We start from the raw sequence: 57671 nt of genomic DNA, 5'->3' as shown, positions 1-57671 counted from the left end.
CCACAGAATCACCTAGTATGACGATATTTTCTATATCAAGTGGGGTTTTAATTTTTTTCGAAGCGAGAAAAGGTGCTCTTCCAAAAAGGGCACCGGATCGAATCTTAACCAATCTGCTGCACGTCCCTTCTTGCTGATTTTCTCTCTTATTTTAACATATTTCGGCACTCGACCTATTGAATAAGCCTCAGGCAACGTCGTTTTTTTTACATTTTGAACTGTAGGCATTATCATAAAAAACAAGGCTGTTTTTTCAATATTTCATTTAGTATATACATAAGGAGGAACTCCAATGGATATGGTTTACTTAATCGCAGGAATCGTGCTGATTGTCCTGTGCATCATCGATTTCACGTGGACCACGTTATGGATCGATGGTGGAGCGGGACCGGTTACAGACCGCTTGTCATCATTGGTCTGGAGAACGGTCAAAGCAATCGCGGGAGACCACTCGAAAGCATTGAGTTTAGCAGGTCCTTTTGTTTTGAGTGCCACGCTGGCCATGTGGATTTTCATGTTATGGAGCGGCTGGACACTCATTTTCGCCGGATTGGCGGATTCAATCTCGCCTTCCAGCGGAACCGACCCGATCTCCTGGTTCGACCGCGTCTATTTTGCCGGCTATTTGATCTTTACGCTGGGCAACGGTGATTTCAGTCCGAAAGAAGGAGTTTGGCAAATCGCTTCTGTTCTTGCTACCGGCACGGGCATGCTGTTCATCACCTTGGGCGTCACTTACTTAATCTCTATCTTGAGTGCAGTTACGATGAAGCGATCTTTCGCTTCCAGTATCCATGGTGTGGGTGAAACCGCTGAGGAACTGGTCGAAAGCGCATGGAATGGAGACGACTTCCACGATTTCGATTTATTGCTGGATACTTATTCGGAGCAATTGGGCTCTTTGACTACTCAGCATATTGCTTATCCTGTGTTGCATTATTATCATGCAGTGAGCAAAAAATCTGCCATGCCGACAGCCGTTGCGATTCTGGACGAAACGCTGAGCCTCATTAAATTCAGTATACCTGCCGAACACCACCCCAACAGGCTGCTTTTGAAAAATGCGCGCTCCAGCGTCCAGCAATATTTGGAAACGCTCAATAAATCCTTTTATCGTCCATCGGAACACAATCCATCTCTTCCTGATTTTGAGTTTCTTCGCCAGTCAGGAATTCCATTGATGCCGGAAAAAGATTATCTACAAGCTTATGAAGAGCTGCAGCAACGCCGCAGCAAATTATTGGGTGTTATTGAAGCAGATGAACGGGCATGGCCAACCCGGTAAAATGGGTATTCAAAAAAGGAGTGGTTTTGTTGATTAAAGACTGGCTGACCAATTCAAGACATACAGTGGTTTTTACCGGTGCCGGCATGTCGACGGAGAGCGGGCTTCCTGACTTCCGCTCGGCAAATCAGGGCTTATGGCAGCAAAAAGACCCCAGCCAGGTTGCCAGTGTCGAAGCGCTGAATAGGAATGTTGACGAATTTATCGATTTCTACCGGAAGCGTGTGCTTGGTGTAAAGGAATACCGTCCGCACAACGGCCACCGCATTCTAGCGGAATGGGAAAGGCAGGGCCGGATCCAGTCGGTGATCACCCAGAACGTCGACGGCTTCCATCAACAGGCCGGCAGCAAAAATGTGGCAGAACTGCACGGCACGCTGCAGAAGGTCCATTGCCAATCGTGTGGAACCTCCTACAACAGCGAAGCGTTTCTCGACGGTTCATACCGCTGCAATTGCGGCGGCATTTTGCGCCCCTCCGTCGTGCTGTTCGGGGAAATGCTGCCGGAACAGCCATTCGAGTCGGCGTTTGACGAAGCAAGCCGTGCAGAATTATTCATCGTTCTCGGGTCTTCCTTGTCCGTGACACCAGCCAATCAGTTCCCGCTCATCGCCAAGGAACACGGTGCGAAACTGGTCATCGTCAATCAGGAAGCCACGCCGCTTGATGATTATGCCGACCTGGTGATCAATCATCGTCAAATCGGTGAGGTATTAATGGAATGGCATCAGGATTAACCATATCCAACTTAAGCAATAGAGATTGACTAGATGACAAAGCGGTTGGAACCTTAGGGTTTCAGCCGCTTATTTATTTTCAGGAAAATTTGTGTGCCTGTTCTCCGTCGCCTCATTCTTCAGGTCAGCAAGGCCATTTTTTGTTTTATTGCCAGCTTCATTGCTATAATTACCGTAATGACAGAAGGTTTGTTTAATAGAAAGGGGCAGTTCTGTGATTCATTCCATTCCACTCGATTCAAAGCACCTTCATTCTTCCTTTAACCGGGACTATAACCCGATTCTAACCGTCGATTCAGGCGATACCATCCAGTTGAAGACCATCGATATCCAATGGGGCTATTCGGCAGCCGAAACTGAAGCACGGACGATTTTCACGTCGCGTGAAAACGAAGAAAAGCTAGCACATCCAATCATTGGCCCGATTGCCGTTGCAGGTGCGAAACCCGGCATGGTGCTTGAAGTGCGCACCAATAAACTCATCCCAGGCTGGTACGGCCGCAATTGGGCAGGCGGTCTCCCGGCTTGGCAAAATGACAAGTTGGGCATCTCAGACAGCGGACGGCTGCAGGTGGATTGGAGGCTCGATGCCGCACGGATGACGGGCAGCTGTAAACTCGCCGGGCAGGAATTCAAAGTCGGTTTGTCCCCTTTCTTAGGGTTGATGGGCGTAGCGCCAAAGGAAGCGGGAACTTTTCCGACAAAACCACCTGCGTATTTCGGAGGCAATATCGACTGCAAGGAATTGGTGCCGGGAAGCAGCTTATTTCTGCCTATATCTGTGGAGGGTGCGTTGTTTTCACTGGGAGATGGCCACGCCCTTCAAGGTGATGGGGAAAGTTCCGGAACTGCAATTGAATGCCCGATGGATCTCGCGGATATCACGCTGATTCTCCATAAAGACAGGACATTATCGATGCCGCGTGCAAACACACCCGCCGGATGGATTACATTCGGATTCAATGAAGACCTGAACGAAGCTGCAGCTGTCGCTTTAGCTGAAATGATTTCGTTTATGCAACAGCTCTATAGCATTTCACGGACAGAAGCGACTGCCTTATCGAGTGTCGCAGTCGATCTGCATGTCACCCAAGTCGTCAATGGGGTCAAAGGCGTTCATGCAATTTTACCTCATGGCGTTCTTCGCTGATTGTTCTTTCTGAAACTTTTTATGGAGATTCTCGTAAATAGAGAAAGAGGTGATGGAAATGCACAGAAAAAAACCGTTTATCTGTTTTTTGACGCTGCTGGTTCTCATGCTGTTTCCCTTGCAGGCATTGGCCGTCGAGTTCTCGATTTCTGAAGTTGTTATCGATGCACAGGTGAACACAGACGGCACCGTGGATGTGGTGGAACATCACACATATGAATTTGAAGATGACTTCAACGGCATCACACGGGAAATCGCTCCGAAAGAAGGAAGCTCGATCCAAAAGTTCAGCGGTTATGAAAACGGCCAGGAATTGGAAGTCGAACGGGAAGGCGATCTGTACAAGGTCTTCCGTGCGGGCGAAGATGAAACCGTAACCATCGAATTGCACTACGAAATCCAGGATGCTGTGGACAAATTCGAAGACGGCGCCGAATTCTACTGGCCGTTCTTCGATGACCGCAACGAAAGTGATTACGGACAAATGACCATTACGGTCACCCCTCCCGCTCCTTCCGAAGAAACGGATTTTGTCGGCTATGATGAAGCCTATCAAACAGGCAGCCTGCAGGACGATGGAGCGGTCCGCTTCGATATGGGTCGCGTGCCGGAAGGATCTAACGGAGATGTCCGTGTCATCTTTGACGCTCAGCTCTTCCCCGCCCTTCCCGAGCAGGATGGATCTATCCGCGGGGAATTGGCAGATGAAAAAGAACGTTTGGAAGATGAGGCCATCGCTTTTGCGGCAAGACGGGACACCGGCTCTCTCATCGGCAATGGACTGATTCCGGGGGCCGGGGCTTTGCTGCTTGCACTTGCCGCCTGGGGGTGGAACCGTGCGCGCAGAACCAAACAGCAAGCAAAACCAAGTACAAGCGCCTTCTTCGTGCCCAAACAGAAAATGAGTATTCCGGCGACCTTGTATTTCACCAAATCCTCCATCTTGACGCCTGCCGTAACAGCAGCCGCCTTAATGGAACTGGTGCGCAAAAAGAATGTAGAGCAATTGTCGGAAGAACACTTCCGGCTGATCGATCGCCATGCGGAACATGCGCATGAGGCGACATTGATCGACTTATTATTCGATAAAGTCGGGGATGGCGAAACTTTTGCAACCAAGGATCTTGAAACCTATACCAATAACGAACTGAACCACTCTTCCTATAACGAATCGATCACGGCCTGGCAGCAGGGCGTCGTCGAAGAAGTGAAGCAACATGACCTATACGGCAAGCACCCGTTGCTGCGCTGGACCGTGGGACTGATCGGGCTTGCCTTATTTGCAGCAAGCATCTTTTTCGGGGTAATGGATCTATTGCCGTTGATGTTCTTTTCTCTCTTCATTGGAATCGGTTTTGTCGCTTTTTGCTTCTACTCCCCGATTACCCGTGATGGCCACGAGATACGGGAAGAATGGAAACAACTGCGTACTGCCATGGAAAATCTGGATGCTTCAGACTGGGAAAACTTGACGCAGGATGAAAAAATGCGTGCCTATGCCTACGTTTTGGGAACGGACGAAAAATCGGCCAATCCGAAAACGCAGAGCTTCACCAATGCCTACAGTGAATCTGTTTTTGCAGAGTTTGGCGTGTTCTACAATCCAGTCCTCTTGACGGGTATTTTCATCGCTGCGAATTCCAGCACCAGTGCTTCAGCCAGCGGGACAGGCTCTATGCCTGCAGGCGGTGGAGTCGGAGGCGGCGGTGGCGGTTCCGGAGCTTTTTAATTCAATTGATGAAACGGCTGTGATTTTTCTCAGCCGTTTTTGTTTTGTCCTGTGTTTCTTAGGGAAGTAGAAGGAAGACGCTATTTTATGCATATGGAGGAATATTTGATGATTACAACCCACTCAGCTTTATTGACGAAAGAAGATTTTTCAGTACGGACAGACTTGCCTGAATGGTTGCTGGCCGAATACAAAACCTTTCACGAAACCGTAACGGATAAGACTTTTCCATGTTATTTCGGGATGAGCGGCGAACTGAAGGGAGAATTGCGCTACGCTTATATCACCCAAGACGACTGGAGCAACTTGCCTGCCGCCGTTGAATCATTTTTGACGCTATTCAATGATCCGAAACACAAGCGGCATGGATTGTTTGTTTTTGTTGAACCATTCAAGGAAGAAGGTTCACTGGAAACCTACCGCCAGCAATTCTGGGATATTCTCCAATACCTGCATGATGAAGATGAAATGGAATGGCCGGAAGAAGCACCACGCGACCCGGACCATTATCTATGGGATTTCACTTTCCAGGGAGAGCCGATCTTCATCTTCGGCAATACACCGGCTTATAAACAACGGAAAACCCGGGACCTCGGCAACGCAATGGTTTTAGGATTCCAGCCCCGCCGCATCTTTGAAGGATTAAAAGGAACCGAAAAAGGCGGCGTCATGTCACGCGATAAAGTGCGGCAGCGTGTAGAGGCATGGGATCATTTGCCGACACACCCGGATATCAGCCATTTCGGAGACCCTGAACATAACGAATGGAAGCAATTTTTCATCGGCGACGACAGTGAACCGATACAGGGGAAGTGTCCCTTTACGCATAAAGAAATGAAATAATAAGCAACTCCATCCATTTATGCAGAACAGAATGAAAGAAATGAACCCGTATCTCGGACTTTGCCGTGGGTTTTTACTCACTGAAAAAAGCTGTACCGGCATCTTTGCCAGTACAGCTTTTTAATTATGGGTTAATCTCCGTTCCTTTCAGGGTAAGACTATAATGGATGCAGAAAATGAATCCTGCATTCCGTACAGTTTCATCACCTATCCGTGAACAGTAGTCTTGCGCTCATAAAGAAGAACTTCCCGGTTTACATGAAAGGCTTCATCTTGATCGAGCGTCAAGATATCAAAAAGTCTTTTCACGGCTTCCTGACCGAGATTAGCCAGGCTATCGGCTGAACCGACAGAAGTCAGTCCGAATGCTGAATGCTGACCGATTTCTGAATTTCCGATACCGATGATGCTGATGTCTTCCGGAATCCGATATCCGTCTTCCTGATAGAAATCCAACAGCTGGATGGCAATTTCATCGGTAGCCGCCACAATAGCCGTCGGTTTTTTCTTCAAACTCTGCAGATCCTGATAAACTGCATAGAGAGAAGATTTATCGGTATCGGTAATCACCAATCGTTTTTTGCGTATTTTGCTTTTCGCTTCCTGAAGCGCATGAATGAAGCCTAAAAACCGGTCTTTATAGGTGGAGCTATTTAAAGGTCCCCCCACCCAAGCCACTTCCTGATGATCGGCGGTAAGCAGGTGGCTGGCCGCAAGATATCCGGCTTCGATATTGTCCAGGCCAATTGAGTGTTGGCTATCAGGATGGTTCGAATTCAACAGGATGAATGGGATATTTGATTCAACCAGTCTCTTATGGCTTACATCATCAAGGAGTACGGAAGCCAAAATAATGCCATCGGTTTTGCTGGACAAAACGGCGTCATAAGTCTCCAACTCATTCTCTTTTGTAACAAAATGAACGTTTACTTGATAGCCCCGTTCTTTTGCATAGTTGATAATAGCTGGAGCAGCACCGATGAAAATCGGGTCATCCAATGGTCCGGCAATCAGGCTGATTGATTTGGTTTTTTCGATGATTGGAACTGCCTCTTCATTCCCATCCAGCGAATAATTCAAGTCAGTTACAGCAGCCATCACTTTATCATAAGTTTCCTTTTTCACTTGATCGGGTTTATTCAACACACGTGAAACCGTGGTCTGCGAAACACCTGCATGCTTAGCAACATCCGTAGTGGATACCAAATCCATCACCCTGCTTCCTATTTTTTTGAACAGCATTCATACAGTCATTCAGTTTGTGATATTCATTTTAAATTCACATACTTATTCACTATACCACGCAGGAGCAAACTCTACACTCTTTTATTATAATGAATGAATGTTTATTTCACAGAATAAAATATATACCCATTCGACTAACCGAAAGGAATGAATAATAAATATGAATACCACCGACTACCTTAAGCGATTCAAAGCTTCACCCGTACAGGAGCATTACCTGCAGAACTTGGCTGAGCTGCAGTCTTTGCATATGCAGAATATCCCTTTTGAAAATTTGGATGTTATCCGCCGGACGCCGATCTATTTAAATATCAATAGCATTTACGACAAAATCGTCAATCAACACCGCGGCGGCTATTGCTACGAAATAAATGGTTTGTTCCATTGGCTGCTGAATGAATTGGGATTTGATGCAAAACTGATTTCCGCTACTGTACAAAAACCCGACGGTACATGGTCGAAAGCCGATACCCATGCAGCGATTCTCGTTGAGCTCGATACCCTCTATCTGGTCGATGCTGGATTCGGGGATTCCACCATCAGCCCAATTCCGCTCGGCGGTGAACGGCATACAGACCATAGCGGCACTTACCGTGTTGAACACGTTGATGAAGTCTACTACGACTTGATTCGTGAAACCGAAGATACGGAGAAAACACTATACCGATTTTCCATAGAAGCAAAACAGCTGGCTGATTTTCACGAAGGCTGTGTCTTCAACCAGGTTTCACAGGAGTCTCCTTTTACCCATGATGACCTAGTTACACGGGCTACTGAAAATGGCCGGGTGACGTTATCAGGCAGTCAGCTGACGCGTTCTGAAAATGGGAAAAAGGAAAAGACAGAATTGTCGGCTGCAGAAAAACAAAGTGTATTGAAGGAAGAATTCGGCATTGATTTGGATGTGCTTGAAAAACAGCACCAATAACAGCCTCTACTATGAATGGATCAGAAAACCCCGCTCATATTTGAGCGGGGTTTTCACTATTATTCGAAAGCTTCGGGATATACTGTTTTCGCTACCAGCTCGACAGCATCTCCGATTCTTGGTCCCGGACGGGAAGTGATATCGGAGTCCAGGAAAAACACCTGATCGTTTTGGATTGCTTCGATATCTTTCCAACCTTCGCGGCTTTTAATTTCGCCGATTGGGTCATCAATATAAGAGACTGTGGTCGCAATGATTTTCGGATTTCGTTTGATGACTTCTTCTTCAGAAATCTGCGGCCATCCTACCAAATCGCCAAACAGGTTGTCGACATTGGCGTGATTCAGTATTTCCTGCTGAAAAGTCTTCTGGCCTGTTGTATAGATTTCCGGTGAAGGGCTGATTTCGAAATACAGCTGTTTTTTCTCTTCCACGCTTGCTACTTTTCCCTGTACGCCTTCAATTTGCTGCTGAATGGCCTCGATCACTTCTTCGCCTTTGTCTTCCAAGCCCATTACAGTTGAAATTTGCTCGATGTCTCCGTAAACGTCGTCGAAGGATTCCGCTGATTCGATGACAAATACCTGTATGCCGGCTGCTTCCAATTCGTCGTAGCCGGTCGGTCCACCTGTCGAATAACCGATGACCACATCCGGTTCCAGTTCAATGATGCGTTCGGCATTGAAAGCCACCGAATCGGAAACACGTTCCACTTCGGCTGCCTCAGCCGGGTAGTTGTCGTAATCTGTCGCACCGACCACTTTGTCTCCAGCTCCGATTTCATAGAGGATTTCAGTATTGCTGGGAATCAATGACACGACAGTAGCAGGAACTTCTTCAAAAGTCAGCTCCTTGTCCAGGTCATCCGTCACGGTATAACTTGCCTGTTCTTCAACTTCAGCTGCTGCATCCGAATCAGCTGTTTGGGATGTGTCTGACTGGCAGGCGCCGAGCGTTAATGCCACTGCTCCGATGGATAGGTACTTGAATAGGGAAATTTTCATTGTTAGTTGGCCACTTCTTTCTTTTTGGTTTTTTTGGTTGGATAGGACTTGCTGACAAACGGAATTTCTTCCACGCCGTGGTGTTGATTGACATAAACAGCCATGGTAAAGAATACGTTCGCCAAAAGATTGGCGTAATTGAAAAGGATTTCCGGAACTTCACGTTCCAAGCTTACTTTATGCAAGGCGCGGACAGATTTTTTCGCCTCACTACGGCATCCATGCAGGACACAAGCACCTATAGTCCCTTGAGGCAAAACGAAGTGGTCGATTTTGTCCCTTGTACAGTTGACATAATAATCATACATGTTACTTAACTCGATCAAATCTTCATCCCGGATAGCCAGTTTCCCTCGGACTGAGCCATTCAAATGATAGGCCATCGGCTGGAGAATCTGCAGGTCGCGCTGAACTGCAGCTACATCTTTTGTCAGCGCCAGGGCTTCCCCGATATGTGTGGTCAATGAATCTGTTCTGATTTCAAAGTCCACTGTAGAGGCGGATTCCCGCATGAATGGATAACATAGGTAACGCATGTCTTTCTTCATCATTTCACCTCACTTTTGTCTGGTGAAAATCACTGCATTGAACGCTCTCATTAAACAGCAAAAAGCCGCCCTCAAAAAGAGGGCGGCGCCATAGCTATTCAGAGACATACTCCAGCAGTCAAAAATAGAAACGTTGCCGTATGATTCCCTTATCTTCCGAAGAGTAAAAATACGTTCAAAAAAAGGTAGGTCTCCTGGCTTGTGCATCGATTTACTCTAAGAACCTTCCCGTCCCGATGACTAGTCATCGGAACAGTGGCATTTTCTTATTTCATACGCACTTACAGTTGCGGAAACAGCCCCGGAATCTAACCGGGTTCCCTGTTATGCTGACGAATCAGCACCTTTTTTCTGCATGATTATTCACTTGTTTTCAGTGTAGCATATTCCATTCGCCTATAGACAGCTAAAAAAATCTATTGTTCCTGGTTTGTCAGCAATTTCACTTTTCTCGGTTCTGCAAAAACAATCCGTTTATGCCACCTTAAATAAGGCGCATGCTCCGGGGAGACCGGAACTTTCATGCTCTTACGCAATCTAAATACCGGATAGTCTTCTTCGGGAATCCGGCTCGAAATATGGAGCCTTCCCCCACCGGTGAAGGCAATATAACCTGCTGAGTACAAGGCGGCGTGATTAGCGCAAAGCAGAATGCCATTGAACGGATCCAATCGCTCTGAATCCGAACTGTCCTTCCACGGCTTCGCATGGGTCGCTTTTAAAACCTCTTCGACCCCGATGCCGCAAAGCGGACATTCGCCGTTCCATTGCGGCAGCAAACTTTCCCGAAATTGTTCTTTGCCTCTGCGCATTTTAGTTTTGATTTCAAGTTCCGCTTCGGCAATCAGCCCCAGCAATGGATTGTGCTCCGTTTTTTTGATCACTTCCATCGATAATTCCAACTGTTCCACTTCAATTGTAAAAATGTTCAACGAGCTGATCAGCTCCAGAAACTTCATCGCCAGTTCTTCATTGCAGGGATACAGATAGCCTGAATTGCCGCTGGCATCTTCCTGGAACGCGGAATACTTCACCGGCAATAAAGGCTCGATCTCCGCAAAGAATTCCTTCACTGACAAGGGCTTATCCAGTTCGCGATAGACAGTGTGTGCCACGAACGCGTCTTCATGTCCATTCTGCTGCTCATCCGGATTTTTCGGCTTCGTGCCTTTATGGCAATCTTCCCGTACTCGGCTGATGGCCATAAAGGAGCCTTTTACATAATGAAACACAATATCGCCTTTTTTCAATTCCTGCATCCGGTTCCACGAATGCGGCACCATGCCGGATTTGTCGATCTGCGGCGTCCAAAGAACCCCCGCATTGCGTTCTGCCTGATAAGTCTCTCCTTGCATAACAATAAAACTATTCATGAATTGCCTCCTAATGATGGTGATGCTTAAATTCATTCGTTCTTATGTAGTAGAGCAGATTATTCGAATCCAAACGCTTATCTCTAGTTTAACCCAAAACAAGAGACTTTGCCTGAGAAAAAGAAAAGCGGAAACGGCCGTTCAGCTCCGAAAGGCATAAGACGCGCTGACGAAGCGGCGTTTTTTGCCGCATAGTCAGTGTGGCTTATGACCCGAGGAGTTGGCCGTTGGAGCTGGACAAAAAGAAAAGCGGAAACGGCCGTTCACCCCCGAAAGGCATAAGACGCGCTGACGAAACAGCTTCCCCGTACGCTTCATATCTTCTCAGCCATTTCACTTTTCCTCGGAGCAGTGGCTTTATACCACTGCCAGCAAAAGATGACGATGATGACCAAATCGATGAAGTCCCCACCATAATACATGATCATGCCTCCTGCTTCGGCTTGCTCTCTTGGCACACCGTCAGGCGGATAGGCGTAGATGAGTTTTGAAAGGATTTTATGAGCCGCCAACGACACGATCAAAACAACGGAACGGAACAAATAACCCAGGCGATGGCTTGTGACATCGATATAGAGGATAGAAGCAGTGAACAGGTAGCCTGCTAGAAATACATGCAGATGGATAAGGCCGTAAGCAATCAGCGACCGGTGCATAAGCTCATATAAATCCGTCATGTACAGCATATACAACCCGCCGGTATTGAGGATCCATGCGGTAATCGGGTTGCTCAACAAATGAAACAGCTGGCTCTTTAAAATTGAAGTAACCTTTCTTGCTGCAGAAATCGGCAGGGACCGCAACAGCAGAGTCATAGGCATGGCCAGCAATAATAGTAGAGGTGCCAGCATGCCAAGCAGCAGATGTGTCCACATATGTCCAGTGAAATCATCATGCGCTATATCCGCCAATGGCCCTGTAAAGACGGCTGCGATGCAAAAAACACCGAGGCTCCATAAAAAATAGCGATGGAGCGGCCACGCTTTTAAGCGCAAGCTCGTCAAAGCTGCTGCAAGTGGGTACAGCAAAAATGCCAAGAACAGCAAGATGACGACTAGTGTCTCCATAGACGCTAATCCCGTCTGCAGATTGTGCTCCATCTGGATTCCTCCCGTCTTTTATGTTAATTGGAAAGCCCATTGTCCATTGAGCCAGGTTTCCTCCTTATCCCCCTCTACCCAATTTTCCATGCTTCTATGTTTAAGGTCTCGCTTTCACTAAAAAAAGACAGCCGCTTTTGAGAAAAGACGGCTGTCCGGTTCTATAAGTTTTTCACTCTACACATTCACGGATTCCTTTTCCTCGGTTTCTGAAAAAGCGGTAACCTGATTTCTTCCATGGTGCTTGGATTGGTAAAGTGCCTGGTCGGCTTCGCCAATCAGCTGATCCAGCGTTTTGTGGTAGGAATTCAAGGATATTCCCATAGATACAGTCAGCTTGCCTTCAGGTTGCAGCTCTTCACCTTCAAAATGATACTGTTCGATCCGTTCCCGAACCCTTTCAGCGATTTCCAGTGCTTCCGCATCATCTAGAGGATCGGTGATACAAAAGATGAATTCTTCACCGCCATAACGGGCGATATAATCTTTTTTTCGTGTATGGTCCCGCAGCAGCTGGCCAATCGACCGGAGCACAGCATCCCCTTTTTGGTGGCCATGCGTGTCGTTATAGGTTTTGAAGTAATCGACATCGATCATTACAATAGCCACTGGGACATATTGCGCCACCAGCATTTGAACTTTATTTCGGAAATAGCGGATATTGGGCAATTGTGTCATCGGATCCTGATTCGAATAAAATTCAAGTTCCTTGCGGACGAGGATGTGATGATTTTCCCCATTTGCGATCAATCCCATGGCCAATACAGCAACCATCGAAAAGAACATCATCGATAGTGTTATAAAAATCGTTGCCGGTGTAGTTACCAGCATCGTTATCGATTTAAGGACTTCGAATACAAGCAATCCCAGAACCATTCTCTTGATATCCAGCAAGGCAAAAAACTTATTGACGGTCTTCTTATCGCGGAACAAGCTGCCGATGATGACCGGCAACACCACTGTCTGCAATACACCTTCTATTGCGGTTGGACCACCTAGCGAATAGCGGTAGAACGACGGGAACACAGCAGACAGAATCCCTACTTTCCACCCTCCCACATAGGAGATGAAATAAAGCGGTACTTCCCGCAGGTCAAGCCTCATCCCTTCGTGGATATAAGGGTTGTACATGACTGAAAACGTTAAAAATCCGATGAACACTACACTCAACACCAATAAAAATGTTGATTCGGTTAAATCGGGGAATAATAATTCCTTAGCTTTTAAAGCCAGGTATAGCAGCGCGATGATCAACGCCATATTTTCAAGAAAGAAAAAAAGCAACGAATCCATTTATCCAACTCCCCGTAAAAACATTCTTTATTAGTTTACAATCATTGCGTCTAAAAATACAGATAAACTACAATATTTTACATACCTCTAGTATATAAACATAAGATATCGTCTTATTTCCACATTTCTCGCTTCATTTCCTAAAAAGCGGCAAAGGGTTCTATAGCCACCGACTTTACTGGTGGTAATAGAACCCTTTGCCGCTCTATGACCTAGAGCAGTTTCGACATATACAATTCGTTGGCATAGCTGTCGTTAATCCATATAGAATCCCGCTTGATCCCTTCTACTTGAAACCCCATTTTTTCATATAGTGCAATGGCAGCTTTATTATGCTCGAGAACGGTAAGTTCAATGCGGTGAAGCGCCTTTTCTTTGGCCCATTGCTCCAACGCCAGAAACAGCTCGGTGCCTCTGCCTTTTCCCCGCTCGTTTTGCCTAATGCCCAGCGCCACATAAACGGAATGCCGTTTCCGTTTGACTCCTTCGCCCATCGCAAACAAATAGCCTGTCAACTCCGACTCTTCTTCTGCCACCAGCACGATTGACTCATCCCCTGCAGCACCAAGGCGTTTCTTCAGCTGTTCGGCAGTGGTTTTTCGTTCTCCCGGCTCAAACAGCATCAAATTCGATTCTTCCACATGCTTCATGAGTGTGGTTAACTGAGCCGCATCTGCTGGAACTGCTTTTCTAATCATCATGCTCATCCTCCTGGCATTTCATTTGTCTACTAAAGTAGTGGAGATCAAACGATTTCCGGTTCGGCCACTTGCTCTTTCTTCGATTTTCTGACAAACAGGCCCGTGTAAACAAGGAGCGTTCCGATCATCAACAGGACGCCGATATAGACAGACATCATTGTCGGAATCAGGAATGCACCAATGATGATGGTGGAGCGGGCCAATAGATCCGCGCCGCTGAATGAAACATTGGAGAAAGCGGAATACGAACCCCGCTTGTCTTCGGGTATCATATTCGCCATCTCTGCATTGCGCACCGGCGAATATACGAGTTCGCCGATTGTCCCGATAAAGTTGAACAGGAGCAGCAGGTACCAGCTGTTCGCTGATGTAATCGTGACATAGCCAATGCTGTAAAGCAACAATCCGGTCAAGAGGACATGCTGTTTGGAAAATCGGTCCGTGAATTTATTGACCATAAATGTCATACAGACGACCAGTAGCATGTTTTGGATATTCAAGAGGCTCAGCATCCGGACTCCGGCAACCTCGAAATCCCCGATGGTGAAAGAATCGAAGCTCTCGGCAAGCCGGACGCCGATATAGCTGTTCAAGGAAAATTCCGCTGAAAAAATGAACATGGAACCGATCACCACTTTCACAAACGGCCGGTCCTGGAAAGCAACTTTGTAGTTTTGCAGCAGATCGATCACCACATTCTGATGCTGTTTTTTCAAGCTTTGGACGCGTTCGTCCTTCAGCCAAATCTGATAAGCAATCGGCAAGCTGGCAGCTGTTACTGTCAATAGAATAAACAATTCAATCTGATGATTCAGATACAATAAGCCACCGAGTGCTGCACCGATGGCCATCGACAGGTTGATCATCCAATAATCGATGGCATAGATCGCTTTACGGTTTTCCGGAGTTGTCGAATCGATGATGATGGCATGCATCGCCGGTCTGCCCAAACTGCTGGTGACGATAAACATGACGTAGGCGAGCGCAAACAGGCGAATCCATTTTTCATCCGGCAACAAACTGATCGCCATCAACAGGAACATGACAGCGCTCAGAGAAGAGGTCATCACCAACACTCTTTTTCGCGGGAAGCGATCAGAAATATAGCCGCCGATCATGTTGACAAAGAAACCGATGAAAACGGTGATGATCAAAAAAGAACCTGCCCAGACCTTGCTCATCTCCTGGGCAAAAAACAATGCCATAAATGGCATGACGGCTGAAGCGACAGCCCGGTTAAAGAATGAAGTAATCAAACGCACTTTAATATTTTGTGGATAGTCCTTCCATTTCATCTTGTCAACCTCCTTTGTCTTATGTATATTAAACTAGACGAAAGATACTAAAAATAGACAATTTTATAAATCATGTCCACTTTTACAAGGAGGCATTATGGAAAAATCCCTTTTGGCGTTATGGCAAGCGATCCCATCCGGCAACATCAAGCAAAATGAGCTGGCAGATTCACTTCAATTGAGCAATAAACAAACGGCACGGCTGTTGCGTAAATGGGCTGATGAGGGCTGGTTCACCTTTACCTCGGGCCGTGGCCGTGGAAATACTTCCCATATAGAGTGGCATCGGGATGTAGAAGAAGTATATGAACAACAGCTGCTTCACCTGATTGAAGAGCAGTCCATCGAAGCGGCCGGGAAATACCTATTGTTTGACTGGTCACCGGAAGTCAGGCTGCGTCTGCTCCATCACTTCCGGTCCAACTTCGGTTATGTCCAAAACGCTGTTAGCCAGAAAGATAAACTGATCATCCCGCGGAAATATCCGTTGCTGACGCTCCATCCATTGGAAGCGGCAGATGTCCAAAGTGCAAATATGGTTTCCAATGTCTATAGCCGTTTGGTGTCAGTCCATGCAAACGGAGACGTTTCTCCGGAGCTGGCCCATAGTTGGGACCTTACCCCCACTACTCTTCGGCTGTATCTCAGGAAAGAAGTCAGTTTTCACGATGGCTCTTTTTTGACTTCAGAAGATGTAGTCGAATGCCTAAACCGGCTGCGTACGGATGCTTCTTACGCGGATCTTTGGAAGCCGATTACAGCCATAAAAGCAATCTCCCCACATGTTCTTGAAATCTCATTTCCAAATGGCTGCAGCTACTGCCTCTATATGCTCGGCATGATCAATTCCAGCATCTATAAAGAAGGACCATTGAACCCTATCGGCACCGGCAGCTTTTATGTCACGAAAAATGACATGCTGAAAACCACCTTGATGGCATTCGGTGGATACTTCCGTGAACGGCCGCTGCTCGACATCGTCGAATTCCTCCAGGTACCCGAGGATTTCGACTTTGCCTATCGTTCTTCAGCGAATGAACAGACCAATGAGACGTTTCAAGTAGAAAGCGATTCAGGGTTTGGGGTGGTCATATTAAATGCATTCAGGAATTCACCCATCAATCGGAAAGAAGTACGTGAGTATGTCCACTATGCCATCGCCAAACACCGCCATAAAATCGGCGAGTTTCATCCGCGTGCCTTGCCCAATCACCACAGCTGTTTAATCGGACAAAAACAAGCCTATACACAGCCAAAGCCTGTATGTCCGCGCATTGAACAGCCATTGATCATTAAAGCGGCAAACTATACCAACGGAGCTACCCGCTGGCTGAAAGAAGCTCTGGAAAGCGAAGGCATTCCTGTCGAAATCCAATGGCTGTCTTTCCGGGACAAACTGATGGATACCAAAGACGACCAAACAGCCGACCTTTTTGTTCACGGAGAGGTCTTTGAAATGAACCAAAATTTCTCGTTTTTCTATTTTCTTTCAAACGGCTATTCTCCGCTGGCGGCTATCATGAAATCCCAACCACGATTTACTGATTACATGCAGCTGTATGCTGAAACGCCATTTGAAAATTGGACGGCCTTAAATCTGGAAATTGAACGTGATCTGATCGAGTCCTCCATCATGCTGACTTTGTATTATGAAAAGCGTCAAATTCCTTTTTCTGTTGACTTAATGAATATTTCCATCAGTCATTTCGGCTATGTCGATTTTTCCAAACTATGGGTAAGGCCGATTATTGCACATTAAATCGAAAAGATGGAACGCTGCGCAAATATGCACTGCATTCCATCTTTTTGTTTAGAAGTTCATGTAATTTCGTACGATATTTCAGTAGCATGCAACCGGGTTTACATAGAGTGCAGACTTGTAGAAAAAATGAGGTACAGACTTAGCGTCAGCACATTGAATAAGACAAGATTGAACCTCAAATCTCCTTTTGCGCCGATCATCGCTGCCACAATCCCCAAACCGCTCAACACGCAAGGCAGATGCAGGTGAAGGCTCAGCAAAATTTCAAGTGGTTTATAGAACCAGTGAATCGCTGCCATTGACAAGGGCAGCATGGTCAATAAAAAGAGGACTGCCGAGATGCATGATAAACATTTCCCATTCATAAGAACACCCTCTTTTCTGTTGTGGGTATCAAAGTTTGACGATCCGGACAAAAAGATCAATTAATGACAGCTTTTAATGCGGCTGCAAAACGTTCGGCAAAAAGTTCAGGAAGTTCTTGGGACTCCATGTATAAGCAAAAGACATCCGTTTCCATAACCAACCGTTGTGTGTAATTGGTGGGTAATGAGACACTTTGGCTGATCAACGCTGAGGAAAACACGGGCAGTTCTTCAGGCAATAAAAGCAGTTCGGCTTTATTCAGCATCTTGCCTTGCTGGTGGATATTTTGAAACGTAATTTCGTAATCGATTTTAAAGCACAAAGTGGAATTTCCTGTTTTGATGGCTAACTCCCTCTGCTTATTCACTACGTGAAGATCTCCAAACACCTCGACCGGTGCTTCCAATATATTCTCCAGGATTTCAGTCAAAGTTTTTACCGGTTGTGCACTAATCATGTACTCCATCCTCTCGTCTTCCCGTTAGAATGAACAAGCAAAATATTATTAAAAATAATTTGCTGTTTTGAAAATAGTCAGTCGTATTAACAGTCTTTAAACCCATTTAATTTACTATTAAATTGAAATTCAGTGTTTTTCATAATACTCATAGACTACAATGGATTATGCAAATTGTAAACAATTTAACGTTAATTTAGTATTTTTATTGCAACCTTATTTTTCCAAAAACTATTTTTCTCTATTTCTTCACTGTATTCTTCTATACTTGGATATCTTTAATTCGATAGTTATTTTCTTTTGTATTGCTCGCTGTCTAGAAAGTGTATTCAGCCCAGAAGATAAAGTATTATTCAAATAAACTATTTAATCAGCAGGCAATATTTTGTTTTTATCGAGCTCTTCCCTTTGCTGAAAAGAAAAAAGAACCCGATTAAAGGTCCTTTAAAGTCATCGCATATTTTTCTAGCAATTCTTTCAGTGCTGGTCTTTCATTGCCATCACGTCCAACAACCGCTTCTGCAGTGATCAATGAATTGAGCACTGCTTCTTCCACAGCTTCCCCAACAGCGCGGAAGGCTTCATCCAGATCGTCTTCATGAATGGTTTCGATCGAAAGGGTTTTTTCCGGTTTGGCATGAGGGATTTTATTGGCAGTTGAAAAACCCAGTACGATTTCTCCGCTGCCGTTGGTGATGATGGATCCCGTCCGCGAAAGCCCCGTTACCGCCCGTTTAAGGATCCGGTTCAATTGCCGTTCAGATAACGGAAGATCGGTGGCCACGATGACCATGACAGAGCCCTTGTCTTCTTCTTTATGCGTTTGCTGGATATTTTTCTTTAATGCTTCGCCGATGGGATTGCCGTCGATCGTCAAATCACTCAGCATCCCGAAGTTCGACAGCACCAGTACACCTATCGTATAGGTTCCATGCTCCTGCTCCATAATGCGCGAAGCGGTGCCGATGCCGCCTTTCAGCGAATAGCACAGCATGCCTCTGCCTGCTCCGACTGCGCCTTCTTCAAATTCAACAGCGGTATTGTCAAGTGCCTGCCGAACGTGCTCTTCTTTGACAAAACGGCCCCGGACATCATTCAAAAACATATCGTTGCATTCGCCAATCACTGGATTTACCGTGCCGGTCGTGTTGCCGATATCCGGATTCTTCTCCAGCATATAGTCGATGACGGCATTGGCTGCCGTCCCGACATTCAATGTATTAGTCAAAACAATCGGTGTCTCCAACGTACCCAATTCCGCCAGTTGTATCGTCCCCATCGTTTTTCCGAAGCCATTGATGACATGGCTCGAGGCAATCAATTTTTCATGAAACAGATCTCCCTGATGCGGCAGGATTGCTGTCACACCGGTCTGCATATCGCCTTCACTTAAAGTTACATGCCCTATGGAAACACCTTCTACATCTGTTATGGCGTTCAGCACACCGGGCTTCATCTTGCCGATTTCTACTCCATAATCACGAATTCGCTTTTGGTTTCTCAAATGCCCACCCCTATTAAATAATTGATTTGTTGCGATCCTTATCAATACGTTCAGCTATGTATGGCGTTGATGGAAAAATCAAGAGTCAAGCTGCAGTAATTTCTGCTTTTATTTTTTATGATCCAACTTTCTTTCTGCCCGCCTTTTTTCGAATACATTATAAAAACTATAAATTCCGATCAACCCAAGAGTAAACATGCCAAATCCATGGAATATCGACTTAGCCGTCTGGTTTATGGAATCATTGCCGCTGGTGACACTCGATCCTAAGACGAAAAATATGATAATTGCGAACAGGATTCGATCTTTCATCTAACTCCCCCTCTTTTTATCTTCAATCACCTGATGAGTAAAACTGTCATAAATCTTCTTGTACTCATCAATTCTCATACTTATTTTACCATCCTGAATTTATAATGATAGGTGGATCTGCAGGAACTTTCCCCTAGTCGGCAGCAGACGTAAAAGCACAAAACGAAGGTTAAACATGCAACCGAATACCTGGCCATCTTTCGTTGATTCACATTCATACGAAACAAAAAGAAGCATGCCCACCAAGGACATGCTTCTTTCGAATCTTCTTCTTTTAATGCAGCTCTGTGTCTTCTGACTCGGAGACTTCCTCCAGTACAAGGCTGGCATTGTCGTCTGTTTGGTCTCTTACGGCAATGTCTCCCAATGATACGATCCCTACTAACTGATCATTCTCAACAATTGGAAGTCGGCGAATTTGATGTTCGGACATTAAATCAGCAGCGTCTTCGATAGACATATCTTTTGTTCCAGTGACCATTTCTGAAGTCAGAATCTGTGATACAGGGCTATCCAATGAAATTTGAGAAGCGATTCCACGTGTGACAATGTCGCGGTCTGTAACGATTCCAAGTAATCGTTTGCCGTCGCTGATTGGAATGGACCCTACATCGAGTTCCAGCATCTTAGATGCAATTTCCTGAAGGGACGTTTCCGGTGCACATGTCTCGACGTCTTTCGTCATGATGTCGGTAATCTTCATGAATAGTTCCTCCTCTAAAAATTTTACTGCTTATGCCCAGCCTAATGGCTTTTCTGACGACTGAACTGATTTGTCAATTCATCTTTCGCCAAACCTCCTCCTTTCTTTTTCATCTACTATTCCTTATCCATTTTACAAAAAATAAAACGTGTTTTCAGCAAAAAAAAAGGATTTTACGCAGTTTTTTCTGTTTAAAAAACTTTACCGACCGAACTCGCAAACCGCAAATAGCTAATTTTCAGCTGTGTTAAAATGAATCTAAAAAGAGTTGCTGTGTATAGTAAACACTGGTTCTCTAAGAAAGGGGCCTCGCTTATCGAGTCTTTATCCACCATAGTGGAATTTCTGGTTCTCCTGGCCGTCAATTTATCAGTCGGAGCCGTCGGATTTATTCCAAGTGTCCTTGTCACAGTCGTCAATATCCAATCTTTCGGCCTTTACGGCGGTGCAGTTTTAACTTTTTCCGGTGAAATCATCGGTGCTTTTCTTGGATTTTACCTGTACCGCTTTGGATTTTCCAAAGCAGACCCAAAATGGCTGCGGCACCCCTTTTGGCAAAAGTTCCAGGACCAGCCGACTACCCGCGTCTTCAGCCTGGTGATTCTGCTGCGGCTGCTTCCTTTCATGCCATCCGGATTTGTGACAGCAGGTGCAGCCTTGACGAGCATCAGCGGCAGACTGTTCTTTACCGCCAGCACCATCGGCAAAATACCGGCTGTCCTTTTGGAACTGGCTGCAGTTTACGGATTTACCCAAGCAGTCCCAGTCACCATCCAGTACATCCTGTTCGGCGCAGTATTGGCTGTTTCCCTCACCATCTTTTTCATTAACTCTTCCAAACGGAAAAAAAGCCCTCAATCGACGGATTGAGGGCTTTTGGACTGATTCAGTAGACTTTATCGCCATTGAAGATGGAGTTTTTGACGATGACGTAATCCACATTGCGGATCGCCAGCAACTTGTCTCCTCCAGCGTATGAAATGGAAGATTGAAGATCCTGTTCCATCTCCACCAGCGTATCTTTAAGCGATCCTTTGTATTCCACATACATTTTCTTGCCTTCGACGTTTTTCTTCTCACCTTTTTGAAATTCAGAAGCTGACCCGAAATATTCCTTTAACAGCTTGCCGTCTTGATTGATCGTTTGTCCAGGTGATTCCTCGTGCCCCGCAAAAAGAGAACCGATCATCACCATTGAAGCACCGAAACGTACCGATTTGGCAATATCGCCATGCGTACGGATTCCACCGTCCGCAATGATCGGTTTGCTCGCCGCTTTTCCGCACCAGCGAAGTGCAGCCAACTGCCAGCCGCCTGTACCGAACCCTGTCTTAATCTTGGTGATGCACACTTTTCCGGGACCGATGCCCACTTTCGTCGCATCTGCTCCGGCGTGTTCCAATTCCCGGACAGCTTCTGGTGTACCGACATTTCCAGCGATCAAAAAGCTGTCTGGCACCAATTTCTTGATATGCTGAATCATCTTGATCACAGCGTTCGAATGGCCATGAGCCACATCGATTGTAATGTATTCCGGCGTGATTTTTTCATCAGCCAACTGTTGGATAAATTCATACTCTTCCGATTTTACGCCGACACTTATGGAAGCGTAAAGTCCGCGCTGTTGCATGTCTTTTGTAAATGCCAAGCGTTTTTCAGGCTCAAATCTATGCATAATATAAAAATAATTATTTTCAGCCAGAAATCCGGCGATTTTTTCATCTACAATGGTCTGCATATTTGCAGGTACGACCGGCAACTTAAAGGTCCGTCCACCGAATTCAATCGAGGTATCGCATTCTGATCGGCTTTCCACCACCGCTTTTGCAGGAACCAACTGAATATCTTCGTAATCAAACACATTTTCCATAAATTACACCCCTATACACGAATGATTTTTCAATATACCATCATTATTGTTCGTCCATATGATAATGTACTTTATTTTGGAGGAGATGTCAAAGAACAAAAATATTTGCTTGTCAATAGCAGGATTTCATCTTAGACGATGTATCTATTGGGATTTACCCTGTAATAAATTCAACTTTGGAATATACATTACTAGAAAAACAGATCTGCCAAGGCTAAACAAGATAAAAGCCAGCCATAGTCCATGATTTTGTAAAATTGGGACCCCTCCCCAGAGGGCAAGCAAAAATACCCCTAATGCGAAAAGCATCGAATTTCTGATATGTGCTGTTTCGGTAGCACCTGTAAAGACGCCGTATAATACAATGCCAAAACTTGCGACTAAAGGATACAGCAATAGCCAGTCTCCATAAATTCCGCCCAATTCGATTACTTCAGGAATCGAGGTGAAAAACGAAAATAAGGATTCACTAAAAAGCCAATAACTCACAGTCAGCAACAGTGAGGAGTAAATGGCCCATTGAAATGATAAATTGATCGTTTTTTTAAAAAGTCTGGAATCATTCGAACCAACCGCTCTTCCGGAAAGGATGCTTGAAGCATTGGAAATTCCGTCATAAAAATAAGCCATTAAATAATGAACCTGCAGCAGAACAGCATTAGCGGCCAATGTTTCTGTGCCAAATGCCGCGCTTTTATAAGTGAACAAGTTTATAACAGTAAGCAGGCAGAGCGTACGGATAAATAAATCCTGATTGACAGCCATCATCTTCTTGATGGAAGATCCATCGGTGACCAGTGTTATTGAAGGCACCTGGAACTGATAAGAAGTTCCTTTCCAAACGATCCAAAGTCCGAACAGACAGGCCGTTACTTCAGCGATCAACGTGGCAGAGGCGACTCCGGATACTCCCCAGCCGAAACCAAAAACAAAAATCACATCCAGCAGAATGTTCAGCAAGTTCATAAAAACCTGTATCATCACTGATATTTTAATGCGCGCCATGCCGATTAACCAACCCATGATGACGTAATTGACCAAAGTAAACGGTACTCCCCAGATTCGGATGCCGAAATAGTCGGATGCCAGCGCAGAGACGTCATCAGCAGGATCAAGCAAAGTTAACGCAAGAAATTCAATCGGTTTCTGCAGCAGAAAGAAACTGAGTCCTACAACAAGCGCAATAATTAACGGCCGAATAAGGGCAAGTGTCCCTAATAAGGAATCGTTAGCTCCATTCGCCTGTGCAGCAAAACCGGATGTTCCAATTCGCAAGAAGCCGAAAAGCCAATATAGTGTGTTGAAGATCACTGCCCCGATGGCTACACCGCCTATAAAAGCGGGGTCCGGCAATTGACCAACGACCGCCGTGTCGACAGCTCCCAGCAAAGGGGTGGTGATAGTTGATAGTGTCAATGGAATCGCCAGAGCAAGGTATGTACGATGATTCATTTTGAAGCTCCTAACTATTAATTTGAAAAATTACTGCCATATGCCATATTAGCAAATATATTCAGGCAGTACAGAATTTATTCTTCAAAACATGGAAACCAGTTCTTTCGTATAAGGATGCCGGTTTTGCGAAAAAATCTCATCACTTCTGAAACCATCAATGATACGCCCTTCTTCCATCACCAGCATTTTCTGGCTTAAAGAAGCAACGGCCGCTAAATCATGGGATATAAAAACGTAGGAAAGTGAAAATTGCCGGCGAAGTTTCTCCAGTAATTTCAATAGCGAAGCCTGGGACAGCACATCAAGGCTGGAAGTCGGTTCGTCAAGTATGAGGACTTCGGGTTCTATGCTGATGGCCCGGCTAATAGTCACGCGTTGCAGTTGCCCACCGCTCAGTTCGTGCGGATAACAGTCTGCAAGGTGGGCAGGAAGTTCAACCGCCTCCAGCAATTGGCTAATATAGTCTTCTTTGCTTGTAAAATTGAAATGCTGCAACTCTTTCTGTCCGCCATATTGCTGGTAGGGGTCCATCAGCGAATCTTTTATTTTCAATTTCGGGTTCAGTGAAGCGGAGGGATTCTGGAAAACTGCCTGAATGTGCTTCCTGAAAGGATTGAGACTTTTATCGGTTTGATTATGGAGCATATAGCCGTTCATGGAAATTTCTCCCGCATCTATTTTTTCAAGTTGCAGAAGACAGCGTGCCAATGTGCTTTTGCCGCAGCCGCTTTCTCCGATGATTCCCAGGCATTGGCCTTTTTCCAGTGTAAAGGAGATATCTTTCAATACCTGTTTGCCGTTCGGAAATGATTTATCGACATGGCTAATCTTCATCAACATTCTCATCCGACCTCCTGTCATGCAGATTTTCCGGCTTTTTTAACACCGGAATTGCTTCAACCAATGCTTGTGTATATGGGTGTTTCGGAAACTCGAGAATGGCGGACGAATCTCCTTGCTCAATAATATGGCCTTCTTTCATCACGAGTATATGGTCAGCGTATTTGCTTGCGTGCCGCAGATCGTGTGTGATAAACAAAATGGCGCATCCCGTCTCTTCCTGCAGCTTTGCCATCAGTTGAAGAATCCGGAATGATGAAATGCTGTCCAGAGCTGTCGTCGGTTCATCCGCAATCACCAGATCAGGTTTAAGCAGCAATGCTAACGCAATTGCGGTGCGCTGCAGCTGTCCACCGCTTAGTTGGAAAGGGTAGCGGCTTACTAAGTCTTTTGTAAGTCCTACAGAGCCCAATGCCTCCTGTGTGTTCTTGTTGCGCTGAGCTTTTGTCATCCGGAGATGCGTTCGCTGGTATTCATCAAAATGCTTTCCAATGGTCAAGAATGGCGTAAAGGAACTCTGATAATCCTGAAAAATATAGGAAATCCTATTTCCACGGATGCTTCTCATTTTTTTGGAAGTCATGGCCAATACATTGGCTCCGTTAAACTCAATCGTACCTTTGGCTTGCAGATTGGGCTTCAGTAATTGTCCAATGGCAGATGCAGTCATGCTTTTGCCGCTTCCGCTCTGGCCAACGATAGCGAGCCAATCCCCTGGGTCTACTTCAAATGAGATTTCTTTGACGATTTGTTGATCTTTTGTTTCGACTGTCAGTTTATGGACTTTCAATAAACTCATGATCGCACTTCCTTCTTCACATCAAACTTGTCCCGCAGATAATCACCCAGAACATTTGAAATCAGCACAACCGTAATAATGGCCAGACCTGGATAAACCATCAACGAAGGCATGGACTGAAAATAAGGGCGCGCATCATTCAGCATGGCTCCCCATTCAGGAGCCGGCGGTTGAGCGCCAAGCCCAATATAGGATAGGGACGAAATCAATAAAATGATTTTCCCCATATCCAGGCTGGCAAGAACCAGCACATTGCCGATAATATGGGGGAAAAGATGTTTCCGAATAATTTTCCCGTCATGCAAGCCGTTGATTTTCGCCATCGCTATATACTCTTTTTGACGCTCACTTACCACCGTGCTTCTGACAAGGCGTGCATAATTGACCCATTTCACAAAAACGATAGCGAGCAGTAAATTTTCAATCCCCGGTCCGAGCAGACCACTTAAGACAATCGCCACAATGGTATCCGGAAAAGCCAGAAATGTATCGGCAATTCGCATAAGTACGCGTTCGAGCAGGCCCCCTTTGTATCCGGCAATCAAACCAATCGGCAGGCCGATGGCTACCGCTATCAGCAATGCCAAAAATGCATACCCTACTGTCAGTTGTGCTCCAAGTAAAATGCGCGTCAGCACATCCCTTCCCAAATGATCCGTTCCAAATGGATGCGAAAAGCTCATCGGCAAAAGTCTAGAGCCTAAATCAACAAAATCCGGATCATGTTTTAAGAATAGAAAAGTATAGGTGGTGAGCAAAGCCAATAGACTCAGCAATAACAGCAAAAGACCTGTCTTCCAATTTAATTTACTGTAGTTGATCGGGAAAGCGCCCATCAATTCCCCTTCCTTTCCTTTAGCCTGATTTCCGGATTTAAATAGCGGTATGAGAGATCAACCAGGCTGTTGACCACAAATACAATAATGGCCATGATGAACAGATAGCCTTGGATAACGGGATAGTCACGGCTTCTAATGGCTTCTACGACCATCTTACCAATTCCTGGATAAGCAAAAATCACCTCGATGACCACCACTCCACCGATCAAACTTCCCAAACTGACACCAAATACGGTAATCACCGGCGGTAAAGCAGCCCGCAGTGCATGAGTGAAAAAAATCCGAATTTCGGAAATTCCTCTCGAGCGGGCTGCTTTTATATACTCATTGCTTAAAGAATCGATTAAGCTGGAGCGGAGCAGCCTGACATAAACACTTGTAATGGCAAGCCCCAATGTTGCGGACGGCAAGAGGATGGAAACAAAGCCGTCCCTGCCCATCGTCGGCAGCACATTCAACCGGACGCCAAACAGATCAATTAATAAAAGTCCAAGCCAAAAGCTTGGGACAGCGGCGCCGAACAGTGAGAACCAGCGGCTGACGTGGTCAATCCAGCTTCCCCGGTAAAGGGCTGCGAGCGATCCTAAAGGCAGAGCGATGAGAACCATGACAATCAGTGCTCCTGCGGTCAATTCCAATGTCGCCGGAAGCCCGCTTACCAGCATTTCCAAAACCGGTTGGTTGGTCAAATAGGATTCCCCAAAATCCAATTTCACAAAATTCACAAACCACTCGCCATACTGGACTAAAAGCGGCTCATTGAATCCCATGTCTTCACGAAGCTCTTCCACTTGTGCCGCGGTCACCGATACATCATCTACCCGCAAAATCGACAACACCGGATCCCCGGGTGCCAGCCTTGCAAACAGGAAGCTAACAAAAGTAATTAATAAGAGAAAAACTGCCACTTCGATAAATCTTGTCAATAAAATCCGTGCCATTTATTTCACATCCAGGGTATTGGTCAACATATAATACTCGCTGCGGGTCGTAACCCAATTTTCTACTTTATCGGCGTTGTAAGCGACTAATGTATTAGGATGCAGGATAAACGAATTGTATACATGGTCATCCACATACAACGCGATTTTTTCAGCAATGACTGAACGCGCTTCTTCTCCTACTGTCAAATTCAGTTCATCGATCAAAGCAGTCAACTGATCATCAGCAGCTCCGCTAAAGTTCAAAGCTCCCTGCGGATGGTAAGTTGCATTTAAGTAATAGCCTGCGTCTCCGCGTGGAGCTGTTAAATTACTGTAGGTAGTCAAGTCCCAATCACGGTTGGCTGCCATATATTCTTCCGGCACTTCAATTTGTTGGATATCTACAATTATGCCCAATTGTTTGGCATCTGACTGAAACACCTGGGCGATCAATGGCAAATCTGCACGAGCACTGTAAGTCAGCATTGTCCATACTAAAGGTTCTCCATCTTTTTGCATTACGCCGTCTTTTTCTTCATAACCTGCCTGTGCCAAAAGCTTTTTGGCTGCTTCAGGTCCGGTCTGTTTTTCAGGATAATCCGGGGCAAATGAGAAAGTCGAAGGAAATGGACCTTCTGCCACTTCTGCATGTCCTTTTAAAATTGTGTCTGCAATCAAATCACGGTTGATCAGTGCATCTACAGCTTTTCTCACGTTGATGTCTTTCATTGATTCCCTCTGTAGGTTCATCGTCATCTGGTGTACCCGGAAAGTGGAGGTCGATTCGACTTTTACACCCGGAACCGACTCCAGATTTTCCAAACTTTCAACTTCTGGGCGGAATGAAATGTCCGCATCTCCTGATTCGAGTGCAAGCGATCTAGCGTTGGCATCTTCATTGAATGAAAAGCGTGCCGCCTCTAATTTTGCAGCTCCATCCCAATAATCATCGTACCGGACGAGATCGACTGCCGTTCCAGGGGTAAATGATTCGACGGCAAACGGACCAGTACCGATCGGCCGGTTAATATAATCGGTTTCAGTAATATCTATAATCGAAGTGTTAGGATGAACCAGTTCGGAAGGAAATTCAGGAAATGGCATGGTTGTTTTCACCCTTAACAGCTGTCCATCAGCTTCCATCGACTCGATCCGCAAAGCATTCTCAATAGCCACATTATCCTTCATCGCCCGTTCCAGTGAAGCTTTTACGGCTTCCGCATCCAGTGGATTTCCATTTTGGAACGTGACCCCTTCGCGCAATTGAATTGTCCAGTCTTGTCCATTGTCACTGTGCCAGCTTTCTGCAAGCCACGGTTCAAGTGTCAGCGAATCGTCATTCAAATGCACCAAAGTCTCTGTAATTCCTGCGCGCAATGGTACATAGCTGCTGTCAACATTGGGATCCAGCGACCGTGCTGCGAAGTTGAACAGCAAATTAAGTTCTTTGCGGTCCTCTTCCTGCTGATTTGCTGCACCTGATGTGCATGCGGTTAAGAATAGCGTTACTACTATAAACAGTAATCCAAATACCTTCTTCATCAATGAACACGCCCCTTTTTCAAGTGTAATTATTACGGTTTGTAAATTAAAAATATTCCCTTTCTCTCCTTGTACAGCTTGGAGAAAAAGGGAACTTTCTTCTTAAGCTCTTCTATAAATAAACTTTATGTATTTTACAAACTGTAACTGTTACGTTTTACATCATATCCTTTTGAAGTTTCCAATGCAATCTTTTTTATAATTTGATTGTAAAATACGGCATCTGTCCGTTTTAGAATTTTCTGCTGAAATCAAACAGGCCAGCCACTTCGGGAAGCGGCTGGCCTGTTTTGGATACTCTCTATTTTTCTGTGTAGCACAACCTTCACTTTAATGGAACATTAGTCGAACAACAAATATTCATCGTCCTTAAGTCTGGATACTGCTACTCGTTTTATGGATTCGAATTGTTTTATCCGTTCTTCTATCGTTCTCCCCACTTCATCAGGAAAAAGGTCTTCTCGATCATAATGGGGGAAAAGGAGGATGTCAGTAAGGTTCAAGGCATTAAAGTCCGTCAGTTTTGGTGTATTCAATTCCGGCGCAAAAAAAGCAGCCAGCTCGATAGTGCCCCCAAGGACCATCGCACCGGCACTCGCGCCGATAAAGACCGTATCTTGTTGAGCAAGTTTTCTGAGGACCTTTATGCCGCCGCTTATCTTCATCCGATAAAGAAGTTGAATAGGATTTCCCCCGTTCAAAAAGATGACATCATACGTTTCAAGTGCTGTTGGATTTTCATATTCGAAGTCAAAAAAAGCGACATGGCAAATGTCCATTTCAAACAAATCTTTTTGTGCTTTAATTGCAGACTTGCTCGACTCTTTCTGTGGAGAAGCTGTGGTGATGATAACCGCTCTGATTTCTGATGGGGGCTTCGGCAATACTGATAAGAATTTCCATTTGATCCCTTCGGTAAAAAAACCGTTGGATGTCAGCAGCATCTTGCACATCGTATTCCTTCTTTCCAGTTGGTGAGCCATGTTCAATTAAGGCATGGTTCTCCTGATTTGAATGAGTTGATATAAAAGCACCGGCATACTCGCTACTCCGCAACAGTTAAAATTCACCTGGATACTCCTTGTCCAACTTCTCATTTAAACGATCAAGCACATAGGGATTATAAAGCCATTCTTCATCCAAAAGCTGACGATAGCCTTCTGTTGCTTTACTGGAATTTATTTTTTCATAAATGGCTATCAGGTCTTCTTCATAGAAATAGAATTCAGTATCCTCCTGTAATTTTTCTGCCTGTAAAGCTGACTCCAACGATAGCTGCGGATCGATCAACAAGTAAATTTCCGCCAGTAAAAACAAGTCATCAATGAGGAAATCTGCGTGGTCTGCCGCAATCTTCCGATTCATCAAATCTGCAGCTTCCATGAAATTCCCCCGAGCCAATTGGATATCCACAAGCATCCAATCCGCTGCATCGTTGTCATAAATGTCTCCAGCTTCTTTGATGGCCGTTGCTGTTTTTTCAGCCCCCTCATAATCTTTCTGTTCGAATTGTATATGGGAAAGTTCGTACCATTCATCCAATTGCTCTTGTTCCGCAATCATCTTTTCAAGGAAGATGTCCTGATATTCTTCAATTTCCATACCGATCATCGTTTCCAGCTTATTATAGAATGTACTGGTGGATCTGGATTTCAATAAATCCACAATGAAACCCTCTCCATAAGCATCCACCAGTGATTCCACCGCCAAAAAACCCTGAGCGTATGGATCATAACTAGCTGAAGCAGAACTGTCATACTCTTCTTGGCTGTCGAGATCATGGAAATCGATGAGTTCAATAGTTTTCAGGTCATACCAACCACTGGAATCATCCGCAAAATAATCGGCGATGCCTTCTTCAAACCAGGAAGGAATCCGTGTAATCGGCAAACTATACTGATTGGAGAAAAGATGGCTCTGGTAATGGGAGTATTCATGCACCAAGATCAGTTCCCAGTTTTCATCAGTAGGAACCAGGTGGATGCTTTTGTTGCCTAAGTTATAATACCCGGCGACTTCCCCCGAACCATAGCTGGATTCAAGAGAGCCGTAATCATCATGGAACTCGACTGTCAATCCACCTTCATCGCTGGTGCCCAGAATCGAATTGAAGTTTTGCCGTTCCCGTTGGAGAACCTCATCCATTTTAGCGATTTCAGCTTCGGTTTTTTCAGAATAAAAATAGATGACCCCATTTTTTTCGGTCTTCATCAACTCTTTATGTGAGGAAACTTGAAAAACTGTCGAGGCGAACAGCCTGACTTTGTCATCTGATGCTTGCTTGTCGTCTCCGGTTGTAAAGACGACAAAAGAATTGATGACGGCCACTACCAGCACCACAAGGAATAGGATGGATGAAAAAATCAGCATTCCGACTGCTTCGCTGATACTCTTGAGCTTCAAGAATCTCAACTTTCCTTTTATGGCCCCTATCATACCGGCTAAGAAAAGGATTGTGGAGACTAGAAGGAACGTGCCCGCAACCATCAATCCCCCAATCAGCCCTTGATTTAGAATAAGGAAATAGGCAAGATACGAACTGAAAATTAACATAAGGAATTGCTTAACTGTGCTTTTCATCGATACCCCCACTTTACATTTATAGAAAATCTGCAGACTTATAAAAGTCCACCCTTGCCTAACATTTTATGGCTTGAAAAGGTAATAAGTCCTTAATCTTTTCTAAATAGTAGCAGGTATCCAAAACAATATATAGTCTTATTGAGGTCCTCAAGACATTTTTTTATCAGTTAAGAACATCACGAGTATGGGATGCTTTACAGAACGCAAAAAAAGAACAGCCCTGAAGCCGGGTTTCACGACTTCAGGGCTGTTCTCTGTTTACATTTCACTTTCTTGCTTTATTGTTTGCGGAAACGCAAAGCAAGGGTTGTTGTCAATCCTGCAAGCATTAGCCCAGCTAAGATCCAAAGGTATGGAATCGTACCTGTATCCGCTGTGCCGCCCATACCGGTTGCCGGCATTTCTGAAGGCATTTCAGTTGCGCCAAACTCTTCCGGGAACTGGTCGACGATGGCTGCTGATAATCCAGCTGCTGGCATTGTCATATGTGCATAGGCTTCACGAATCGAGCTGTAAGCTGTTTCGTAATCGCCTGCTACATATGAGTCAAAAGCCATCAATAATTGGTCGACGTGAGCCGTCAATCCTTCTTCCAATGCATCAGCCGGTACACGGCCTTCTGTTGCTGCATCAAGCAAAGCGGCCTGTTCGACAATATAGCCATCAAGATCAGCTTTTGCCTGCTCTTGTGCTGCTGCATCGCCTTCACCTGTCGCTACAACGTAATCCACAAAGTAGCCGATATGGGATTTCCAGATTTCTTCAAATTGCGCCCCTGCTTCTTCTCCGTAGACAGATTCCACTGCTGCAGACAAGTCATCTGCATTGGCGATCAATGCAGCAGAAGCCTGTTCAAAGCTTTCAGCCCCATCGGCACCATCTTGCATTGCCATTGCGGCAAGTCCGGCATGCTCAGTAAATGTCATGTTCAATTGAGCGCGTAAATCTGCTGCTGGTGTATCCGGATTCGTGTTATCGAACTTCTCTGGGAATTGTGTCGTGATGGCAATCGATAGGCTTTCCGCGAACATGCTCATATGGTGAATGGATTCACGTTCAAGCGAGTAAGCAGTTTCGTAGTCGCCCGCTACATACGCATCAAAAGCGGAAATCAGCTGATCGACGTGCATATCCAATCCTTCCTGAACCGCTGCTGCCGGCAGAAGCCCGCCCGTTGCAGTGTCGAAGAATGTTGATTGTTCCACTTTGTATTCTTCCAAAGCGGCCAACGCCTGCTCTTTGCCTTCCTGGTTATCTTCAGCTGTTGCTGTTACATAATCAACAAAGTAGCCGATATGGGATTTCCAGATCTCGTCGAACTGTGCTGCGCCTTCTTCCCCGTAGACAGAACCGACAGCCGCTGAAAGATCGTCAGCGTTTGCCAATAATGCACCCGAAGCCTGTTCGAAATCTTCGGCGCCATCAACGCCTTTTCTCATCGCTTCGACTGCCAGGAATGCATGTTCGGTCAATGTGGTATCCAGTGCGATGCGCAATTCCGCTGCCGGCGTTGCTGTGCTTGACTCCATGGCCGTTTCGCTAGCTGGAGTCGCATGGCCGTGGCTGTCCGCCAATGCCGCCGTGGGTACTAATAAGGCTAATGATAGTGGAAGTGCTAATAGACATTTGTTTAATTTCATCTTAATCTCTCCTCTTTTTTTATAGTTTCATAGACATAACGGAGAGCGTTTACATTTAGATCACATTTACTTAAAAAAAATCAAATAAAAAAAACTGACCGCTAAAGCGGCCAGTTAAATTCCTGCACTCAGTACAACTTCACCTTCGGGCAATTCGTTTCCTGCCTGAGGTTCCAACGTTATGGCAATCGTATCCCAGTCGGCTGAACTTTCATCCAACTGATAATAGCTTGCCCCTTCACCATTTGGGTTGGGTGAAAAAGCGCCTGCCGGTATCGGCTTGTCATCCTTGATCAACCACACCTGATAAACCTGGCTATCTTCCAGCTCTGCCAATCGATCGGCTTGTACAACTAAATTGAGCGAACCCTCTTCTTCAATCATCGCTGCGGTTGCGGTTCCCTCAAATGCTTCATTCGGCTCCAGCTCGATAGACTCGATCGCCGTTTCCGGTGCATCTTCCTGATCTGATAATTGGAAGAAAGCATAGGCATTGCCCATTAAGGATGCGAGGAGTACAGCCGCAAGGAGCGGCTTCCATAAGCCAGGCTTTCTTTTTGGCTTGTGCATCGGTATGGCGGCCATTTCCGGCTTCAAGGCCACTGGCGGTTCATCCTGTTCCCGCTCTTCTTCAAATACATTAGACAGAATACGCGCTTTCATGCCTGCCGGCGGTTCCACCGGATCTGCAAGATAAGGGAGCTCGCCTGTCGCTTCTACTATTTCCTGGCATTCCGTACATGTTTTCAAATGATGTTCATATTGCTGGATTTCGTCTGCTGATAGCGTTCCGTTCAAATAATCCACTAAACGGTCACAATCCATGTTAGTCATCGTAAGCCCCCCTTTCCTGCAACCCATGCAGAGATGTTTTTAATTTTTTTAACGCAAGCCTTATTCGGCTCTTCACAGTTCCGAGTGGAATATCGCACATATCTGCAATCGTTTCATGGGTATGCCCCTTAAAATAAAACAAGTCGATCATTTTTTGCTGCTCAATGGATAAATGCTGAACAGCCGTTTCGATCTGCCCTTTCTTTTCCTGCCATTCCACCTGTTCGGCAACAGGCGCATCGTTGCTGGCCACCTGAGCCGCCTCTTCAATCGGCACGGTCGGTTTTTTGCGTTTCCGTATCAAGTCGATGGCTGTATTTTGTGCCATTCTGAAAAGCCAGGAAGTGAATTTCCCTTTACTTTCATCGTACACCCCTTTGCCGCGCCAGATCTTAATGAATACTTCCTGTAACACCTCTTCAGCCAGATCGCGATCTTCCAGCATCTTATATAGAAAAGAGAAAAGGATTTTTTCATAGCGGTCGTATAATTGTTCGAGCGCGGCTTTGTCTTGTTCATTGATCCGCAAATATAGATGTGTATCGGTAGTTTTTTCCATCCCCTGTCTCCTTTTTACATATTTCGTATACCTACCTTACTATACTTCCCGCTACAGGAAAATCTTTTCTTTTCATGGGCTGTTCTCCGTGTCCTTGGCTACGGAAAAGAATCTTACGCTTGAATTCTACTAATTCCGAAAAAGCAACAGTCAGCTGGAAACTACGCATAGCATGGAAGTTATTAAAAAGTTCTTCCGTTTTTATCTGCTATATACAAAACGCATGTAACAAGGAATTAGTTCACTATTGGTTAAAATCGGGAATAGAACTGTAGGTAGAAAACAGAACGACTGGAGGAATCCTTATGATCTATAACATCACCGCTGCAACCGGCCATCTTGGTGTCAAAATCGTCGAAGAAGCATTAAAGTACATGGATCCAAAAAATCTGGTGCTGACAGTGCGCAATCCTGAAAAAGCTTTGAATTTCCAAAAAAAGGGAATACAAATAAAACGGGCGAATTACCGCTCTGAATCAGCAATGGCAAATGCTTTCAAGGGTACAGATGTGCTCATCTATATTCCAAGTCTTACGTTCCCGAGCGTCGCACGAATCATGGAATTCGAGAATGCGATTTTGGCTGCTGAACAAACCGGGATCAAACAATTCATTTTTATCGGTTTCATGGCTGACCACGGCAATAACCCGTTTAAAATGAGCCCATTTTTCGGCTATGTCCAGCGCCGTTTGGCATCCGGATCAGTTCCATTCACTTATATCCGAAACGGCATGTATTCTGATCCCCTGCCTCCTTATCTGCCGGAACTGGCCGAACGGGGAAAAATTCTTTATCCGGTTGGTGACGAGCGAATTTCTTTTATTTCCAGAAAGGATCTGGCAAAAGCCATCGTTCAAATTGCGTTGAAACAGGAGTTGCACGGCAATGAGTTTACGTTGACCGGACCAAAAGCGTGGTCTATGACTGAACTTGCCGAATTGCTCTCACAAATCAGCGGAACATCAATTTTCTACGATCCGCTCAGCAATGAGGAATTCGCGGAACTTTATGACGAACCGAAAGGGTTCGGTCCTGTTCTTGTTTCTTTGTATGAAGCTGCAGCCAGAGGATTGATGGCGGAAGTTACAGAGGATTTTGAAAGCATCACAGGAGAGGCAGCGGAAGATTTATCGATATATATTGAACGTGAATACCGGAATCTTCCTTAATGCCAGAGAAAAGACCGAAGAGCCTTTTGGCTTTTCGGTCTTTTCATATAGTTTACATGAAGCTACTCGATCAAAATCTGGTGCCCTTCGTCTTTCTTCTTGTCTTCTTTTGATTTAGGAACCTGAATCATCAAAACACCGTCTTTAAAAGATCCGGAAATGTCGTTTTGTTCCACGTCACCAACATAGAAGCTTCGCTTGAAAGAGCCATAGGAGCGTTCTTTCCGGATATAATGGCCGTCGTTTTCTGTTACTTCTTTGTTTTCTTCCTTCTTCCCTTGAAGTTGAAGATAACCATCTTTGTATTCAACTGAGATATCTTCTTTTTTGAATCCTGGTACATCCACTTCCACTTCATAATGGTCGTCGGCATCTTTGATGTCTACTTGAGGATAATTGGCTTCTTTGAAAAAACGATCGAAAACATCCATTTCAAAATTGCTGTCAAAAAGGCTTGGGAAAAAATCTTCCCGTTTTCTTGGTAAAAGTCTCATTTTCAAACTCTCCCCTCGAAAAAATTTTAATGGAACATCACTTTGAAATGCTCTACGAAAATCTGCTTTACCCAACGACTGCTGTCTTCCTGCTAATACCGATTATCCCTCCTTTGCCTTCTAAATTGCTGGTGAGTGATTTGCCGCCCTCTCTAATAATAATTATAGAAAATGATGTTTTTTTGTCAATTAAAAGCTTTCAAAATTAACAGGAAAATTCAGATTTTTTTGCTGCTTGGATTCAGTCAAATCACCATTACAGGTATATCCCGGTGTAGGATTTCTTGCATAATTTTACTTCTTCAGGCGTTCCTTCGGCAATAATGCGGCCACCACCATTCCCACCTTCAGGACCAAGGTCGATGACCCAGTCGGCTTGTTTGATGATTTGTATATTATGCTCGACAATTATAACGGTATGGCCTTCATCCACCAGCTTATTGAGCAAAATCAATAATTTTTTAATGTCATTTGGATGAAGCCCGGTAGAAGGCTCGTCTAAAATGTAGAGTGTCTCACCTTTGACATTTCTGTTCAATTCCTTAGCCAATTTCAGACGCTGACCTTCACCGCCTGACAAAGTGGTAAGCGTCTGGCCCCATGTCAAGTAGCCGAGCCCAACTTCACAAAGCAATTCGATAGTGGATATTATCTTTTTCTGGCCAGCGAAAAAGACGCTGCTTTCTTCAATGATGATATTTAGGATATCCGAAATGGATTTGCCTTTATACGTCACGGCCAACACTTCTTCTTTAAAACGATTGCCTGAACAAACCGGACAAATCACTTCCAGGTCCGGCAGAAAATACATCGGTGTAAAGACATAGCCCATGCCGAGGCAATGCTCACAGCGTCCACCTTCTGTGTTGAACGAAAAATGCTTTGCGCTTAACCCTCTTTCTTTCGCTTGCGGCAATTTCGCAAACAGATTCCGGAATAATGTATAGATTTCTGTATACGTTGCCACATTAGAACGCTGCATCCGGGTCAATCCGGATTGTCCAAAGATGACCATCCGGCTGAGTTCTGCTGTTCCGGTAATCTCATCGTAGCCCTCTTTTATATGATCCGTTTCGACACTGGCGGCCAGAATGCCAAACAAAAGAGACGATTTTCCTGAACCCGATACACCGGTAACGGCAATAAATGACCCGAGTGGGAATGCAACGGTGATGTTTTTCAAATTGTTCTTATAGGCGTTGTGTATAGCCACATGGCGCCCGTTTCCGGTTCGACGCATCTTTATTGCTGGCGGCTCTTCCTTCAGGTAAGCACCTGTTACGGAATTCTGTTGCTCCATCAATTCATCCAATGTGCCTTCTCCCACAATTTGACCGCCATTAATTCCCGCTCCCGGCCCAAGGTCGATAATCCAGTCCGCCTGCTTCATGACGTCGACATCGTGTTCAATGACCAGGACCGAATTGCCCAGTTCCCGTAATTGTTTCAAGACATCGACCAAGCCCTGAATATCCTTGGGGTGGAGCCCGGCTGTAGGTTCATCCAGTATGTACAGCACTCCCGTCAAACTGGAACCCAGGATGGTTGCCAGCCGAAGGCGCTGCGCTTCTCCTCCGGATAATGTAGACGACTGCCTTTCCATCGACAGATAACCGATGCCGACATGGATAATCCGCTTGATTTTTTCTGCCAGTTCATAGACCAATGAAGACGCGACTGACTCGTCATTCGCTTCAAAGCCCAGAGAGATTTCTTCCACCCATGCAAGTATTGCATCCATTGGAATTTGCGACACATCGGAAATCGATTTTCCAGCCACTGTTACCTGGCGGCTTTCTTTTTTCAACTTGGTTCCCTGGCATTCCTGGCAGGTTTGCTGAAAGAAAAAATCGGCTTCCGCTAAGTTGCCGCCTTTTTCGTTGTAGCGCCTCCACAATCCGGTCAAGACGCCTTCGAACTTGCCTTTCGCGACTGTTTTGGGAGATGGTGTCTGCGGATGATGTTTTTTGAACTCCTCACTCTCCACACCATACAATAGAAGATCTTTCTGTTCAGCTGTCCAGTTTTCCACTGCCAGATCCTTATCAATCACAAAGCCATAATGCTTTGCCGCAGCGACAACCGATTTGCCGTAATACTCAGTGACTGCAGCATTCCAAACAGTCACAGCGCCTGCGTTCAAGCTTTTCCCTTCATCCACCACCCGCTCAGCACGGATCCCCAGCTTTTTCCCTAAGCCGGAACAGGCTTCACATGCCCCTTCAACGGTGTTGAAGGAGAAGTGTGCCTTCTTTAAATTCTTCATATGGAAGCCACAAGCTGAACAAGGCATCATTTCACTTTCTTCATCCAGCTCCGGCGGCCGTCTGACCTTTTCATGACAATTTGGGCATTCCCGCATCCCCAATTTTTCATAAATGACCCGCAAATACGTATACATATCCGTCACCGTACCGACTGTAGAACGCGGATTGCGGTTGGTGGTTTGCTGCTGGCCGATGCCAATGGACGGTGACAGCCCGCTGATTGATTCCATTTTCGGTTTATTGATGAAATTGGTGGTCATGCCATTCAGTTCCATGTACTGCCGTTGGCTCTCCCGTTGGATGATATCCAGCGCCAATGTCGATTTACCTGAACCGGATGGACCGGTGATCACAACAAATCGCTGTTTTGGAATGGCAACAGAGACGTTTTTCAAATTGTTTTCGGAAGCCTTTACAATGCGGATAAAATCAGCCACGCTCAGCGCCTTCTTTCTACATAAGCTTTCTGATTGCCCTGTTTTAACGGATTTTCATTGAGGGTTGCGGCATTCAATCGTTAGAAATAGCCCGCCATAATAGGATGTGACTTTCTCTATATGCAGACCGGATTCCTTCACCAGTTGGAGTGTATCCCGGTCTAGATGACATCCATCACATACTCTTTTCCAGATAGGCGTCAAAGCTTCTTGGGTTTTCCCCAACATTTTTTGGTCCATTTTAACATGTTCGAATAATAGAATTTTCGCGCCTGGCTTGCTCGCTCTTCGAATTTCCTGGAGTGCCCGCTCGGGTTCTGGAATGGTGCAGAACACTAAAGTTGCAACTACCGTGTCAAAGCTATCGTCGAAAAACGGCAGTTCTTCCGCTATTGCCTGATATGCATAAATAGGGGTTCGGGTCTTTTTAATCCGCTTTATTGCCTGTTTAGCCATTGCAGGATTTGGTTCGATCGCATCCACCCGTTCGACATTTCTGTAATAGCCAAAGTTCGCGCCTGTTCCAAAACCGATTTCCAAAACCCGCCCTTGGGCTTTCCTGACAAGGCCCGCACGGATCCTCTCAAAACGTGTTTTCTCAAGTGGTTTCATTGCTACATCGTATAGTTTCGGAAACAATCCGGCCAAGCTACTCAGCTCCTGTTCTGTGTTTTTCTGTATGGTATAGAATTCGACTTTTCGCGCTTGTTTCCCTTGTTGCCAATGAAACTTCAGTGCAGAAGAAAGCAAGTGTCTTGGACGGCTCTCTGCATTCCAGAGCACAAAAAGACGGCAATCCCTTTTTCGAGATTGCCGTCGCATGATCTGTTTAGTTTTTTGTGTTATTGACAAATGGCCCGTATTCACGGCGCTGATGCTGAACCGATAACCATTTTAAGGTAGTGAACTCTTCAAGCACCCATTCGCCGTTAAAGCGGCCAAGTCCTGAATCTTTTTCTCCGCCGAACGGCATATGCGCTTCATCATTGACCGGCTGGTCGTTTACGTGGATCATGCCGGTATGGATCTGATGAGCAATATTCGTACCGTGCTCGATGTTTGCGGAATGAACCGCTCCACTGAGTCCAAACGGGTAGGCATTCGCCATTTCAACCACTTCTTCGTCGCTGTTGAAAGGGATCAAGATCGCTACGGGGCCAAATATTTCATTTTCTGCAAGTGGCATGTCGTTCGTCACGCCTGTCAGCACAGTCGGCTCCAGTACATTGCCGTCAGCATTGCCGCCAAGCTGTACTTTTGCACCCTGTTCGACGCTCGCTTCAATGTCTTTCAGGATCCGGTCCACCTGTTCACGGTTGATGAGTGGCCCGACTTGAGTATCCTGCTCTGCCGGATTGCCGAACTTCAATTTTCCGGCGCGGGCAATAAACTGCTCTGCGAATTCATCGTAAATATCCTGGTGGACAAAAATACGATTGATGGCCATACAGATCTGGCCTTGATGATAGAATTTGCCGAATAAGGCGGAATCCACAGCCTGGTCCACATCAGCATCCCCCAAGACGATGAAGTTATTATTTCCACCGAGTTCCAACGCCGTTTTCTTCAATGCACCACCGGCAAGTTCACCGATGCGTTTTCCGACGGGCGTTGAACCAGTAAAGGAAATAAGCCGCGGCGTCGGATGTGTGACAATGTCATCGCCAATTTCTGAACCGCGTCCGACCACCACATTTAGCAGCCCTTTCGGTAATCCAGCTGCTTCAAAAATGCTGGCAAACAGCAAACCACCGGTTACCGGAGTGTCTGTTGCCGGTTTGATGACTACGGCGTTGCCGGTTGCGAGTGCCGGCGCAATGGAACGGATCGCCAAATGCAAGGGGAAATTCCACGGGCTGATGATGCCGATGACACCTAAGGAATTGCGGTATACCCGGTTTTCCTTGCCTGCTTGCTGGGAAGGAAGGATTTTGCCTTCCATGCGGTACGGGAAAGTCGCCGCTTCCTTCAGGATATTGATTGAAGCTCCGAACTCGACAGTCGCTTTAATGACGGTACTGCCGGCTTCTTTAACAAGCCATTCGATAATCAGCTCTTTGTTTTCCTGCATTACTTCCAACGCTTTCTCGATGACTGCCCGCTTGGTCTGAGGCAATTCTTTCGACCATGCCACCTGCGCTTCAGCTGCAGCTTTATAAGCAGCATCCAAGTCATTCTTATCAGCGGCTTGAGTTGTCACCAGTTCTTCTCCAGTGAACGGATTGGTGGTTTTCATTTGGCTGTCGCTTGAGCCGGTAGTCCATTCACCATTTATATAAATCTTCGAAAAATCGGTTTTCATTTGGATCGTCTCCATTCTCTAAAGTTTACGGCTGTTGTCTAGGGCGGATCAGGATTTCGTTGACATCGACATGTGCCGGCTGTTCCACCGCATAGGCGATTGCATTAGCAATATCCTGTGCTTGAAGCATCTTCATCTCTCCGCCTTGTTTAAAGGCAGTCAAAACATCTTCGTCCGTAATCGTACTGGTCAATTCTGTTTCCACCGCACCCGGTGAAACAATCGTCACGCGAATTTCATGTGATGGGTCGATTTCCTGGCGCAGTCCCTCTGAAATGGCACGAACAGCGAATTTGGTACCGCTGTATACGGCACTGCCTTTGGAAACGCTATGTCCTGCCACTGAAGAGACATTGAGGATATGTCCAAATTTTTGTTTCTCCATAACCGGCAATACTGCGGCAATCCCGTAAAGGACACCTTTGATATTGACATCGACCATTCTATCCCATTCGTCGACTTTCAATTTATTCATAAATGATAGCGGCATAAGTCCGGCGTTATTCACCAGCACGTCGATTTTACCGGTTTTCTCCAAACCGGCTTCCACTAAAGCTTTCATCTCATCAGCCGAAGTCACATCGGTCACTTTATAATCCGCTGATCCGCCATCACGTTCAATTTCCTTTTTCAGTTCCACCAGTCGGTCTTCGCGCCGTGCAGCGAGCAGGACATGATATCCCTTGGCAGCCAATTCCCTTGCGGTAGCCTGCCCTATTCCACTGCTTGCTCCTGTCACGATTGCGGTTTTATCTATTGTCATATCTGTTCATCTCCATTTCTTGACTTTAGACATTTCGGTTTAAATCAGTCTATTATTATTGCACCCTAATCCTTTACCCGATTCCTCCGCCAAACTAAACAAATTACCCTGAAAAATAGACCGTCTCGATCCGATTCCTGTGTTATAATTTTCACAAGATGGGGGTGTTTGTATGCGGAAAATCTCTCCGGAGGAGCGGCGGATAATGCGGCGGTCCTATGCCGAGAAAATTATGGAGACTGTTCGGACAAAAGGCTTCATCACCTTAACAATTCAGGATTTGGCACGTTTGATGGGAATCAGCCGGGCTTCCTTATATAACTTTTTCGCATCAAAAGAAGACATCATCCTGGAAGTCACCGAAATCTATATTGATTACCTGACAAACACCAATGCTTTCATCAATAACCCACGTTTTGCCTATAACCAGAGATTTCCGACTGTTTTTGAACAGGCTGCCTTTTCCGCTGTCTACGCCTCTGAAATCTACTTGAATGAATTGAAAATAACTCTTCCTTCCTTATATGAACGCAAGCTGAAGCTCGCAAACGAACGGATTTCAACACTTCATACTTTTTACGAAAACGGCATGATCGATGGGGATTTCAATCTTCTTAATCCTTCTTTGATCATTGCTCAGGACGACGCCGCTCTGCGGAAAATACTGAACTCTTCATTTTTGGAAGATGAAAACATAAACTTGGAAGACAGTATGTACGGCTACTATAAAATTATGAAGTACCGCACATTTGCGCCTGCCTTACTGAAAACCAGCAAAGACCCCTATATCGACAAAGTCGTCGAGGTCATCGTCAGCCAGTTGACTAAAGAAAAATAGGGTTTGCACAAAACTGATTGTATTCTCTCCGTAAGAAAGGCTTTGTCACAATTCTGTGACAAAGCCTTTCTTCTTTTAATCAGAACCAAGAAGTAAAGTTTGGATTTTTAAAGTGCTGGGAATAGAATAAAACACATATCAACCTATTTCATCATTTATCTCGAGAATAAAAGTTTTAAAATTCTGACAAATAGAATATAATGAAAAGCAACTACCGAGAAAAGGAGATGGTTAAAATGAACTTAGACTCAATAAAAGGCTCGAGCATGATTGTGAAGATGGCGCGCGCTTTAGTGGAAGATGGCTGGTCATTCACTCCCAATGAATTTGACGTCATCGTGAAAGCGGAACATAAGGGGACAGGAGAAGCCATCTCTTTTAATTCAATCGGCAATTTAAAAAGATGGATGTATGAAAAAGCGCTTAGTTATTGAAATTTTCCAGTCCAACTAAAAATCTCCAATGCCATACAGGCATTGGAGATTTTTTTGAACTTCTTACAAACAGGCCGCTTTTTTACACAATTCCGCTTTAATTCCACGGATTTTCAAGCTTTCAACAATCTCACGGGCTGTTTTCGGTTTGGGATTCACATAAAATAAGGTTCCGCTCATCTTCATCAACCTCCAAGACTTTTTCATAGTCTCAGTATACAGAACAAATGTGAATAAACTATTAACAAATCAAAATTCTTTAAAATATATTTCGCTTATACACACTTCGAGATGCTGCCTCGGCAGCGAATATGCGGATTACAGACAAAAGGGAGATCTCTGGTGAAAACCAAGGCTGTCTTTTCTTTATCTCATTAACTCCAGTTTCTTCATCACTACGGACACTAAAGGGTCGCCTTCCGCCACTCCCGAAACTTCCCGAAATGCCGCTTCATAACCTTTTTCAGCAATCATTCCACTTAGTTTTACTGCTTCTGCATCTTCTTCACTGCGGTATAGCAAAGCGGCCGCAATTACTGTGGCAAGGCCATCCGGTTCTTTGCCGGTGGATTGCTGATAAAGGACCGCCGGCCGCAGCAACCGGTCTTTTTTGCCCAGCTTGCGGATCGGCCCTCTGCCTACACGCGTAACATGATCAGATATATGCGGATTGCGGAAGCGTTCAATGATTTTTTGGGTATACGCCTCATGTTCACTACGGTCAAAGCCGTGTTCACGGATTACTACTTCGCCTGTTTCTGCCAGCGTCTGTTGAAGCAGTTTCTCCACTTCGGGATCCTGCATCGCTTCGAAAATCGTCTGGTGGCCTTTGTAGCGGCCAAAATAGGCAGGAACTGCATGACCGGTATTGACGGTGAACAATTTTCTTTCTATATAAGGGGTCAATTTGTCTACATAGGTGATGCCTTTAATATCAGGGACGCTGCCTTTGACAGCCGGCCGCTCCACCACCCATTCAAAATAAGGTTCAACCGAAACATCCAGCACGTTTTCATTGGACTGGTCAGGCACAATCCTGTCGACCGCAGCGTTCGGGAAGCCGAATAGTTTATCCGCCTGCTTTTGTTCCGATTCACTTAAATGCTTATAGACATGTTCTTTTAAGGCAGAGCTTCCGTTGATCATATTTTCACAGGCTATAATATTCAATGGTTCCGGATCGGTCTGTAACCGAATCTTCAATCCCTCGGCAATCAACCCGGAAATGGCTGACAGCACGTTCGGTCCCACGGCAGCCGTTACCAGATCTGACTTGCTGATGGCTTCCGCTGCTTGGTCGAGCATCGTCTGGCTATTGATGCCCCGGACATTTTTGACCGTTTGGACGGATTGTTCCTTTCCCAGTAAATTCACATCGTATTGGCGTTTTGTATTAAGCTCATCGATGACCGCTCCGTTGACATCGAGAAAAATCGTTTCATAGCCCGATTCATCTAATAATGCTCCGATAAATCCCCTGCCAATATTGCCAGCCCCGAAATGAACCGCTTGCATTCAGCTCACCTCACTGAACAAATCCATGATTTCATCTTCCGAAGTTGCATTGAGGATCTTGTCGATATTTTCCTCCTCTGAACAGACAATCGCTATATTGGAGAGAATCTCCAGATGCTCATTGTTCCTTCCGGCAATGCCGATCAGGATTTTTGCGATATTGCCGCTGCCAAAATCGACTCCTTCCTGTACAGTGACTACCGAAATGCCGGTTTCCAGGACGTTGGCTTTGGCATCTTCTGTGCCATGGGGAATTGCCAGGCTATTCCCCATGAAAGTGGAAGCCATGCCTTCCCGTTCAAGCATTTTGTCGACATATGCTGCATCCACATAGCCGTTATCTACCAAGATTCCTCCGGTATACCGAATTCCTTCCTCCATCGTAGATATGGGGACATTCAATTTAATATTTTCCCTTTTCAATACTGCTTTGGCCATCATCATCACTCCCGATTTGTTTTTTATGATTTCCTATCAGTGCTTATTTTTTTAAACGCTGTGCCAGCTTGTCGTATTCCGGACTATTCATGAAATTCTCCACTGAAATATGTTCCGCCTGCGGCAATTTTTCTTTTGCACGCGGCGTCAGATCTTTGTGGGTGACAACGATATCTGCATCGTCCGGCAACTGGCTGATGGCGGTGTTGGTGACCGGTATATCAATGTTTTCTTTCTTGAACTTATTTTTCAGCAAGGAAGCGCCCATGGCACTGGACCCCATACCCGCATCACAGGCGAAGACGACACGACGCACCTGATCCGCTTCTTTCATATGAGGGTCGGAAGTCACTACAGCGCCTTCCTGAAGGACATCTCCATCAGAAGTGGCTGTCGGTCCTTGGGCTGCCTGAGGCGCCAAGTATCCAGCCGCTGTGCTCTTTTTGCCTTTCATTTCCTCCATTTTACCGGTTGCAGCTGTCAGGTCCTCTTCCACATCCTTGGTGGTTTTCAGGACAAGCGACGCGATAGTGAACGAGACGGCTGCGGCAACAATTACACCGAGTACCACGCCGACGTAGTTTCCTTGCGGCGTCAAAGCGAGAAGGGCAAAAATACTGCCCGGTGATGGTGTGGCCACTAATCCTGCATCCAGCAGGACAAAGGTGAAAACACCGCTCATCCCACCGCCGATGACAGCCAACAGCAATAGTGGCTTCATTAGAACGTAAGGGAAATAGATTTCATGGATACCACCGAGAAACTGGATAATGGCTGCGCCAGGTGCTGAGCTTTTGGATATCCCTTTTCCGAAAATACTGAAAGCCAGCAAAATCCCGAGTCCGGGTCCCGGATTGGTCTCCAGTAGGAACAAAATCGACTTGCCATTCGATGCCGCTTGTTCAACTCCAAGCGGACTCAACAGCCCGTGGTTGATCGCATTATTCAGGAACAGGATCTTAGCAGGCTCAATGATGATGCTCGCCAAAGGCAAAAGCCCGTTATTGACGATGACCTCAACTCCTGCTGCCAGGCTATTGGTCAGGGAGTTAACAATCGGTCCAACTCCGAGTACCGCGATGCCTGCCAGAATTGCACCCAAGATGCCAGCTGAGAAATTATTATAGAGCATTTCAAATCCGGCACGTATTTTGTCCAGGAAAAGCTGGTCCACTTTCTTCATTAGATAACCTGCCAACGGCCCCATGATCATGGCGCCGAGGAACATGGGAATATCAGCACCAACAATAACGCCCATCGTAGCAGTCGCACCCAGTACGCCGCCCCTGAAGTCATAGACGAGCCGTCCACCGGTAAAGCCGATCAATAATGGAAGGAGATACGTGATCATCGGACCGACCAATGCCGCCAGCGGCTCGTAAGGCAGCCATCCATCTGGAATGAATAATGCCGTGATAAGTCCCCATGCGATGAACGCGCCGATGTTCGGCATGATCATCCCGCTTAAATGACTTCCGAAACGTTGGATCCGTGCACGATTTTTACCTTCAGCCATATGAATCCCTCTCTTCTGATATTAGTCACAAAAAATAACAGGGTAAATGATGAGGTTTGTACTTACATGATGAAGTTCGTATGCCGTATGCTCTATGAAGTTAGGTGTTGGATGACTGCTTCTGTTCAGCTTATCCTGATGTTCTGTTGCCACATCGGTTCTCACCTCTTTCTATAGGAAGGAAGAATAGCAAGCTGGAAAACCCTAAGACTTTATTTAAATGGTAGCATATTCCTAGCCAAAAATGTTAGTTTTTTCTGAATAATCAGTTTTCACAAGAGTAATCATTTATAAGTATGCAAAACAAAATGCCAGCGGCGAAGACAGGAGAGGTGTCTTCGCCGCTGACATATTTTATCAGCCGACCGGTTCCTTGCAGATCCCCTGCAAATGATAAACGATCATTTTCCGTTGCTGTTCCCTGCCCGAATACTCGGGCCTGACCAATGCATCCAACACCATCCCGTCCAGCAGGTTGATCAATCTATTTGTTTCAAGCGGAACGTCCAGCTCTTTCTTCAACAAATTCAGTAAGATTAAATTAGACATAACGTTTTTGATCGCCTGCATGGCTACATCCTGACCTTCGCGGTATCCCTTCCTGCTATGTCCTCCCTGAAGCTTAAAGATCAGCCTGACCTTGGCTTCAACCTCCAGCTCATCAGCAGCAGGCAGAAACACCATCAACACAGCAATGATTTTCTCCAGCGGAGTCTGTTCTTGCTGGAATATTTCACTTGTTTTATCAGTCAGCCGTTCAAAAATCAATGCTTCTGCATAAAGCATCAATTCTTCCTGAGATGAAAAATAATAACGCAATGCACCCAATGACAAACCGGCCTCCTTTGCTATATTCCGTGAGGATGCCGCTTCCATCCCATGTTCAAGCATGATTTTCCAAGTGGCTTCGGCAATTAACTGTTTTCTTTCGTTTGAATCGATAAGTTTTGGCATAGCTTTATATTATCAGAATAATAATAATTTTCAATCTTTTTAATACGACTGTGTTAGGATGGTTTTTCACCTTTTATTTTGTTGATACGACTGTATTACCAAAATATTAACAACTTTCAGACACTGTGGATAACCTACTTTATCTGTGCGCAACTGTGTATAGTATGCTTTGGATGTGGAAAAACTAATTTCGCAGCATGCGTCCGATGAAATAAATACCTGTGACTAGTATTACTGTCAAGAAGACGGGCATAAAGAAGCTCCCCAGACCATCTGCAGCACCCGTAGCCACTCGAACCGACTGGACAGTGATGAAACTGAAAAGGATACTGATTTCGTTTTTCAGTACATTGATCATTAACCGGCCATTACTGTATTGTGCCTCTATATTCTCTTCTGTCAGGTTTAGGTAGTTATAACTATGCGGATACTTTTCAAGAACTGTCATACCGCTCCATAATGCTGCTGCGATTATCGGCAGAAGAAATAGCTCCGTTTTCCTGCCCCAGCCGTCGGGTTCACCTGCAGCGTTATAGTGGCTCGGTACTTGGTCAGGCAACGCATTATAGTGAAATAGCAGATAGACGAACATCATTAAAAAGACCAGTACAGAGACAGCATTCAGAAATGCCTCAAGAACTGAACCTGGTATTTCTATTTTCGGTTGGTTCTTCACTAAAGTCCCCTCCCCTCTTCATTGTTTTTTTCAAAAAAAAAAGAAAAACCCAGTTGTGTCAAGCTTTCAAGAACGCAATAAAAGAACGGTTATATGTGTAGGCGCATAGAGTTAAGCCATATAATTTTAAAAAGAGTTAGCTCTACTGGATCCCTCCACTACGATACGATTGTCTAAAGCAAATTGAATAGCAATAAAAGATCTGCTGATATATCTTTACTTTTGAAATCGGTTTCGAATTGAAAATTGATTCCATTCTGCTTCCCTACCGCTTCGCAGCTGAAAATTCTCTTTAAACTATTGATGTACGCCTAATTCCCGCTGTGTTTTTTTAAGACACAACCACCTTGCCACAACTTTAAAGAGGCAAAGATTTTCTATGTAATTCCACTAGGCATTCAAGAGATTTTTCAGACTCGTCTTCCAAACATATCCTGGATAGTTAAGTAATTTACATTTTTCACATTTACATCCTCTAAAACCAGCTTACTTATATTATAATAAATGGAAAGCCCAGATTCTTCAATCGGCCTTTAGGAGGCATCACTCATGTTCAAAAGTTTTTTCAGTAAGTTTGCAAAACAACCAGAAAATCCTATCCCGCAAATCTCATCCCCTAAAATAGACTCTAACAAAATTTATCTTTTTGAATCCAATCAACAGGAACTTGATCGGATCATCCAACTTCCTGCACAGCCAGGGAAAGCTCCCGGCTATGTATATTTCGTACAGGAGTACATGACCGGCTCGTTTAAAATAGGCAAAACCAAGCAAATCGACAGACGAATGAATGTCTTCAATGTCAAACTCCCATTTGAAAACAAATTGATTTTCCTTATTAAAACTGCAGATCATCATCAAACGGAAAGCGCCTTTCACCAGCATTTTTCAGACAAGCGCCTTGAAGGCGAATGGTTCAGCCTGACACGGGAAGATCTATCCTGGATAAAAAAAGGATTCTATACCGAAGCTATCCAAAAAACCATCATTTCCCCTTCCGAAGTCACCAAGCAACTTTCCGCCAATAAAGCTAAAAGTGAGGAAAAGCCACTGACACAAAAACAAATTGAATTCGCCAAAACTTTGGTGCTGAAACTCGAGCAGGACTATGAGTTGAGTACAGCATATACAGCTTGGACCCAAAAAGACTTGAACAGATTGAGTGGTTATTTCCGGTTTAAAAATATCGGCGCCTTAAACAATCTCGTAGAGAGCGGCATCCTTAAAGCAAAATAATGTCCTTATTGAGCGGAATGTAAATCTTAACATCTGCTTAAAAGCAGCTCAACAATCTTTTGGGATACTGGATTTAGAAAAGATTGAAAGGGGCGGAACAGCAGATGAAAATTGCGGTGATCGGTGATTTGCATTATCCGGCTTTGAAAGAATCCTATTCCTTTATCGAAAAGGACCGAAAAAGATTTTACGAGGTTTTCCTGGAGGAATTCTTTTCAATTCCTGCAGACCTTTATGTATCAATCGGTGATTTGACTAATTTCGGCACGCAGGACGAACTGGCGGATGTCTATTCCATCATCAAGAAACACGGCAAGCCATTTAAGCATGTTCTTGGAAACCATGATGTCTACGGGCTGACCCGGAAAGAAGTATTGGCCATTACGCGCCAGCATCGTTTCCATCAAGTTTCAACCGATTCAGTTGTACTGGCATTTTTGGATACTGCACAGGAAAAAAATCATGCCCATTGGGGCGGAACCTTGGATCCGCTGCAGCAAAACTGGCTATCGGCAGTGGTTAAAGAAGCCGAAAACCGACCGCTGATCGTATTCGGACATCACCCAATTCACGGCACCACCAAAAACTCCACCAAAGATAAGCGCTGCATCCATCCTGATATTCCGATGTGGGACATCCTATCCGAAAAACAAGGCGCCGGTCTGTACGTCAACGGCCATAACCACTTCAACTCCATTGCTGCACGTGAAAACTGGACATTTCTTCAGCTTGCGGCAGTGCTCGATGAACAGGCTGTCCGCCTAATCGAGGTTTCCGAATCCTTGCTATCCATCGATTATATATCTTTTGCTGATTTGCAGCTGCACGGGAATGCACAAGCCATCGGAGATGCCATCGATCATTTCCGGCTGAACCCTTATCCCTTAGGAACCGCGGCTGATGTCAAGTACGCCATTCCGCTGGTTGAAACCGAAATCCTCACTTCTGTAGAGAAATGATATAGCTCCAAACTATCCAAACAAGCCGCAACTCCCCACGGGAGCTGCGGCTTGTTTTCATCTTTTCCATTTTGGTGTGGTTCACCGTTCATTTGTCGAACAGCACCAAATAAATCGTCATTTCATGCTCTTGTAGAAATTTCTCGATTTCTGAAACAGCGACCTGTTTGGCTTGTTCTTTCGGATAGCCATAAATCCCTGAAGAAATCAGTGGAAAAGCGACCGACTCGCATTCAAGTGACACTGCCAATTCCAATGTGTTGCGGTAGCAGGAACGCAATAATTCTTCTTCTCCCTCATTTCCACCCTGCCAAATCGGTCCGGCTGTATGGATAATGTATTTCGAGGGCAGCCGGAAACTATCGGTAAAAACCGCGGCTCCTACAGGGCAATGCCCTATTTCATCACAGGCTTTTTGCAATTGTTCCGCGCCAGCTGCACGAAAAATGGCGCCGCAGACCCCACCGCCCATCTGCAGTTCCGAGTTTGCGGCATTGACAATCGCATCCGCATTTACCTTGGTGATATCCTCTCGTACAATTTCCAATGGCATGATTTACACCCCCCTCGAGTTTTTCCATAAAACTCTTACCCAGCCTAAGTTACCGCCAGCGTTGCCCAAACAGTATTCCCCATCTCTAAAAACCATCTCTTTTTACCCTATACCCTGCCAAAAAAGATATAAAGCATCAGCACCAATTGCTATTTTCTGCGCAAATACACTCAGCTTCCCCAACTCCGCTAGAGTAAGATGTTGTTTTTCGTTATACTAAAGTATAGAGATCAATGAATACGGTTGTGAGTTGAAAAGACCGTCAAAGGAGCTGCTCCATGTACGAAATGCCATATGAAAATCCATTTAAGAAATCATTCTTTGACCTGAAAGAATTGGTCGACAGCATTCAGGAAAATTTACTGTGCCCAGCTACGATTGAAGATACAAACCATCGCCTGCATGCGTATAGCTCCCATGAAGATGACACCGATTCTGCCCGCATCGGCACCATTATCTCCCAGCGTGTGCCCGAACGAGTCATCAATCGCCTTTGGAAAGAAGGGGTCATCCCGAAATTGATGAAATCGGATTCGGCTTTGCGCATTCCTCACATTGAAGACATCGGACTTCGTGACCGCGTCGCGATTGCCATCCGGAAAAACAATGAAATTCTAGGGTATATCTGGGTAGTTGAAGGCGGGAAGAAATTGACTGATGCACAATTGGATTTGTTGAAGGATGCCGCTGCAGCTGCTACCCCCTTAATGTCCAAGCTGCATCAGAACCGCAAGCGGAAAGAAGAGAATTACCAGGATTTCCTCTGGAAGCTTTTGACCGGCCAATATAAAACCTTAGAAGAAATCCATGATAAATTTGATGAGTTGAATCTGAAAAAACCAGATTGCTTCACTGTACTCGCCTTCCGTTTCGATCAAAGTATTACACGAAAAATGGAAGAGCAAATTTCCTATTTGATTACGACTAGCCAAAAGATCACCAATCATTTTTTGGTGATCATGGAAGAGGAATTGATCCTCATCGCTTCTCCTCATCCGACACAATCCGATGACAAAGCCTTTGAAGACTTTATTGCATTCTTTATTTCTGAAATGGCCAATCGCTTTTCAATCTCTGGCGTTAAAGGAAGTGCCGGAACAAGTTACAGCGATTTCGGCAAAGTAGAGACGAGCTATCAGGAAGCGCAAAAAGTGTTGAAGATGAAAGACTTTTTTCCGGAGGAACTGGAGGATGTGTTCCATTTTCGCCAGCTCGGGGTTTTCAGGTATTTGGACAAACTGCAAAAAGATCTGCGTACCGAACGTTATGAACATCCAGCCATTGCGAAACTGGAGGCTTATGATAACCAGCACAAGTCCAATCTGTTGAAAACACTGGAGGTTTTTATCCAGCAGGACAGCAATATGAACGATGCTGCAAAAAAGTTGTTTGTCCATACCAATACACTTCATTACCGGATTAAACGCATTTCGGAAATAGGCGGAATCCGCATGACCAATGTCCATGAAAAAATGGGCATATACTTGGATTTGAAAGCTCGAAAACTGGGCAACAAATAAACTTTTGTGAAATTTCACAAAAGAAACCGCTTTCTTTCTTCATTTCATACAATGAAGAATCATAGGCTTCCCGCTATACTTATGGATATCTACACTATTCGTTTTATAGGGGGAAGAAAAATGATTATTGGAATTCCAAAAGAAATCAAAAACAACGAAAACCGAGTGGCCATCACTCCAGCTGGTGTCGACGCGTTTGTAAGAGCCGGACATCAAGTTATCATCGAAGCAGGTGCAGGCCTTGGAAGCAGCTTTACAGACGCTGATTACACAGCGACTGGTGCGAAGATGGTTGAAACAGCCCAGGAAGCCTGGTCTGCAGAAATGGTCATGAAGGTTAAAGAGCCCGTTGCTTCTGAATACAAGTACTTCCGTGAAGACCTTTTGTTATTCACTTACCTGCATCTTGCAGCGGAACCTGCGTTAACACAAGCGTTGGTTGACAGCAAAGTAACTGCAGTTGCCTATGAAACGGTATCAGTTAACCGTACGCTTCCACTATTGACGCCAATGAGTGAAGTGGCGGGAAGAATGGCTGCTCAAGTCGGCGCACAATTCCTTGAAAAAGTTTATGGCGGCAAAGGAATCCTGTTATCCGGAGTACCGGGTGTACAACGCGGCAAAGTGACAATCATCGGCGGTGGTGTTGCAGGAACAAATGCAGCGAAAATGGCGATCGGCCTTGGCGCGCAAGTGACTGTCATCGATTTGAGCCCGGAACGCCTTCGTCAATTGGATGATATTTTTGGAACGGATGTTACTACATTGATTTCCAATCCATTCAATATCGCAGAAGCAGTCAAAGAATCCGATCTGGTTATCGGCGCTGTATTGATTCCAGGATCTAAAGCACCTAAATTGGTATCTGAAGAAATGGTCCAATCCATGAACCCGGGTTCTGTTATTGTAGACATCGCCATCGACCAAGGCGGAATTTTTGAAACGACAGACCGTATCAGCACACACGATGATCCAACATATGTAAAACATGAAGTGGTTCATTACGCCGTTGCGAATATGCCTGGCGCTGTTCCACGCACATCAACGATTGCTTTGACGAATGTCACAGTCGGCTATGCACTTCAGATGGCCAATAAAGGCGTTCAACAAGCAGTCGCACAAAACCCGGCATTGAAACTGGGTGTCAATACAGCAAACGGCAGTGTGACCTATGAAGCTGTTGCCAAAGACCTTGGGTTTGATTTTGTTTCTGTCGATGAAGCTCTCGCTAAGCCGGCATCATTGGTATAAGAATACCTGAAAGAAAGTCCTCCGTTGCCTGCTGGCAACGGCAGGGCTATTTTTTGTATCCAAAACTCCAATCCGGTCTCCCTCTTCCCTGTACATCCAATTTTTATTGTTCTATATTTAGGAAAGGTGATGAAAATGAAAGCAAAAGTTTATGTAAATGACGAACAATTCATTTCCGGCATGACGGAAAAAGATATCGCAGAACCTGAACACAACAATATGGCCTTACATGCCTGTGAAAATCCACAAACGATTTTGGCGAACCGGGAGAAATTAGCGGAACTCCTGAATGTTTCACTCGCCGATTTTATTTGTACGCAACAGACCCACAGCGCCAATTTCCAGCGCGTGTCGAGTAAGGACAAAGGCCGTGGTGCATATGATACCGAGGGTGCCTTCCCCGATACGGATGCCTTATATACCGATGAGAGCGGACTGGTCTTATGCAGCTTCGCAGCTGATTGTGTACCTGTCATCATCCGTGACAGGAAAACCGGAATGGTCGGGGTTGTACACTCCGGCTGGCAAGGCACCATCAAAGAAATTACACTCAAATTGCTTCAGCAGTTGATCCAAGTTGAGAACTGCAATCCTTCCGATATGGAAATCCAGATTGGCGCAGCCATCAGCCAGCAAAAGTTTGAAGTCGATCAGGATGTCTACTTGAAGTTCGCTCTGCTTGGCTACGCCAGCGAATTTATCGAATTCAATAATGCCACAAACAAATACCATATCGACAACCAAGCTACGGTAAAAAAGCAATGTGAGCTTGCCGGCGTTCCGACTGAACAGATCTCCATTGATCCGACCTGCACATTTTCAAGCCCGAAAGGCTTCTCCTATCGGCAGGACAGAGAAAGCGGTAGACATCTGATTTTCGTAATGAAAAAATGATTATTTGGCTGTTGAAAAATTGAGGAGATGATCCAGGATTATTAGTCAAAAAAATGAGAGTTCTCCTCCATCTGATTTTGTTATCCGGGACTCCTCTTCCGCGTTCTGTAACTATGCTGGCATCCGGTTTTCTTGGAGATTTCACTATAAAAAAAGTCGCATCCGAAACCTATTAAGGTAATCGGATGCGACTTTTTTTGTTTCATCTGTAGTAATTGAGGGAAATTTCTTTCTTTTAATACACAACTAATTATTCATTTTTTATAGGCTAAAATGATTCTTTAGAATCAATTTTATTAGTTATTTCCTTCTTGTAAGTTAAGTCCTTTAGAAGAGACGTTCTCCTTATGCGGATCCTGAAGCCCCTCAACTCGCTTAATGTCCCAACGGATCAACAGCGAAATCAGAAATGCGATAGATGCCAAAACAATGAAGACGTAGAACACCGGCACATAACTGTCTGTCTGCTCCCGGATTTGCGAAACGATTGCCGGTCCGATGATGCCACCCAGTGACCATGTCGTCAATAAGTAGCCGTGAATTGCGCCCAATTGCTTCGTTCCAAATAAATCGCCGATATACGCTGGCAGATTAGAGAAACCACCACCATAACAGCTGACAATAATTAAAATCAATGCTTGGAAAATCAGTACATTGGTGATATTCGGAAGCATAGTGAAAGCTGCGATTTCCAGTACAAAGAAAATCGTGAAGATTGTTGGGCGTCCGATGTAATCGGAAAGTGCAGCCCATCCTAGTCTGCCTCCACCATTGAAAATTCCCATGATGCCTACTAACGTAGCAGCACCAGCTGCTGAAAGTCCCATCATTTCCTGCGACATTGGTGAAGCAACTGAAATGATCATGATGCCGGCACTGACATTAATCAGCATCATTGACCAAAGCATCCAGAAACGGCGCGTTTTCACAGCTTCTCTGGCCGACAACTGCGCTAAGTCTTTTTTCATCACTTTTTTGCCGGAATCGATAGCCTGCTGCATACCAGCTGGCATCCAGTCTTTCGGCGGTGGAGCAATATAAGATGCACCCAATACGATCAGGATGAAATAACTGATTCCTAGGATATAGAACGTAGTGCTGACCCCAAAGGATCCCATTAAGTTTGCAGCAACCGGAGCGGTGATCAATGCACCGGCACCAAAGCCCATAACTGCCATCCCAGTAGCCAATCCTCTGCGGTCCGGGAACCATTTAACAAGGGTGGAGATAGGTGCGATATAGCCTACACCTAAGCCAAGACCGCTTAACAAACCATATGTAAGCAGGAATAATACCAACGAATCGATTTGAACGGCAAATCCAGCGCCGGCCTGTCCGAAACCGAATAGTAATGCTGCTACAATTGCTGACTTTCGAGGGCCATTCTTTTCCACAAACCCTCCGAAGAAGGCTGCCGAAATACCACCGAGTGCCATCATGATCGTAAAGGCGTATGTAATTTCTTTAGGTGCCCATCCCATTTCGTCGCTGATCGGTGTTGTGTAGACGCTATATGCATAAGCCGCCCCGATCGAAAGTTGAATCGCTATGGCTGCCAAAGCAATCAGCCATCTGTTTTTTGTTTTACTCATCAAAAGTCCTCCTTTAAACCGTTTTTATCTGCTTCATCAGCTGAGAAGCGATTCTACAGAGAATATATGTTATTCCAAAATAACACAAGGGCGTTTTTAAAATTTGTATTTTCAAACTCTTGTTTTCCTGCTTATCAAGCCTTGCGGCTGTAAGGTTTGATTGTCCAAAAAAATTTTTTTGAAAAATAACGAAATATTACAGAAAAAACAAATTCCATTGTTTTCCTGGTTTTTCTGTGTTATGAATTCATCTCGAATGTAAAAATACTCTCTTTCAAACATCTATTATTCTGCTTTAGACAATATATAAGCAATCACAGCCATATAAAACTGTTTTATCAGGCAGATAAGTTAAAGTAAATAAATAACACAGAATAGTCACAGTTACCCCGAGTAGCGGTATTGACCCAGTAGAACATGTCGAAATCATTCAAATGAAAACGCTTAACTGATTATTCCTGCAAATCAGAGCACCGGCATAATCGGGTCAGCCAAAACTTAAAAAATTACTGAGGAGAGATTTATCTTATGACAACAACTAAAGGTTTAGAAGGCGTAGTAGCAACCCAATCCGCCATCAGCTCGATCATTGATGACACACTTACATACGTCGGCTACGATATCGATGACTTGGCCGTTAACGCAAGCTTTGAAGAAGTGATCTACCTGCTTTGGCACCAGCGCCTGCCAAAAGCGGATGAACTGGCGGAACTGAAGCAGCAATTGGCGGACAACATGGCCGTGCCACAAGCTGTGCTGGATCATTTCAAGACATATGACATCAAGAACGTCCACCCGATGGCGGCTCTTCGCACCGCGGTGTCCATGCTCGGCTTGTTCGACGAACAGGCGGAAGTGATGGAACCGGAAGCGAATTACAACAAAGCCATCAAAATCCAGGCGAAGATTTCGACGCTGGTGACGGCCTTCGGCCGCATCCGCAACGGCCAGGAACCGGTCGCACCGAAAACGGACCTGAGCTTCGCAGCCAACTTCCTGTACATGCTGTCCGGCGAATTGCCGGAAGCGATCGAAGAGGAAGCCTTCAACAAAGCCCTTGTGCTCCACGCCGACCACGAATTGAACGCTTCGACGTTCACGGCGCGTGTCGCAGTGGCGACGCTGTCTGACGTCTATTCCGGCGTGACAGCGGCCATCGGCGCATTGAAAGGCCCGCTTCACGGCGGCGCCAACGAACAAGTGATGAAGATGCTCACGGAAATCGGCTCGGTCGACAACGTAGAGAAGGTCATCACCGAAAAATTGGCGAACAAAGAGAAAATCATGGGCTTCGGCCACCGCGTCTACCGCAAGGGCGACCCGCGTGCGAAGCATCTGCGTGAAATGTCCCAGAAACTGACGAAGATCCGCGGCGAAGAAAAATGGTACGACATGTCGGTGAAAATCGACGACATCGTCACAGGCCAGAAAAACCTTCCGCCGAACGTGGATTTCTACTCGGCTTCGGTCTACCACAGCCTGAACATCGAACATGACCTGTTCACGCCGATCTTTGCGGTTTCCCGCACATCCGGCTGGCTGGCGCATATCCTTGAGCAGTACGCAGACAACCGCCTGATCCGCCCGCGCGCGGAATACATCGGGCCTGGCATGCAGACGTATGTGCCGGTTGAAGAAAGATAA

At 45.3% G+C, this 57671-nt stretch carries 55 protein-coding genes and 1 riboswitch (1 of these 56 running past the window's edge); of the genes, 17 read left to right on the top strand and 38 right to left on the bottom strand.

What is annotated here, in order from left to right; translation table 11 throughout:
• On the bottom strand, positions 1–112 hold the start of the coding sequence (locus ACRC6Q_RS09085) for a GDSL-type esterase/lipase family protein (RefSeq protein ID WP_431466358.1). It extends 575 nt beyond the left edge of the window; the window shows 112 of its 687 coding nt (coding positions 1–112); its start codon is at positions 110–112; its stop codon lies beyond the left edge, outside the window.
• 180 nt (positions 113–292) lie between these two features.
• Here ACRC6Q_RS09085 and ACRC6Q_RS09080 point away from each other — a divergent pair, with 180 nt between their 5' ends.
• From ACRC6Q_RS09080 to ACRC6Q_RS09060, 5 genes are all read left to right on the top strand, one after another.
• Positions 293–1285: an ion channel gene (locus ACRC6Q_RS09080; RefSeq protein ID WP_431466357.1), complete on the top strand. Its 993-nt coding sequence runs from the start codon at positions 293–295 to the stop codon at positions 1283–1285.
• Between the two features lie 29 nt (positions 1286–1314).
• Positions 1315–2022 carry an NAD-dependent protein deacylase gene (locus tag ACRC6Q_RS09075; protein WP_223639339.1) on the top strand — a complete coding sequence of 236 codons (708 nt, stop codon included), beginning with the start codon at positions 1315–1317 and terminating at the stop codon, positions 2020–2022.
• Positions 2023–2236: 214 nt separating this feature from the next.
• Entirely contained in the window at positions 2237–3172 is a 936-nt protein-coding gene (locus tag ACRC6Q_RS09070) for an acetamidase/formamidase family protein (protein WP_223638732.1), read from the top strand.
• A gap of 58 nt (positions 3173–3230) precedes the next feature.
• Complete coding sequence (locus ACRC6Q_RS09065; protein WP_431466356.1) at positions 3231–4901, top strand: DUF2207 domain-containing protein; 1671 nt, start codon at positions 3231–3233, stop codon at positions 4899–4901.
• A gap of 108 nt (positions 4902–5009) precedes the next feature.
• Positions 5010–5744 (top strand): YqcI/YcgG family protein, encoded by a 735-nt coding sequence (locus ACRC6Q_RS09060; RefSeq protein ID WP_223638726.1) that lies wholly within the window; start codon positions 5010–5012, stop codon positions 5742–5744.
• A 207-nt stretch (positions 5745–5951) separates the two neighbouring features.
• Here ACRC6Q_RS09060 and ACRC6Q_RS09055 read toward each other — a convergent pair whose 3' ends face one another.
• Complete coding sequence (locus ACRC6Q_RS09055) at positions 5952–6956, bottom strand: LacI family DNA-binding transcriptional regulator (protein ID WP_431466355.1); 1005 nt, start codon at positions 6954–6956, stop codon at positions 5952–5954.
• Positions 6957–7149: 193 nt separating this feature from the next.
• On the opposite strand from ACRC6Q_RS09055, the gene ACRC6Q_RS09050 reads away from it, so the two are divergent.
• Positions 7150–7917 carry an arylamine N-acetyltransferase family protein gene (locus tag ACRC6Q_RS09050; protein ID WP_223638720.1) on the top strand — a complete coding sequence of 256 codons (768 nt, stop codon included), beginning with the start codon at positions 7150–7152 and terminating at the stop codon, positions 7915–7917.
• A 59-nt stretch (positions 7918–7976) separates the two neighbouring features.
• Here ACRC6Q_RS09050 and ACRC6Q_RS09045 read toward each other — a convergent pair whose 3' ends face one another.
• The 7 genes from ACRC6Q_RS09045 to ACRC6Q_RS09015 form a co-directional block, all read right to left on the bottom strand.
• The gene (locus tag ACRC6Q_RS09045) at positions 7977–8921 is read right to left on the bottom strand and encodes an ABC transporter substrate-binding protein (RefSeq protein WP_431466354.1); all 945 of its coding nucleotides are present in this window, start codon (positions 8919–8921) and stop codon (positions 7977–7979) included.
• 2 nt (positions 8922–8923) lie between these two features.
• Positions 8924–9469: an ATP:cob(I)alamin adenosyltransferase gene (locus ACRC6Q_RS09040; RefSeq protein WP_431466353.1), complete on the bottom strand. Its 546-nt coding sequence runs from the start codon at positions 9467–9469 to the stop codon at positions 8924–8926.
• A gap of 167 nt (positions 9470–9636) precedes the next feature.
• A riboswitch (cobalamin riboswitch) is annotated at positions 9637–9833 on the bottom strand.
• Positions 9834–9885: 52 nt separating this feature from the next.
• Complete coding sequence (locus ACRC6Q_RS09035) at positions 9886–10842, bottom strand: HNH endonuclease (protein WP_431466352.1); 957 nt, start codon at positions 10840–10842, stop codon at positions 9886–9888.
• Positions 10843–11156: 314 nt separating this feature from the next.
• Positions 11157–11942 carry a cytochrome c oxidase assembly protein gene (locus ACRC6Q_RS09030; protein ID WP_431466351.1) on the bottom strand — a complete coding sequence of 262 codons (786 nt, stop codon included), beginning with the start codon at positions 11940–11942 and terminating at the stop codon, positions 11157–11159.
• A 177-nt stretch (positions 11943–12119) separates the two neighbouring features.
• Complete coding sequence (locus tag ACRC6Q_RS09025; protein WP_431466350.1) at positions 12120–13235, bottom strand: GGDEF domain-containing protein; 1116 nt, start codon at positions 13233–13235, stop codon at positions 12120–12122.
• A 212-nt stretch (positions 13236–13447) separates the two neighbouring features.
• Positions 13448–13936 (bottom strand): GNAT family N-acetyltransferase, encoded by a 489-nt coding sequence (locus ACRC6Q_RS09020; protein ID WP_223638664.1) that lies wholly within the window; start codon positions 13934–13936, stop codon positions 13448–13450.
• A 44-nt stretch (positions 13937–13980) separates the two neighbouring features.
• Positions 13981–15231 (bottom strand): MDR family MFS transporter, encoded by a 1251-nt coding sequence (locus ACRC6Q_RS09015; protein WP_431466349.1) that lies wholly within the window; start codon positions 15229–15231, stop codon positions 13981–13983.
• Between the two features lie 97 nt (positions 15232–15328).
• On the opposite strand from ACRC6Q_RS09015, the gene ACRC6Q_RS09010 reads away from it, so the two are divergent.
• On the top strand, positions 15329–16990 hold the full coding sequence (locus tag ACRC6Q_RS09010; RefSeq protein WP_431466348.1) for an ABC transporter substrate-binding protein: 1662 nt from the start codon (positions 15329–15331) through the stop codon (positions 16988–16990).
• Positions 16991–17091: 101 nt separating this feature from the next.
• Here the strand turns inward: ACRC6Q_RS09010 and ACRC6Q_RS09005 are convergent, their stop codons facing one another.
• The 5 genes from ACRC6Q_RS09005 to ACRC6Q_RS08985 form a co-directional block, all read right to left on the bottom strand.
• Positions 17092–17358 carry a hypothetical protein gene (locus ACRC6Q_RS09005; protein WP_223638655.1) on the bottom strand — a complete coding sequence of 89 codons (267 nt, stop codon included), beginning with the start codon at positions 17356–17358 and terminating at the stop codon, positions 17092–17094.
• 56 nt (positions 17359–17414) lie between these two features.
• Positions 17415–17816, bottom strand: coding sequence for a hypothetical protein (locus ACRC6Q_RS09000; protein WP_298828669.1), 402 nt, complete (start codon positions 17814–17816; stop codon positions 17415–17417).
• Positions 17817–18249: 433 nt separating this feature from the next.
• Positions 18250–19320: a P1 family peptidase gene (locus ACRC6Q_RS08995; protein ID WP_223638649.1), complete on the bottom strand. Its 1071-nt coding sequence runs from the start codon at positions 19318–19320 to the stop codon at positions 18250–18252.
• A 108-nt stretch (positions 19321–19428) separates the two neighbouring features.
• Entirely contained in the window at positions 19429–19632 is a 204-nt protein-coding gene (locus tag ACRC6Q_RS08990) for a hypothetical protein (RefSeq protein WP_223638646.1), read from the bottom strand.
• A gap of 274 nt (positions 19633–19906) precedes the next feature.
• Positions 19907–20335 carry a CBS domain-containing protein gene (locus tag ACRC6Q_RS08985; protein ID WP_223638643.1) on the bottom strand — a complete coding sequence of 143 codons (429 nt, stop codon included), beginning with the start codon at positions 20333–20335 and terminating at the stop codon, positions 19907–19909.
• Between the two features lie 273 nt (positions 20336–20608).
• Here ACRC6Q_RS08985 and ACRC6Q_RS08980 point away from each other — a divergent pair, with 273 nt between their 5' ends.
• Positions 20609–21205 carry a TVP38/TMEM64 family protein gene (locus ACRC6Q_RS08980; RefSeq protein ID WP_223638640.1) on the top strand — a complete coding sequence of 199 codons (597 nt, stop codon included), beginning with the start codon at positions 20609–20611 and terminating at the stop codon, positions 21203–21205.
• 16 nt (positions 21206–21221) lie between these two features.
• On the opposite strand, the gene guaC is transcribed toward ACRC6Q_RS08980, so the two are convergent.
• From guaC to ACRC6Q_RS08920, 12 genes are all read right to left on the bottom strand, one after another.
• Positions 21222–22205 carry a GMP reductase gene (gene guaC / locus ACRC6Q_RS08975; protein WP_223638638.1) on the bottom strand — a complete coding sequence of 328 codons (984 nt, stop codon included), beginning with the start codon at positions 22203–22205 and terminating at the stop codon, positions 21222–21224.
• 144 nt (positions 22206–22349) lie between these two features.
• Positions 22350–23657, bottom strand: coding sequence for an MATE family efflux transporter (locus ACRC6Q_RS08970; RefSeq protein WP_431466347.1), 1308 nt, complete (start codon positions 23655–23657; stop codon positions 22350–22352).
• An 84-nt stretch (positions 23658–23741) separates the two neighbouring features.
• Positions 23742–24500: an ABC transporter ATP-binding protein gene (locus ACRC6Q_RS08965; RefSeq protein WP_431466346.1), complete on the bottom strand. Its 759-nt coding sequence runs from the start codon at positions 24498–24500 to the stop codon at positions 23742–23744.
• Positions 24484–25299, bottom strand: a complete 816-nt coding sequence (locus ACRC6Q_RS08960) for an ABC transporter ATP-binding protein (RefSeq protein WP_431466345.1) — start codon at positions 25297–25299, stop codon at positions 24484–24486. Before ACRC6Q_RS08960 ends, ACRC6Q_RS08965 begins: the two co-directional genes overlap by 17 nt.
• On the bottom strand, positions 25296–26135 hold the full coding sequence (gene nikC, locus ACRC6Q_RS08955; RefSeq protein ID WP_223638626.1) for a nickel transporter permease: 840 nt from the start codon (positions 26133–26135) through the stop codon (positions 25296–25298). Before nikC ends, ACRC6Q_RS08960 begins: the two co-directional genes overlap by 4 nt.
• Entirely contained in the window at positions 26135–27079 is a 945-nt protein-coding gene (nikB, locus tag ACRC6Q_RS08950) for a nickel ABC transporter permease (RefSeq protein ID WP_223638610.1), read from the bottom strand. Before nikB ends, nikC begins: the two co-directional genes overlap by 1 nt.
• Positions 27080–28603: a nickel ABC transporter substrate-binding protein gene (gene nikA, locus ACRC6Q_RS08945; protein WP_223638607.1), complete on the bottom strand. Its 1524-nt coding sequence runs from the start codon at positions 28601–28603 to the stop codon at positions 27080–27082.
• Positions 28604–28944: 341 nt separating this feature from the next.
• Entirely contained in the window at positions 28945–29556 is a 612-nt protein-coding gene (locus ACRC6Q_RS08940) for a Type 1 glutamine amidotransferase-like domain-containing protein (protein WP_223638601.1), read from the bottom strand.
• A 106-nt stretch (positions 29557–29662) separates the two neighbouring features.
• Complete coding sequence (locus tag ACRC6Q_RS08935; protein WP_431466344.1) at positions 29663–31006, bottom strand: hypothetical protein; 1344 nt, start codon at positions 31004–31006, stop codon at positions 29663–29665.
• A gap of 458 nt (positions 31007–31464) precedes the next feature.
• Complete coding sequence (locus ACRC6Q_RS08930) at positions 31465–32826, bottom strand: copper amine oxidase (protein WP_223638595.1); 1362 nt, start codon at positions 32824–32826, stop codon at positions 31465–31467.
• A 114-nt stretch (positions 32827–32940) separates the two neighbouring features.
• Positions 32941–33660 (bottom strand): anti-sigma factor, encoded by a 720-nt coding sequence (locus ACRC6Q_RS08925; protein WP_298828625.1) that lies wholly within the window; start codon positions 33658–33660, stop codon positions 32941–32943.
• A complete protein-coding gene (locus ACRC6Q_RS08920) occupies positions 33653–34219 on the bottom strand; it encodes an RNA polymerase sigma factor (protein ID WP_223638590.1) in 567 nt (188 codons plus the stop codon). Before ACRC6Q_RS08920 ends, ACRC6Q_RS08925 begins: the two co-directional genes overlap by 8 nt.
• A 305-nt stretch (positions 34220–34524) precedes the next feature.
• Between ACRC6Q_RS08920 and ACRC6Q_RS08915 the strand changes: the two genes are divergently transcribed.
• The gene (locus ACRC6Q_RS08915) at positions 34525–35388 is read left to right on the top strand and encodes an SDR family oxidoreductase (RefSeq protein ID WP_431466343.1); all 864 of its coding nucleotides are present in this window, start codon (positions 34525–34527) and stop codon (positions 35386–35388) included.
• A gap of 62 nt (positions 35389–35450) precedes the next feature.
• Here the strand turns inward: ACRC6Q_RS08915 and ACRC6Q_RS08910 are convergent, their stop codons facing one another.
• The 5 genes from ACRC6Q_RS08910 to ACRC6Q_RS08890 all read right to left on the bottom strand — a co-directional run bounded on the left by ACRC6Q_RS08910 (position 35451) and on the right by ACRC6Q_RS08890 (position 41651).
• Entirely contained in the window at positions 35451–35882 is a 432-nt protein-coding gene (locus ACRC6Q_RS08910; protein ID WP_431466342.1) for an Hsp20/alpha crystallin family protein, read from the bottom strand.
• Positions 35883–36138: 256 nt separating this feature from the next.
• A complete protein-coding gene (gene uvrA, locus ACRC6Q_RS08905) occupies positions 36139–38586 on the bottom strand; it encodes an excinuclease ABC subunit UvrA (protein ID WP_431466341.1) in 2448 nt (815 codons plus the stop codon).
• A gap of 54 nt (positions 38587–38640) precedes the next feature.
• The gene (locus ACRC6Q_RS08900; protein WP_298828610.1) at positions 38641–39234 is read right to left on the bottom strand and encodes a class I SAM-dependent methyltransferase; all 594 of its coding nucleotides are present in this window, start codon (positions 39232–39234) and stop codon (positions 38641–38643) included.
• A gap of 181 nt (positions 39235–39415) precedes the next feature.
• Positions 39416–40888, bottom strand: coding sequence for an aldehyde dehydrogenase family protein (locus tag ACRC6Q_RS08895; protein ID WP_431466340.1), 1473 nt, complete (start codon positions 40886–40888; stop codon positions 39416–39418).
• A gap of 25 nt (positions 40889–40913) precedes the next feature.
• Positions 40914–41651 carry an SDR family oxidoreductase gene (locus tag ACRC6Q_RS08890; protein WP_223638572.1) on the bottom strand — a complete coding sequence of 246 codons (738 nt, stop codon included), beginning with the start codon at positions 41649–41651 and terminating at the stop codon, positions 40914–40916.
• 205 nt (positions 41652–41856) lie between these two features.
• Here ACRC6Q_RS08890 and ACRC6Q_RS08885 point away from each other — a divergent pair, with 205 nt between their 5' ends.
• Entirely contained in the window at positions 41857–42489 is a 633-nt protein-coding gene (locus ACRC6Q_RS08885) for a TetR/AcrR family transcriptional regulator (protein ID WP_223638569.1), read from the top strand.
• A 236-nt stretch (positions 42490–42725) separates the two neighbouring features.
• Complete coding sequence (locus ACRC6Q_RS08880; protein ID WP_223638565.1) at positions 42726–42923, top strand: hypothetical protein; 198 nt, start codon at positions 42726–42728, stop codon at positions 42921–42923.
• A 366-nt stretch (positions 42924–43289) separates the two neighbouring features.
• Here the strand turns inward: ACRC6Q_RS08880 and ACRC6Q_RS08875 are convergent, their stop codons facing one another.
• The 5 genes from ACRC6Q_RS08875 to ACRC6Q_RS08855 all read right to left on the bottom strand — a co-directional run bounded on the left by ACRC6Q_RS08875 (position 43290) and on the right by ACRC6Q_RS08855 (position 48022).
• Positions 43290–44438 carry a mannitol-1-phosphate 5-dehydrogenase gene (locus ACRC6Q_RS08875; RefSeq protein WP_431466339.1) on the bottom strand — a complete coding sequence of 383 codons (1149 nt, stop codon included), beginning with the start codon at positions 44436–44438 and terminating at the stop codon, positions 43290–43292.
• Positions 44439–44876, bottom strand: a complete 438-nt coding sequence (locus ACRC6Q_RS08870) for a PTS sugar transporter subunit IIA (RefSeq protein ID WP_431466338.1) — start codon at positions 44874–44876, stop codon at positions 44439–44441. It lies immediately after the preceding gene.
• Positions 44877–44919: 43 nt separating this feature from the next.
• Positions 44920–46392, bottom strand: coding sequence for a PTS mannitol transporter subunit IICB (locus tag ACRC6Q_RS08865; protein ID WP_223638556.1), 1473 nt, complete (start codon positions 46390–46392; stop codon positions 44920–44922).
• A gap of 357 nt (positions 46393–46749) precedes the next feature.
• On the bottom strand, positions 46750–47346 hold the full coding sequence (locus tag ACRC6Q_RS08860; protein WP_223638553.1) for a TetR/AcrR family transcriptional regulator: 597 nt from the start codon (positions 47344–47346) through the stop codon (positions 46750–46752).
• A gap of 184 nt (positions 47347–47530) precedes the next feature.
• Complete coding sequence (locus tag ACRC6Q_RS08855; protein ID WP_223638551.1) at positions 47531–48022, bottom strand: DUF1648 domain-containing protein; 492 nt, start codon at positions 48020–48022, stop codon at positions 47531–47533.
• Positions 48023–48571: 549 nt separating this feature from the next.
• Between ACRC6Q_RS08855 and ACRC6Q_RS08850 the strand changes: the two genes are divergently transcribed.
• Positions 48572–49258, top strand: a complete 687-nt coding sequence (locus ACRC6Q_RS08850; RefSeq protein ID WP_223638549.1) for a GIY-YIG nuclease family protein — start codon at positions 48572–48574, stop codon at positions 49256–49258.
• A gap of 104 nt (positions 49259–49362) precedes the next feature.
• The gene (locus tag ACRC6Q_RS08845) at positions 49363–50217 is read left to right on the top strand and encodes a metallophosphoesterase family protein (protein ID WP_431466337.1); all 855 of its coding nucleotides are present in this window, start codon (positions 49363–49365) and stop codon (positions 50215–50217) included.
• 88 nt (positions 50218–50305) lie between these two features.
• On the opposite strand, the gene ACRC6Q_RS08840 is transcribed toward ACRC6Q_RS08845, so the two are convergent.
• Positions 50306–50770: a macro domain-containing protein gene (locus ACRC6Q_RS08840; RefSeq protein WP_431466336.1), complete on the bottom strand. Its 465-nt coding sequence runs from the start codon at positions 50768–50770 to the stop codon at positions 50306–50308.
• Between the two features lie 278 nt (positions 50771–51048).
• Between ACRC6Q_RS08840 and ACRC6Q_RS08835 the strand changes: the two genes are divergently transcribed.
• The 3 genes from ACRC6Q_RS08835 to pgeF all read left to right on the top strand — a co-directional run bounded on the left by ACRC6Q_RS08835 (position 51049) and on the right by pgeF (position 54435).
• Entirely contained in the window at positions 51049–52290 is a 1242-nt protein-coding gene (locus ACRC6Q_RS08835) for a PucR family transcriptional regulator (protein WP_431466335.1), read from the top strand.
• A gap of 120 nt (positions 52291–52410) precedes the next feature.
• Positions 52411–53541: an alanine dehydrogenase gene (gene ald / locus ACRC6Q_RS08830; RefSeq protein WP_431466334.1), complete on the top strand. Its 1131-nt coding sequence runs from the start codon at positions 52411–52413 to the stop codon at positions 53539–53541.
• Between the two features lie 135 nt (positions 53542–53676).
• Entirely contained in the window at positions 53677–54435 is a 759-nt protein-coding gene (gene pgeF / locus ACRC6Q_RS08825; protein WP_431466333.1) for a peptidoglycan editing factor PgeF, read from the top strand.
• Positions 54436–54731: 296 nt separating this feature from the next.
• Here pgeF and ACRC6Q_RS08820 read toward each other — a convergent pair whose 3' ends face one another.
• Positions 54732–56027 carry an L-lactate MFS transporter gene (locus tag ACRC6Q_RS08820; protein ID WP_431466332.1) on the bottom strand — a complete coding sequence of 432 codons (1296 nt, stop codon included), beginning with the start codon at positions 56025–56027 and terminating at the stop codon, positions 54732–54734.
• A gap of 528 nt (positions 56028–56555) precedes the next feature.
• Between ACRC6Q_RS08820 and citZ the strand changes: the two genes are divergently transcribed.
• Positions 56556–57671: a citrate synthase gene (citZ, locus tag ACRC6Q_RS08815; RefSeq protein ID WP_431466331.1), complete on the top strand. Its 1116-nt coding sequence runs from the start codon at positions 56556–56558 to the stop codon at positions 57669–57671.

The organism is Planococcus sp. SE5232, assembly GCF_050686535.1.
Lineage (GTDB): Bacteria > Bacillota > Bacilli > Bacillales_A > Planococcaceae > Planococcus.
The sequence above is the reverse complement of the archived record's forward strand: the minus strand, read 5'-3'. Positions and strand labels throughout refer to the sequence as shown.

Bases quoted from the DNA above. Each gene is read 5' to 3' on its own strand.
- ACRC6Q_RS08990 (WP_223638646.1), bottom strand. From the start codon at position 19,632: ATGAAAGATCGAATCCTGTTCGCAATTATCATATTTTTCGTCTTAGGA.
- ACRC6Q_RS09055 (WP_431466355.1), bottom strand. From the start codon at position 6,956: ATGGATTTGGTATCCACTACGGATGTTGCTAAGCATGCAGGTGTTTCG.
- ACRC6Q_RS08820 (WP_431466332.1), bottom strand. From the start codon at position 56,027: ATGAGTAAAACAAAAAACAGATGGCTGATTGCTTTGGCAGCCATAGCG.
- pgeF (WP_431466333.1), top strand. From the start codon at position 53,677: ATGAAAGCAAAAGTTTATGTAAATGACGAACAATTCATTTCCGGCATG.
- ACRC6Q_RS09080 (WP_431466357.1), top strand. From the start codon at position 293: ATGGATATGGTTTACTTAATCGCAGGAATCGTGCTGATTGTCCTGTGC.
- ACRC6Q_RS08840 (WP_431466336.1), bottom strand. From the start codon at position 50,770: ATGCCATTGGAAATTGTACGAGAGGATATCACCAAGGTAAATGCGGAT.
- ACRC6Q_RS08985 (WP_223638643.1), bottom strand. From the start codon at position 20,335: ATGAAGATTACCGACATCATGACGAAAGACGTCGAGACATGTGCACCG.
- ACRC6Q_RS08860 (WP_223638553.1), bottom strand. From the start codon at position 47,346: ATGCCAAAACTTATCGATTCAAACGAAAGAAAACAGTTAATTGCCGAA.
- ACRC6Q_RS09005 (WP_223638655.1), bottom strand. From the start codon at position 17,358: ATGAATGGGAAATGTTTATCATGCATCTCGGCAGTCCTCTTTTTATTG.
- ACRC6Q_RS08835 (WP_431466335.1), top strand. From the start codon at position 51,049: ATGTACGAAATGCCATATGAAAATCCATTTAAGAAATCATTCTTTGAC.
- ACRC6Q_RS09040 (WP_431466353.1), bottom strand. From the start codon at position 9,469: ATGAAGAAAGACATGCGTTACCTATGTTATCCATTCATGCGGGAATCC.
- ACRC6Q_RS08960 (WP_431466345.1), bottom strand. From the start codon at position 25,299: ATGAGTTTATTGAAAGTCCATAAACTGACAGTCGAAACAAAAGATCAA.
- ald (WP_431466334.1), top strand. From the start codon at position 52,411: ATGATTATTGGAATTCCAAAAGAAATCAAAAACAACGAAAACCGAGTG.
- ACRC6Q_RS08850 (WP_223638549.1), top strand. From the start codon at position 48,572: ATGTTCAAAAGTTTTTTCAGTAAGTTTGCAAAACAACCAGAAAATCCT.
- ACRC6Q_RS08880 (WP_223638565.1), top strand. From the start codon at position 42,726: ATGAACTTAGACTCAATAAAAGGCTCGAGCATGATTGTGAAGATGGCG.
- ACRC6Q_RS08910 (WP_431466342.1), bottom strand. From the start codon at position 35,882: ATGAGACTTTTACCAAGAAAACGGGAAGATTTTTTCCCAAGCCTTTTT.
- nikB (WP_223638610.1), bottom strand. From the start codon at position 27,079: ATGGCACGGATTTTATTGACAAGATTTATCGAAGTGGCAGTTTTTCTC.
- ACRC6Q_RS08875 (WP_431466339.1), bottom strand. From the start codon at position 44,438: ATGCAAGCGGTTCATTTCGGGGCTGGCAATATTGGCAGGGGATTTATC.
- ACRC6Q_RS08870 (WP_431466338.1), bottom strand. From the start codon at position 44,876: ATGGCCAAAGCAGTATTGAAAAGGGAAAATATTAAATTGAATGTCCCC.
- ACRC6Q_RS09050 (WP_223638720.1), top strand. From the start codon at position 7,150: ATGAATACCACCGACTACCTTAAGCGATTCAAAGCTTCACCCGTACAG.
- ACRC6Q_RS08940 (WP_223638601.1), bottom strand. From the start codon at position 29,556: ATGTGCAAGATGCTGCTGACATCCAACGGTTTTTTTACCGAAGGGATC.
- ACRC6Q_RS09025 (WP_431466350.1), bottom strand. From the start codon at position 13,235: ATGGATTCGTTGCTTTTTTTCTTTCTTGAAAATATGGCGTTGATCATC.
- ACRC6Q_RS08965 (WP_431466346.1), bottom strand. From the start codon at position 24,500: ATGTTGATGAAGATTAGCCATGTCGATAAATCATTTCCGAACGGCAAA.
- nikC (WP_223638626.1), bottom strand. From the start codon at position 26,135: ATGGGCGCTTTCCCGATCAACTACAGTAAATTAAATTGGAAGACAGGT.
- ACRC6Q_RS08920 (WP_223638590.1), bottom strand. From the start codon at position 34,219: ATGGAAAAAACTACCGATACACATCTATATTTGCGGATCAATGAACAA.
- ACRC6Q_RS08970 (WP_431466347.1), bottom strand. From the start codon at position 23,657: ATGAATCATCGTACATACCTTGCTCTGGCGATTCCATTGACACTATCA.
- ACRC6Q_RS09035 (WP_431466352.1), bottom strand. From the start codon at position 10,842: ATGAATAGTTTTATTGTTATGCAAGGAGAGACTTATCAGGCAGAACGC.
- ACRC6Q_RS08890 (WP_223638572.1), bottom strand. From the start codon at position 41,651: ATGACAATAGATAAAACCGCAATCGTGACAGGAGCAAGCAGTGGAATA.
- ACRC6Q_RS09030 (WP_431466351.1), bottom strand. From the start codon at position 11,942: ATGGAGCACAATCTGCAGACGGGATTAGCGTCTATGGAGACACTAGTC.
- ACRC6Q_RS08930 (WP_223638595.1), bottom strand. From the start codon at position 32,826: ATGAAATTAAACAAATGTCTATTAGCACTTCCACTATCATTAGCCTTA.
- ACRC6Q_RS09065 (WP_431466356.1), top strand. From the start codon at position 3,231: ATGCACAGAAAAAAACCGTTTATCTGTTTTTTGACGCTGCTGGTTCTC.
- ACRC6Q_RS08845 (WP_431466337.1), top strand. From the start codon at position 49,363: ATGAAAATTGCGGTGATCGGTGATTTGCATTATCCGGCTTTGAAAGAA.
- nikA (WP_223638607.1), bottom strand. From the start codon at position 28,603: ATGAAGAAGGTATTTGGATTACTGTTTATAGTAGTAACGCTATTCTTA.
- ACRC6Q_RS09045 (WP_431466354.1), bottom strand. From the start codon at position 8,921: ATGAAAATTTCCCTATTCAAGTACCTATCCATCGGAGCAGTGGCATTA.
- ACRC6Q_RS09060 (WP_223638726.1), top strand. From the start codon at position 5,010: ATGATTACAACCCACTCAGCTTTATTGACGAAAGAAGATTTTTCAGTA.
- ACRC6Q_RS08915 (WP_431466343.1), top strand. From the start codon at position 34,525: ATGATCTATAACATCACCGCTGCAACCGGCCATCTTGGTGTCAAAATC.
- ACRC6Q_RS08865 (WP_223638556.1), bottom strand. From the start codon at position 46,392: ATGGCTGAAGGTAAAAATCGTGCACGGATCCAACGTTTCGGAAGTCAT.
- ACRC6Q_RS08885 (WP_223638569.1), top strand. From the start codon at position 41,857: ATGCGGCGGTCCTATGCCGAGAAAATTATGGAGACTGTTCGGACAAAA.
- guaC (WP_223638638.1), bottom strand. From the start codon at position 22,205: ATGGAAAATGTGTTTGATTACGAAGATATTCAGTTGGTTCCTGCAAAA.
- ACRC6Q_RS09015 (WP_431466349.1), bottom strand. From the start codon at position 15,231: ATGAAATGGAAGGACTATCCACAAAATATTAAAGTGCGTTTGATTACT.
- citZ (WP_431466331.1), top strand. From the start codon at position 56,556: ATGACAACAACTAAAGGTTTAGAAGGCGTAGTAGCAACCCAATCCGCC.
- ACRC6Q_RS08895 (WP_431466340.1), bottom strand. From the start codon at position 40,888: ATGAAAACCGATTTTTCGAAGATTTATATAAATGGTGAATGGACTACC.
- ACRC6Q_RS09010 (WP_431466348.1), top strand. From the start codon at position 15,329: ATGGAAAAATCCCTTTTGGCGTTATGGCAAGCGATCCCATCCGGCAAC.
- ACRC6Q_RS09000 (WP_298828669.1), bottom strand. From the start codon at position 17,816: ATGATTAGTGCACAACCGGTAAAAACTTTGACTGAAATCCTGGAGAAT.
- ACRC6Q_RS08925 (WP_298828625.1), bottom strand. From the start codon at position 33,660: ATGACTAACATGGATTGTGACCGTTTAGTGGATTATTTGAACGGAACG.
- ACRC6Q_RS09020 (WP_223638664.1), bottom strand. From the start codon at position 13,936: ATGATGATTAGAAAAGCAGTTCCAGCAGATGCGGCTCAGTTAACCACA.